Raw genomic sequence first — 40739 nt, 5'->3', positions numbered from 1 at the left:
GGGGCCTTAGCTCAGCTGGGAGAGCGCTTCCATGGCATGGAAGAGGTCATCGGTTCGATCCCGTTAGGCTCCACCATCTTCCCTCGCGTGACGCGGCCCTGTCCGGGACGTGAACCGCGTTTAAAAAATTGGGGCCTTAGCTCAGCTGGGAGAGCGCTTCCATGGCATGGAAGAGGTCATCGGTTCGATCCCGTTAGGCTCCACCATCATTCCCTCGCGCGACGCGGCCATCGCCAGCGCTCGAGGCTGAAGACCTCCGAACGCTTCCGATCAGACTCTGCGCCGCGCTGCATTCGTGCGCCGCGACGGCGCGAGAGGGATCACCGGTTCAGGTGCCCGAGCGGCAGCGCCGTCGTGTACTTCACCTGTCCGAGCGCGAAGCTGGAGCGGATGTTGGCCACGCCGGGGATCCGGGTGAGGTGGTCGAGCACGAGCTTCTGGTACTGGCCCAGATCCTCCACCACCACCCGTAGCATGTAGTCGGCCTCGCCGCTCATCAGGTAGCATTCCATCACCTCCGGGCGGCTGCGCACCGCCTCGTCGAAGGCCTGGAGCGCGGCCTGGGTCTGCTTCTCCAGCGAAACGTGGACGAAGACGTTGACCGCGAGCCCGAGGCTCAGCGGATCGACCACCGCGACGCAGCCGCGGATCACCCCCGCCGCCTTCAGTTCGTTGACGCGCCGCCAGCACGGTGAGGTCGAGAGGCCGACCCGCTCGGCGAGGTCCGCGATGCTGATCTCGCTGTCCGCCTGAAGGCATTCGAGGATGCGCAGGGAGGCAGCATCCAGCGGGACCGGTCGTGGCGCCATGGGTTCGCTCCCCTGTATCAGGCCGGACTATCAGGCCGCGCATCGCCGGATTGAAGACGCATTCTCCGGCACACGCCATCCTTGAAGCGGGGTTGAAATGACCCCCAATGCAGCCTTTTCGGGGCAAATATACCGCAGTCTTTGCCGCTGGGGTGAAACTTCGGCATGTCCCGCCGCCCCCGCACCGATATGATCGGGCCTATAAAGGGAGGCCGCGCCGATGAACGCCATACCGCCGAAAGCCACTATCGCGCGTTCCGCGGAGGTCGATCACGACCCGGCCGAGACCCAGGACTGGCTGGCCGCCCTGGACTCGCTGTTCCGTACCGAGGGCGCGGCCCGGGCGCGGTTCATCCTCGACCGGCTGGAGCGCCGCTCGAAGGAGATCGGCCTCCTCGACGAGGCCCTGCCCTACTCGCCCTACCGCAACACGATCCCCCTGGCGAAGCAGCCGCGCTACCCGGGCGACCTCGACATCGAGGAGCGCCTGACCTCGATCATGCGCTGGAACGCGCTCGCCATGGTGGTGCGCGCCAACATGGCCTACGGCGAATTGGGTGGCCACGTGGCGAGCTACGCCTCGGCGGCGGAACTGTTCGAGGTCGGCTTTAACCACTTCTTCAAGGGCGGCGTCGACGGGGATCTCGTCTACTTCCAGCCGCATTCGGCGCCGGGCGTCTATGCCCGCGCGTTCCTCGAAGGCCGGCTCTCGGAGGAGCAGCTCAAGCACTATCGCCAGGAGATCGCGGGCGATGGCCTGTGCTCCTACCCGCATCCCTGGCTGATGCCGGATTTCTGGCAGGTCCCCACCGGATCGATGGGCATCGGCCCGATCCACGCGGTCTATCAGGCGCGGTTCATGCGCTATCTCGGCCATCGCGGGCTCGCCGACACCGCCGACCGCCACGTCTGGGGCGTGTTCGGCGACGGCGAGATGGACGAGCCGGAATCGATCGGCGGATTGGCGCTCGCCGCGCGCGAAAAGCTCGACAATCTCACCTTCGTCATCAACTGCAACCTGCAGCGGCTCGACGGGCCTGTCCGCGGTAACGGCCAGATCATCCAGGAGCTGGAGAGCCTGTTCCGGGGCGCGGGCTGGAACGTCATCAAGGTGCTGTGGGGCTCGGAGTGGGACGGGATCTTCGCCCGCGACACCAACCATGCCCTGTTGCGCCGCTTCGCCGAGACGGTCGACGGCAAATACCAGACGCTCGGCGCCAAGGACGGCGCCTACAACCTCGCGCATTTCTTCGGCGAGGATCCGGAGGTGCGCGCGCTCGTCGCCCACATGTCGGATGCCGATGTCGATCGCCTCAAGCGCGGCGGCCACGACTTCCGCAAGCTCTACGCGGCCTTCGCGGCGGCCAAGGCCACCAAGGGGCGGCCGACCGTGATCCTGGCCAAGACCAAGAAGGGCTACGGCATGGGCGGCGCGGGCGAATCGCGCATGACCGCCCATCAGGCCAAGAAGCTCGACGTGGACGCGCTGCGCGCCTTCCGCGACCGCTTCGCCCTGCCGCTCACCGACGCGCAGGTCGAGGGTCTGGCCTTCTACAAGCCGGCCGAGGACGGCGCCGAGATGCGCTACCTGCGCGAGCGCCGGGGAAATCTGGGCGGCGTGCTGCCGGCCCGCCGCCGCACGGCCCCCACCGTCGCGGTCCCGCCGCTCTCGACCTATGCGGGCTTCGCGCTGGAAGCGGGCGGCAAGGCGATGTCGACCACCACGGCGGTGGTGCGCCTGTTCGGCAACCTCCTCAAGCACAAGGATCTCGGGCCCCGCATCGTCCCGATCGTCGCCGACGAGGCCCGGACCTTCGGCATGGCCAACCTGTTCCGGCAGGTCGGGATCTACGCGCCGGACGGGCAGCTCTACGAGCCCGAGGATGCCGGCTCGATGCTCTATTACCGCGAGGCCCGGGACGGGCAGCTCCTTGAAGAGGGCATCACCGAGGCCGGGGCGATCTCATCCTGGACGGCCGCGGCGACCGCCTACAGCGTCCACGGCCTGTCGATGCTGCCGTTCTACATCTACTACTCGATGTTCGGCTTCCAGCGGGTCGGCGACCTGATCTGGGCGGCGGCGGACCAGCGGGCGCGCGGCTTCCTGATCGGCGCCACGGCCGGCCGGACGACGCTTGGCGGCGAGGGGCTTCAGCACCAGGACGGGTCGAGCCACCTCGCGGCGGCGGCGATCCCGAATTGCCGGGCCTACGATCCGGCCTTCGCGTACGAGATGGCGGTGATCGTCGACCGGGGCGCCCGGGGGCTGATGGAAGAGGGCGAGGACGCCTTCTACTACCTCACCGCCATGAACGAGACCTACGCCCAGCCCTCCATGCCGGAGGGGGCCGAGGCGGGCATTCTCAAGGGGATGTACCGCCTGTCGGGGCCGGAGGGTGGTGCGGGCGCGGTGCGCCTCCTCGGCTCGGGGGCGATCCTGCCGGAGGTGATCGCGGCGGCGGATCTGCTGAAACAAGACTGGGGCCTCAGTGCGGAGGTGTTCAGCGTCACGAGCTTCAGCGAGCTGGCACGCGATGCCCGGGAGGCCGAGCGCCGGGCGATGCGCGATCCCGAGGCCGAGGCGCCGGTCAGCCACGTGGCGGCGCTGCTGCCGGGCACGGCGCCGGTCGTGGCAGCGAGCGACTATATCCGCGCCTATCCGCAGCTGATCGCCTCCTATGTCGAAGCGCGCTTCGTGGTGCTCGGCACCGACGGGTTCGGCCGCAGCGACACCCGGAGCGCGCTCCGCCGCTTCTTCGAGGTGGACCGCCAGCACGTGGCGATCGCGGCCCTGCACGCCCTGGCCGAAGCCGGCACCGTGCCCCGCGCCACGGTCGCCGAGGCGATCCGCCGGTATGGCATCGCGGCGGACGCGCCCGCGCCCTGGACCGTCTGAGGCGATGAAGTCACGCATCCCATCCACGACCTCATCCTGAGGTGCCCGCGCCAGCGGGCCTCGAAGGAGCCCTCCAGCCGGCCGCGCGATGCCTGGAGCCCTCCTTCGAGGCCTCCGCTACGCTCCGGCACCTCAGGATGAGGGGTATGGATGGGATGTCTGAAGCGCCGCAAATCCGCTGCCCGCACGCGGGAAGCCTGGCCACAGCCTTCCAACCCGGAATCCAACCCGCATGAGCGCCGCGCTGCAGATCGCCCTCCCGGATATCGGCGACTACCGGGACGTGCCGGTCATCGAGCTTCTGGTGAAGCCGGGCGACCGCCTCGCCGTGGACGACCTGATCCTCAGCATCGAATCCGACAAGGCGACCATGGAGGTCCCCTCCCCGGTCGCCGGCACGGTGCGCGAGCTGCTGGTCTCGGTCGGCTCGAAAGTCTCGGAGGGGACGCCGATCCTGATGGTGGAACCCGCGGACGGGGGCACCGATGCAGCTGGCGCCCTCCCTCCCCCCTCTGCGGGGGAGGGTGGCCCGCGAAGCGGGTCGGGAGAGGGGAACGACGGTGCAGAAGAGAGCACTGCCCTTCATGCCGGTCGTGACATATCCGGAAACGGCGCTCCCCTCTCCCGACCCCTGCTGACGCAGGGGCCGCCCTCCCCCACCGAGGGGGGAGGGAATGGTGCACTGCCGGCAACGAGAGGCGACGTCCATGCCAGCCCGTCCGTGCGCCAGCTCGCCCGGGAACTCGGCGTGGCCCTCGACCGCGTGCCGGCCACCGGACCCAAGGGCCGGATCCTGCGCGAGGACGTCCATGCCTTCGTCAAGGCCGCCCTCGCCGCGCCGCCGAGCGCGCCCGCATCCGGCATCGGCGCCGGCCTGCCACCCTGGCCGGCCGTGGATTTCGCCAAGTATGGCCCGATCCGGCGCGAGCCCCTGTCGCGGATCCAGACGCTCTCGGGCGCCAATCTCAGCCGCAACTGGCTGACGATCCCGCACGTCACGAACTTCGACCGGGCCGACGTGACCGAGATCGAATCGTTCCGCACGGGCCTGAACCAGGAGACGCGCACGCCGCCCGCCAAGCTCACCATGGTGGCCTTCCTGATCAAGGCCGCGGCCTCGGCGCTCCGGGCCTATCCGCGCTTCAACGCGTCCCTCGAAGGCGGCGACCTCGTTCTGAAGGACTACGTCCATATCGGCTTCGCGGTCGACACGCCGAAGGGCCTGATGGTGCCGGTGGTGCGCGACTGCGACCGCAAGGGGATTATGGCGATCGCCACCGAGATGGCCGCCATGGCGGAGAAGGCCCGGGCCGGGACCCTTCCGGGCACCGACAGGCAGGGCGGCTGCTTCTCGGTCTCGTCGCTTGGCGGCATCAGCGGCGACGGCTTCACGCCGATCATCAACGCCCCCGAAGTGGCGATCCTGGGCGCGGCGCGCGCGCGCATGGAGGCGGTCTGGGACGGGAAGGCTTTCCAGCCGCGTTTGATCCTGCCCTTGAGCCTGTCGTGGGATCACCGCGTGGTCGACGGCGTCGCCGCCGCCCGCTTCCTCGGACACGTGGCCGCGGTCCTGTCGGACCTGCGCCGCGCGCTCCTGTGACGGCCGCCGCCATGCGCGAGCTCCACGAGATCCGCGTTCCGGATCTGGGCGACTATGCCGACGTGCCGGTGATCGAGATTCCGGTGAAACCGGGCGCGGCGATCGCCCGCGACCAGACGCTGCTGGTGGTCGAATCCGACAAAGCGACCCTGGACATCCCGTCTCCGGTGGCGGGGCGGCTCGTGGAAATGCTGGTCGGCCTCGGCGATACGGTTTCGGCCGGCACGCTGATCGCCCGCATCGCCCCCGCGGATGTGAGCGCAGAGCCGGCGCCGCCCGCCCAGGCCACGGCCGCGCCCGCCATCACCGAGCGCACGGACGCCGATTGCGACGTGCTGGTGATCGGCGGCGGCCCCGGCGGCTATTCGGCCGCCTTCCGCGCCGCCGATCTCGGACAGCGGGTGATCCTGGTGGAACGCGACGCGACGCTCGGCGGCGTGTGCCTGAATGTCGGTTGCATCCCGTCCAAGGCGCTGCTGCACGTGGCCTCCGTCACCGAAGAGGCCCAGCGCCTCGCCGCCCACGGCATCAGCTTCGGCGCGCCCGCGATCGATCTCGGGAAGCTGCGGATCTTCAAGGCCGCCACCGTCCGCCGCCTCACCGACGGGCTCGCCCAGATGGCGCGCCAGCGCAAGGTCACGGTGATCCGCGGCACGGCGCGCTTCAGCGGACCGAACGCCGTCGTGGTCACCCTGCACGAGGGCGGCGAGCGCTGCATCGCCTTCCGCAGCGCCATCGTGGCGGCGGGCTCGTCGCCGGTCGCCCTGCCGATGCTGCCGGAGGATCCGCGCATCGTGAACTCAACCGGCGCGCTGGAGCTGCCCTGCGTGCCGCGCCGGCTCTTGGTGATCGGCGGCGGCATCATCGGCCTGGAGATGGCCACGGTGTACAGCGCGCTCGGCGCCCGGGTCGACGTCGTCGAGCGGCTTCCGAACCTGCTGGAGGGCGTGGATCGCGACCTCGTGGCGATCTGGACCAAGCGCAACGCACACCGGTTCGACCGCCTGCTGACCGGCGCCGAAGTGGTCTCCGCCGCACCGGCCCCTGCGGGCATCGCCGTCACCCTGGCGGGCGAGGTGCAGGCCACGACCTACGACCTCGTGCTCCAGGCGGCCGGCCGCCGGCCGAACGGCGCGGCCCTGGGTCTTGAGACGGCGGGCGTCATGGTGGACCGGGGGTTCGTGCCGGTCGACGCCCAGATGCGCTCGAACGTGCCGCACATCCTCGCCATCGGCGACCTCGTGGGCCAGCCGATGCTCGCCCACAAGGCGGTTCACCAGGGCCATGTCGCGGCCGAAGTCGCCGCCGGGCACCGGGCCGGATTCGACGCCGCGGCGATCCCCTCCGTCGCCTATACCGATCCGGAGATCGCCTGGGTCGGCCTCACCGAGGCCGCCGCGAAGGCGGCGGGCCGGACCGTGGAGGTGGCGCGCTTTCCCTGGGCCGCTTCGGGCCGGGCCATCGCCAACGGTGCCGATTACGGCCTGACCAAGCTGCTGTTCGAGGCCGGCACCAGGCGCGTCGTGGGCGGCGCCGTCGTGGGTCCGAGCGCAGGCGACCTGATCGGCGAGATCGGGCTCGGCATCGAGATGGGGGCGGACGCGGTCGATATCGGCCGGACGATCCATCCGCATCCGACGCTCGGCGAGACGATCGGCCTCGCCGCCGAGGCGGCGCTCGGCCTCTGCACCGACCTGCCGCCAGCGGCGCGGCGCTAGCGCCCCGGCCGGTCCTCAACCTGGAAGGCGAGCTTTCTCGGGATGGACTCGCGGCCGGGTCGGGCGTTAACCGCACCGGGTTAAGCGAGGCGTCCATGAGGAGTCGACGTGTGGCCAGAGCGCTCTCCGCCGAAGTGGACGCCGGTTCGGCGCAAGAGAGCGCGTTGAAACAAAGGCTGAGAGCTGTGCTCGATTGCAACGCGATCGGGCACGGCTCTGGACCGGTGCGCGGCGGGCGATCCGCCCGACAGCCCCTCGTGATCCTGCTGGCCGCGTTGGCCGCGCTGCCGGTGAGCCGTCCGGGCCGGGCCGCCGCGGAGGCCCCGGCCGTGCTCGACAGGCCGACCGACCGGCAGGCCCTGACGGCGGCGCTGCGCGCGCGCATCCTCGCCTCCGACAGCGCGACGCTCGCCCTCGAAGGCTGGTGCGCCGAGCACAAGCTCGCCGCCGATCCGCACCTCGTGGCACAGCGCCTGCCGGGGTCCGACAAGCCGCTGACCGCCGCGCAGCGGGCCCGGCTGGCGATCGGCCCGGACGAGCCGGTGCGCTATCGCCGGGTCCGCCTCGTCTGCGGCGATCGCGTGATGTCCGAGGCCGACAATTGGTACGTGCCGGCCCGATTGACGCCCGAGATGAACGCCGTGCTGGACGGGACCCACACGCCGTTCGGCCGGGTCGTGCGGCCGCTGGCGCCGGTCCGACGGACCGTCGAGGTTCGCGCCCACAGCTCGGAAGCCGCGCCGCATCCGGACGATGCCCTGTTCGAGGTCGATGCGGTGCTCACGACGGGGGCCGGTCAGCCGTTCTGCGAGGTGGTGGAGACCTATCTCGGCACCGCTCTGCCATCCGGGTCCCGCTGACAGGAAGCGGGCAGCGTCCCCGCCGCGGCAGGATCGCGCGCTCGCGTCGTCGCGCGCCAGACGATAACGCAGCTCTTCCGGCCGCATCATCCGCGCGGCTGCACTCATCAGGAGGCAAACGATGCGTTCGTGGCTTGGCCGTACCGCCTTGATGGCGCTCGCGCTGGGTGCAGGTGCCGGCCCCGCCCGGGCGGCCGACCCGGCCGGTCTCTGGCTCACGGAGACCGGCAGTTCGCGGGTGCGCATCGCACCCTGCGGTGGCGGTTTCTGCGGGACGATCGTCAGCGCCCCCGGGAAGGCCTTGGATGTGAAGAACCCCGATCCGGCGCTGCGCGGCCGCAGCGTCGTCGGCGTCCAGATCCTCGACGCGCGCCAGCCGGACGGTTCAGGCTATTCCGGGTCGCTTTACAACCCGAACGACGGCAAGACCTATTCCGGATCGCTGCGCCTGACGGGCCCCAACACCCTCGAGGTTTCGGGCTGCGTGATGAGCGTGTTCTGCAAGCGGCAGAGCTGGACGCGGGTGAACTAGGCGAAGACCGTTTCGCCTCCGATCCGCGGCGGAAACGCCGTCCCGCATGTGCTGCGGCGCAACATCGCAGGATCGATTGTGCGCTATCAAGGTTGCTTGGGTCTGACAGCAACAGGAATTGCCATGACCCGGACCCTTCTCGCCACCGTTCTCGCCGTCGCCATCGTCGTGCCGGCTTCTGCGCAGGTCGTCGAAACCCCGGCCGGCGCCGTCGTCCCGCCCGGTGCACCGGGCGTCGTCAGCACGCAGGCCGATACCACCGGGAGCGTGCCATCGGTCACCTATTCCCCGACCGGACGGCCGGCCGACACCATCACGACGGATTCGGCGGCGGGCGGCAATGCCGGTCAGCCGTCGCGGGTCGCGCCGCAGGGCGGCGCGGGCGGCGGCAGCAAGTAAGCCGCTCGGCCCACGCAACGCTGGGACTCGACGAGGCCGCACCGGCGACGGTGCGGCCTTCCGCGTTCAGGCCGCCTCGGTGAGGGCCTGTTCGACCGCGTCGAGGGCGGCTTCCGCGCCGGCCCCGTTCGGACCACCGGCCTGCGCCATGTCGCGGCGTCCGCCGCCGCCCTTGCCGCCGAGGGCGCCGGCGCCGGCCCGCACCAGCCCGACCGCGTCGTAGCGCCCCGTCAGGTCGTCGGTGACGCCGACCACCAGACCCGCCTTGCCGTCGGGTCCGACGCCGACGACAGCCACGATGCCGGAACCGAGGCGCTTCTTCTCCTCGTCGACGATCGGCTTGAGGTCGCGCATGTCGAGGCCCGCGACCACCGACCGGCGGAACGCCACGCCGCCGATCTCGGTCTGCTGCGCGCCGGCCCCGGAGCCGCCCTCACCGCCCATGGCGAGCTTGCGCCGGGTCTCGGCCAGTTCGCGCTCCAGGCGCCGCCGCTCCTCCATCAGGGCGGTCAGCCGATCGGGCGCCTCCGAGACCGGTGCCTTGAGGATGCCGGCCAGAGCCGCCAGCGTCCGGGCCTCCGCGGCGCGGTGATGCCGGGCCGCATCGGCGGTCAGCGCCTCGATCCGGCGGACCCCGGCCCCTACCGCGCTCTCGCCCACGATGGTGATGGCGCCGATATCCCCGGTGCGCGCGGCATGGGTGCCGCCGCAGAGCTCGACGGAGAAGTTCTTCGGGCGGCCTTGCTCGGCCTGCGCATCGACCGGCAGCCCCATCGAGACGACCCGGACCTCCTCGCCGTATTTCTCGCCGAACAGCGCCCGGGCGCCCGACGCGATCGCGTCGTCCACCGCCATCAGCTTGGTGACGACGGGCGCATTCTGGAGCAGCACCGCATTGGCGATGTCCTCGACCCGGGCGAGTTCGTCCGGCTCGATCGGCTTCGGGTGGCTGATGTCGAAGCGCAGCCGCTCGGGGCTGACCAGCGAGCCCTTCTGCGCGACGTGGTCGCCCAGCACCTGCCGCAGGGCCTCGTGCAGCAGGTGGGTCGCCGAATGGTTGGCCCGGATCGCCTTCCGGCGGGCGTGATCGACCTTCAGCTCGACCGGCTGGTCGAGGCTCAACGTGCCCTCCTCCACCGTGACGTGGTGGACGAACACGTCGCCGAGCTTCTTCTGGGTGTCGGTGACCCGCGCCCGCACGCCCGGCGCCAGAATCAGCCCGGTATCGCCGACCTGGCCGCCCGACTCGCCGTAGAACGGCGTCTGGTTCACCAGGACGAGGCCGGTCTGGCCCGCCTCCAGACTCCGCACCTCGGCGCCGTCGCGGAGCAGTTCGGTGACGATGCCCTCGGCGCTCTCGGTCTCGTAGCCGAGGAATTCGGTGGCGCCGACGCGCTCGCGCAGCCCGAACCACACGGTCTCGGTCGCGGCCTCGCCCGAGCCCTTCCAGGCCTCGCGCGCCGCCTGCTTCTGGCGCTGCATCGCCGCGGTGAACGCCTCCGTGTCGACGCCGATGCCCCGGGCCTTCAGCGCATCCTGGGTCAGGTCGAGGGGGAAGCCGTAGGTGTCGTAGAGGGTGAAGGCGGTCTCGCCGGAGAGCTTGTCGCCTTGCCGAAGGTCGCGGCTCTCGGCATCGAGGATCGACAGGCCGCGCTCCAGCGTGCGCCGGAAGCGCGTCTCCTCCAGCTTCAGGGTCTCGGCGATCAGGCTCTCGGCCCGCATCAGCTCGGGATAGGCCTGACCCATCTCGCGCACGAGCGTCGGCACGAGGCGGTACATGGTGGGTTCCCGCGCACCCAGGATCTCGGCGTGGCGCATGGCCCGGCGCATGATCCGGCGCAGCACGTAGCCGCGGCCCTCGTTGCCCGGCAGCACGCCGTCGGCCACCAGGAAGGACGAGGCGCGCAGGTGGTCGGCGATCACGCGGTAGGAGGCGAGCGTCGCCGGCTCCGGTGCTCGCGAGACCGCGTGCGCCACCGCGTCGATGAGCGCCCGGAACAGGTCGGTGTCGTAGTTCGAGTGGACGCCCTGGAGGATCGCCGCCATGCGTTCCAGGCCCATGCCGGTGTCGATCGAGGGCCGCGGCAGCGGATTCCGGACGCCCGGCTCCAGCTGCTCGTACTGCATGAACACGAGGTTCCAGAATTCCAGGAACCGGTCGCCATCCTCGTCCGGCGAGCCGGGCGGCCCGCCCTGAAGCGCCGGACCCTGGTCGATGAAGATCTCCGAGCACGGGCCGCAGGGACCGGTATCGCCCATCTGCCAGAAATTGTCGGAGGTGCCGATCCGGATGATCTTGTCGTCCGGCAGCCCGGCGATCTTCTTCCACAGGCCGGCCGCCTCATCGTCGTCGGCGTAGACGGTGACGAGGAGCTTGTCGGGCTTGAGGCCGAATTCCTTGGTAATCAGCGTCCAGGCCAGTTCGATCGCGCGGTCCTTGAAATAGTCGCCGAACGAGAAGTTGCCGAGCATCTCGAAGAACGTGTGGTGGCGTGCCGTGTAGCCGACATTGTCGAGATCGTTGTGCTTGCCGCCCGCGCGCACGCATTTCTGTGCGGTGGTGGCCCGATCGTAGGCGCGCTTCTCGACGCCGGTGAAGACGTTCTTGAACTGCACCATGCCGGCGTTGGTGAACATCAGCGTCGGATCGTTCTTCGGCACGAGGCTCGAAGAGGGTACGACCTCGTGCCCCGCCTTGGCGAAGTAGTCGAGGAAGGTCGACCGGATCTCGTTGACGCCGCTCATCGGGGCTGACTCTGGCAGGAACACGGGGCCGGGCGCCGCACGACTTCGGCGCGGCACCCGCAGGGCGCTCTCTTAGAACCCTTCCCGATCGGGTGGCAATCGGTGCGCCCCGTGTCCCTGCCGCCTTGCGCCCGCAGCCGGATCGGCTGTCGGTCCAGCGCGGAGGGCTCGGGATATGCGCGTTGCGCCTGGAGATGCGACCGGCGCGGGGCGAAAGAGCCTGCCGACGCGAGGTCACCCCGCATCGGAGGCCGCCGAGCGCCCCGGAATCTCCAAGCAATGCCTGCCGGGGCGATGTCGTCCGTACAGTTCTGTGGTGCCACGACATGGAAGTGTCAAGCCATCTCCGCCGAGGCGGCCAGGAAGAACATGGTACACTGGTGAATTGATTGGCTATATATAAAGTATTATATGTAATAATTTCTTTCTTTTTTACTTTATTTTGCTGTTTGTAACGTAAAAATAGAGCCATTTTGTTGATATAAATGCTGTATGTTGTCAATTTTTGCTGGTTTAAAATCACATTTGAAATATTAAAACTCCAGCTTATTGTGATATAAGCGCCACGGTTGTCAGAGACAAGCGATCTAAATGCCAAACATCTTTCGGAATTGAAGTGGCCGACTTCTCATGATCGGCCGCCCCCATTAGCGCTGCCTTCCGGCGAAGCTTCGATGGAATCGACATGCAGAGGTTCTGGATCATCCTCCGGCGGCGTGGACGCCCGTTCCGGTCCTGGTTGGGTGGGGCCGCGGTAGGCATGGCGTGCGGATCCGGCGCCGCACTGGGTCAGAGTTCCGTAACCCTCGAAGAGTTGCAGGTTTTCGGATCGCGATCAGATCCCTCGCCGCAATCGCCCGAATCGCCGACCGGTCCCGGAAACGGCTACGTCGCAGCTCGAAGCCTCGTTGGCACGAAGACGGACACACCGGTCCTCGAGGCACCGCAATCCGTGTCCGTCGTGACGAAGCAGCAGATTCAGCGACAGGGCTCGCAGGCCGTGAGCCAAGCGCTATCCTACTCGGCCGGGGTGCAAAACGAGCCGTTCGGCCACGACGCGCGCTACGACGTGTTCATCATCCGCGGCTTCGCCGCAAGCCAGTTCGGCAACTACAAGGACGGGCTTCGGCAAGGCAACGGCGTCTACGCCTATTTCCGCAACGACCCCTACGAGACGGAGCGAATCGAGGTCCTGCGCGGGCCGACCTCGGTGCTGTTCGGAGCCAACGATCCCGGCGGCCTAGTGAATCTCGTCAGCAAGGTTCCGACCGCGCAGCCGTTCCACGAGACCGGCCCCGATATCGGCAACTACGGACGCCGCCAGGGCCGGTTCGACGTGAGCGGTCCGGTCGCCGGGGCCGACGGCGTGCTCTATAGGTTGACGGGGCTCGTGCGGCAGAGCGGAACGCAGATTGCCTGGACGCCGGACGACCGGATCAGCCTTGCACCGGCGCTCACCGTCAGACTCGGCGACGCCACGACGCTGACGCTGCTCGGCGAGGTCGCCCGCAACCACACGGCGATGTGGCCCTTCGTCTACAGCGGGCCGTCCGGTAAGGTAACGCGGATCGGGCTCAGCGACCCGAACTTCGACAGGCTCGACCAAAGCCAGTACCAGTTCGGCTACAGACTCGAGAGCCGCCCCGGCGACGACATCGTCTTCCGCCAGAGCTTCCGCGTCGGCGGCGTCGATTTCCGTGGGAACCTAGTCGACGGGATGGGTCTTGCGTCGAACGGCTATACGCTCAATCGATACGCCGAACAGATCCGGGAAAACCTCTCCGTCGTCACGGTCGACAACAATGTCCAGGCCGGGTTCAAGACCGGCCCTCTGATCCACACCGGCCTGATTGGCCTCGACTATTTCCAGCAGGACACGGCGAAGCGCGAACTCTATGGCATGGCCCCGGCGCTGGACCTTCGCAATCCGATCAATGCGCCCTATCCGTACGCTTTGTCCCAGATGGGTTCGCTGACCGGCCAGTCCCTGCAGCAGGTCGGCCTCTACGGTCAGGACCAGATCGCCCTCGGTCGGTTCCGGCTGACGGCGGGCGTGCGGCAGGACTTCGCCAGCTTGAACACGCTCGACCGGATCACCCTGGGGGAGGCGCAGGCCACCCCGTCGGCGCTGACCGAGCGTGTGGGCCTGACCTACCTGTTCGACAACGGCGTCGCGCCTTACGCCACCTACGCGACCTCCTTCCTGCCGCAGGGCGGCACGCAGTCGCCGCGGAGAGGATCCACGCCGTTCGAACCGTCCGAGGGTGAGAATTACGAAATCGGCGTCAAGTATCAGCCGGGCGGCATGAACGCCCTGTTCACGACCGCGCTCTACGAGCTGACCAAGTCGAACGTCCTGACCCCCGATCCGCAGGACCCGCGCTACTTCGTTCAGACAGGTGCAATAACGGTGAAGGGTGCCGAGTTCGAGGGTGTCTTCTCGCTCGGCGACGGGTTCAGCGGCATCGCATCCTATGCCCACACCGACGCCAGGGTCACGAAGAGCAACGGTGCCGACCGCGGCAAGGTCCCGGTCGGAGTTCCCCTCGAACAAGCCGGGATCTTCCTGGACTACACGGTCCCGACCGGCGAGTTGGCCGGGCTCGGCGGTGGCGCCGGCCTTCGCTACACCGGGAGAACCAAGGCCAATCCGATCAACACGCAGACAAATCCGACCCTTACCGCCATTGACCTGTCGTTACATTACGAGATTTCGGCCGTTCGATTCGCCGTCACCGCACGCAACGTGGCGGATCAGCGGCGGGGCATCTGCAGCAGCGGCTTTTGCCGGATGAGCCTCGGGCGGACACTGCTGGCGAGCGTCTCGGTCCAATGGTAGCGTGACGGCTTCTCCTTCGTGGCCCGCTTCCGTGGCCGACTTCGCGCTGTGCGGCTGTCGCGAAGGCGGGCGGTAAGAGGCGACCGTCCCCTGCGCCGAATACCGGCATGGCGCCGGGAATCGTGCTTCCGCCTGTCCTCCTCCTGGCCTCGGCCGCAAAATCACCTCGCCCCGCCCCAGAGCCGCCACAAGCACGGCCGTGTTGTCGCCACATCTGTCAAGCGATGTTGAATCCGGGCGCCATTACCGGCGCGCGGGGAATCGGATCAACGATGCAGGGCCGCACGGTCGGAACGTCGAAGACCATCATGGGCAAGTCGGGCACGGGCAAACCGGGCGCCGGGCATTTCGGCGCGGGCCGCGCCGACGTGATCGCCGCGCAGCCGATGCTCGGCCGCGCCCATGGCAGCCGTTCCGCCCTTGTCCGGTCGGTGATGACCGTGTCGCTGATCGCCGGCGGCCTCAGCGCGGCGCTGATCGGCTCGGGCGTCGATCTCGGCAAGGTCGGCCTGTCGCCGGCCGTGTCGGTCGCGGAAGCCGCCACCGAGATCCCGATGCCGCGGCCGCGCATCCACACCGTGGCGCTGGAGGACGAGCTGGAGCGCACGCCCCTGCGCGCTGCGTCGAGCTTCGCCGCCGTGCACGACCTCGACACCGAGATCGGCTCCAACACGGTCGACCGCGTGTCCTACGACTTCCTGCTCTCCGAAAGTGCGGGGGGCGACCCGAACGACATCCTCGAATTCGGCCCGATGAAGATCCGGCGCCACATCGTCCAGACGATCGTGCGCGCCGCACAGGCCGTGCAGACCGACCCAGTCCTGCTCATGGCGGTGGCCGACAAGGAATCGAGCTTTATCACGGCGGTCCAGGCCAAGACCTCCTCGGCGACCGGCCTCTATCAATTCATCGAGCGCACGTGGCTCGGCGTCGTCCGCGACTTCGGCGCCAAGTACGGCCTGGAGAAGGAGGCCGCGCTGGTCACGGCCGATGCCAACGACCGGCCGGTGATCACCGATCCGGCCGAGCGCGCCCGGGTACTCGAACTGCGCCGCGATCCCTATCTTTCGGCGCTGATGGCCGGCGAGATGCTCAAGCGGGACGCCGCCCGGATCGCGCTGCGCATCGGGCGCGAACTTACTCTCGGCGAAGTCTACCTTGCCCACTTCCTCGGGCCGGACGACGCCGAGGAATTCCTCGCCAACGTCGTGAACAAGCCGGCCACGGCCGCAGCTGCGCTGCTCCCCGGTCCGGCCCGGGCCAACCGCGCGATCTTCTTCGCGGCGGGTCGCTTCACCGGCCGCGGTCGCCATCGCAAGCCCGTCAGCCTGTCGGTGGCCCAGGTCCACGAGAAGTTCGAGGCGATGATGAGCACCCGCGGCTCGCGCTACCAGAACGTGCGGGCGGTCTCCGGCATCATGGCGTATGCCGACGCGGAAACCGTCACGCAGTAACGGGTCCGAGAGCCGCGTCGCGATTCGGTCTGCGTTTCGCAACCACCGGCGAATTGCCGACTTTCCTCCCTGTGCACCGCGTTCTTGTCCGTCGCACGGGAAGACTTCGGGGGGAGTCCTTGAGCAAGCACCAGACGAGCGCACCCCTGCCGCTTACCGATACGCTGACGCCGGGCGTTCCGCTCGATCAGATCGGCCGGACATTGGCGTCGTTCTACGATGATTTGGTTTCCGAGGGCGTGCCGGAGCATCTCGCCGCCCTCGTGCGCCGCGTGCGTCAGGAGGCCGACCAGCCCGCCCGACAGGAGGCCGGCGTCGCCGCATCGGCTACCGCGCATCCGCGGCTAGCACTCGTGGTTGAAGACGATCCCGAAATCCGCGCCCTCGCCGAGACGCTGCTCGAAGAGACCGAGCTCGACGTCATCGGGTGCAACAGCGCCGAAGCGGCCCTGTCGGTCCTGCAGGCGCGGGGTGGCGAGGTCGCGCTGGTCTTCGCCGATGTCCGGCTCGCCGGCCAGATGGACGGGCTGCAGCTCGCCCGGGCGGTGGCGACCCTCTGGCCCCGGGCGCGACTGGTCGTGACCTCAGGCCACGATCTGCCCCGCCCCGAACTGCCGCAAGAGGCCGTGTTCATCGCCAAGCCCTGGCGCCCGCTCGACGTCCTGGTCGAGGCGGAACGCGCAGCCGCCGAGCCGCCACCGCCGGTCCTCTGAGGGGCCATCGTCCGGTTGCGCTGCCAATCGCCCCTTCGCGCACCGGCCTTCGACCGGCGGGGCCCGGCCCTTGCATCGTGCCGTCGCGCGTTGATGAAGCCACGGCGGCATGCGCCGGGAGAGCCGATTTGCCGATCCTGTCCGTCCGCCACCAAACGGTCTACCAGTACCGGCGCCCGGTCTCGTTCGGCGAGCACCGGATCATGTTCCGGCCGCGCGACAGCTACGACCAGCGGCTGATCGAGGCGACCCTCGACATCACGCCGGAGCCGGCCACCTTGCGCTGGCTCTTCGACGTGTTCGGCAATTGCGTGGCAGTGGCGACCTTCGACACACGGGCGGAAAGACTCACCTTCGCCTGCGGCATCACCCTCGAGCACACGCCGGAGCACGCCCCGGTTTTCCCCCTCGCCCCGCACGCGACCCATTACCCGTTCGGCTACGGCGCGGAGGACATGCCGGATCTCGCCCGCTCGATCGAGCGGCAATGGCCGGACCCGCGCCACGAGGTCGATGCCTGGGCGCGCAGCTTCCTGCCGGCGGACGGGCGCATCCCCACGCAGGAACTGCTGGCCGCCATGACCCGCAGCGTGCGCGCCAACTTCACCTACCTCGCGCGCTCCGAGAAGGGCGTGCAGGACCCGCTCACCACCCTGCGCGGCAAGCGCGGCTCGTGCCGCGATTTCGCGGTGCTGATGATGGAGGCGGTGCGGGCGCTCGGCATGGCGGCCCGCTTCGTGTCCGGATATCTCTACAATCCCCGCAACGACCGGGCGCGCCATGTCGGCGGCGGCTCAACCCATGCGTGGCTGCAGGTCTACCTGCCCGGCGCCGGCTGGGTCGAGTTCGACCCCACCAACGGGATTGTCGGGAACCGCGACCTGATCCGCGTGGCGGTGACGCGTGATCCGGCACAGGCCGTGCCGCTGCACGGATCCTTCTTCGGTCTGGCCAGCGACGATCTCGGCATGCGCGTCGAAGTCGACGTCGTCGAGTTGCCCATGGCCACGATGAATCCGGCCCCGGCAGCGCCGATCCAGAGCCAGGATTCCACCCCAGTCCCGGCGCGTTGATTCCGGACCCGGAACGAGCGTGCGTGGCGACCCCGCGCGAATGGCACCACAGCGAGATGGCCGCGATGAAGATCAAGACGGGTTTCGATATCGCCTTCACGATGACCCAGCCGACCCCGATGATCCTGATGCTGAGCGTCCACCCGTCGCGGATGCCCGACGTGCTGACGCCGCACGTCATCACCTTCGATCCGCCGATCCCGGCCCACGAGTATCGGGACACCTTCGACAACATCTGCCACCGCATCGTTGCGCCGCCGGGCCAACTGACGGTTTCGGCCGATTTCACGGTCGCCGACAGCGGCGAGCCGGACGTGGTCGAGCCCGGAGCGCGCCAGATCCCGGTGCAGGACCTGCCGGATGCCGTGCTGATGTTCCTGCTCGGCTCGCGCTACTGCGACACCGACAAGCTGTCCCAGACCGCATGGTCGCTGTTCGGCAGCACGCCGGAGGGCTGGGCTCGCGTCCAGGCGATCGTCGACTACACCCACGAGCGCCTGCGCTTCGACTACCAGCGTGCCGACGCCACCCGCACCGCCCATGACGGCTTCATGCAGCGCGAGGGCGTCTGCCGCGACTTCGCGCATCTGGCCATCGCGTTCTGCCGCTGCATGAACATCCCGGCCCGCTACGCCACCGGCTATCTCGGCGACATCGGCGTGCCCAAGGACCCGGCGCCGATGGATTTCTCCGCCTGGTTCGAGGTCTATCTCGACGGGCCGTCCGGGCCGCGCTGGTACACCTTCGACGCCCGGCACAACCGCCCGCGCATCGGCCGCATCGTCATGGCGCGCGGGCGCGATGCCACCGACTGCGCGATCTCCACCAACTTCGGCTACGCCCATCTCGCCCGGTTCGATGTGCATACCGACGAGGGGGTCTGATTAACCAGCACGGGTGAAAGGGCCTGCGTATTTCACCGCCAACCAAAATCGTGGCGGTTGTGTGGAACTGGTTGCCTATGCTCACGCTTGTAATGGCAAAGGTTATTGCACAGGCAGGCCACCCATGAAGACCTCGGTCACCGCACTCGCCGCGCTGCTGGGCGCGACTGTTCTTGCCGCGACACCCGCCCTCGCCGCTTCGTCCTACGATCCCTTCGGGAGCGACGAGGCCGACACGTATTACCAGGATCAGGGTCCGTACGGTTACCAGGGCACCTACGTCCCGGGCTACGGCCAGGGCGTGCAGGCCGCACCGCAGGCGCAGGTCCAGCCGATCCCCCGTGAGGTCGTGGCCTTCGACGCGCCCTACGCCCCGGGCACCATCGTGGTCTCCACCGCCGAGCGCCGGCTCTACTACGTGCTCGGCCACGGTCAGGCGATCCGCTACGGCGTCGGCGTCGGACGCCCGGGCTTCAGCTGGAGCGGCACCAACACGATCACGGCGAAGCGCGAGTGGCCGTCGTGGACGCCGCCCAAGGCGATGATCGCCCGCCGCCCCGATCTGCCGCGCTACATGGCCGGCGGCATCGAGAACCCGCTCGGCGCCCGCGCCATGTATATCGGCCACACCGAGTACCGTATTCACGGCTCCAACGAGCCGGATACGATCGGCCAGGCCGTGTCGTCGGGCTGCATCCGGATGACCAACGAGGATGTGACCGACCTGTACGAGCGGGTCAAAGTCGGCGCCAAGGTCGTTGTGCTGAACTGAGCGGTCCGGCGACTCACCGGACCACCGGCCGCGTCGCCCATACCGGGCGCCGCGGCCGCTCTCGTCACTTACGGCACGACCCGGCCGACGGCGGTCTGCGCCGGGCTGAACGAGGCGATCGGCAGATCGCAGAAACACCGCACGCCGAGCGGCCGCGGACCCGGAAGCGGGCAGGAGAAGGGCTTGGGCCCGGTGATGCCCTGCTGCACGGCATCGCAATTGAAGCCGACGGGCTCACGCTCGACCCGACGCGGCGCCCGGCGGTAGCCGCGCTCATAGCCCGGATCATCGTAGCTCGGGCCGTCGACGTACTGCGCCCGGGCCGCCGTCCCGGGCAGCGCGGTAGCGAGCGCCAGGGCGGCGATCGTCAAGCGGAGAGCATGACGCTGGCGCGTCGGGCCGAAGACAGCGAGGCGCATCCCAATATCCTTCGCTCGATGCGGACCCGTTCCGTCCGCCGGGCGGCTCTCGGCGGCAATACAGGCGAAAACGAGACGGCCCGCCACCGGATGCCGGCAGCGGGCCGTGACCCAGTCCGGGAGGGCGACGTCAGTGCGTGGCGCGCTCGGCGGCGTCCTGCGCGTTCTGAGCAGTCTGCTTGGCGGCATCCTGACCCTGCTCCATGGCCTTGCGGGCCTCGTCGGCGCTCTGTTGCATCGCCGACTTGGCGCGCTCGGCGCCCTGCTGCATCGCGCTCTGGGCGAGGCCGCTGAACTCCTTGGCCTGCGCCTGGATGGCGGCGAACTGGCTGCGCACGAATTCGGCCTGATGCTGCATGGCCTCCTGCATGTCGCGGGAACGGACCAGCTTCTGAGCGAGATCAAAGGCCGCGTTGACGTTCTGCTCGGCGTATTCGAAGCCGCGGGTCGAGACGTCACGGGCGTTGGTCCGCGCCAGCTCCGCGGAGCCCTGCACCGTGTCGGCCGTGCGACGGGCGGCGCCGATGAAGCTGTCGAACGCCTTGCGGGCCTGCTCGACGCTCTTCTCGGCCATCTCGCGCATCTCGGCGGGGACTTCGTAGTTCGGGGGATTGGCCATGTGTCGTCTCCTCTCGTATCAGCCTGTGGATGGCTTGTTGTGCGCTGCACAATAACCGATTCGCCGTCATATGCCAGCCACGCCATCGGCATTAAGGTTGACATAACGTAAACATGTGACGGTCGTTGCGAAGTTTTAGCGCCTGCCCGAGAGAGCGTTTACAAAAGGGCGTTGGTCGTCGTCGTTTCTCCCGGGAGGAACGTGGAATTGCGTTTGGGTTCGAGGTCGCGGGCTTTGGAGACGACACTGACACCGGCCGATCTGGAGCGTGAGCACGGCCTCGCCGCGGCGTTCGCGAGCTGGCGGCGGCTGCCGAGCCTGTCGGCGGCGCTGACGCGGTCGGACGCGATCTATCTGGTGATCGATGCGGACGAGCGCCGGATCCTGCACGCTCCCCCGGCGGCGCGCGCCCTGGCCGAGTCGCTCTCCGGACCCGGCCTTGCGGAGCTGTCCCGCCAGATCGTCGCGGCGGCTCCGACCGAAGCTCCCCCCCGGCTCGCGCGGCTGCGCCTCGATCCACGCCGCATCGCACCGCCCATGCTCTGCTGGCTGGCCGGCGGGAAACGCGATGATGGGAGGAGCGCGATCCTGCTGATTCCCACGGCTCCGGTGGTGTCGCGGACGCGCCCGATGGCGGCAGCAGCGGTGCCGGCAGCGCGTTCCGACGGCGCGGATACCGGTTCGGCGCACGCGTATGCGTCGCAGGGCCGGTATGGAGCCGGACCCGAGGGCAACGCGATCGGGCCCGGTGCAGAGCCCACGCCCGCCTCGGTTCGGGACGACCGGTTCCTGTGGCGGCTCGATGCCTCGGGCGTGGTCGTTCAATTCACCGGTCCGGACCTGCTGGCGGGCCTCGTCGGCCAGCGATGGCAGGATCTCGCCGCGGCCGGCCGCGTGTCGGGCGCCGATGGGGTTCTGGCGGCCCTGCGGGAGCGGCGGACCTTTCGTGGCGAGCCGGCAGTGCTGGATGCCGGCGCCGGTCCGTGCCGGATCGAACTGTCGGGCGCGCCGCTCGGACGGGGTGAAGCCAGCTTCTCGGGCTTTGCCGGCTTCGGCCTGATCCGCTCCCTGCCGACGGTCACGCCGACAGCCCCGCCGGAAACGCAAGTTGCGCACAGCGCGGCGCCCGCCCTCACCGAGGCGCCCTCCGAAGCCGAAGCCGAAGCGATCGCGGACGAACCTGTGCCCGCGCGTGCTGGCGAGGCCGAGCGCGCGTCGGTCGCTCTGTCGAAGGACGAGCATGCCGCATTCCGGGAGATCGCCCGGGCACTCGGGGCACGCTATGCCGGCGACGAGGCGGCCCCCGAAAGCGCGGCATCGCGACCGGAAGGCGGGGCGATCATGCCGTTTCCCGGGCCACAGGCGGGGATCCCGGATCTGCGCGACGGTCAGCGCAGCGCAGCTCCGTTCGCCGAGATTCTGGACGGGCTTCCGGTTCCGGCTCTGGTGCATCGGAATGGCGTGGTCCTCGCGGCAAACCGCAGGCTACTGGAGCTGACCGGCGACGCCGATAGCGCGGCCATGTCGCAGCGCGGGCTCAACACGCTGCTTCCGGGCCTGTCCCGGACGGGGGACGCGGATCCGGCCCCGCGCCTGACCGCGATTTCAGGCGCGGCTGGGCATACGCAGCCGGTCGAAGTCCTGAGCGGAGCCTGCATCTGGGCGGGCGAGGCCGCGACCTGCCTGATCCTCCGCCCGGTCGAGGAGGCCGATGCGGCGACCGCCCTGGCGGCGGAACGCCTTGCCCGGGCCGCGCAGGCCGAGCGGGCCGTCGGCGCCGAAGCCGCTCTGGACGCTCTCGATACCGGCATCGTCACCCTGGATCAGGCGGGACGGATCGTGGCCGTGAACCGCGCCGCCGCCACCCTGTTCGGCTGCGAGCCCCGGGAGATCGTCGGCGGGAGCTTCGTCGCCCAGTTCGACCGAGATTGCGTGCTGACCGTCGCCGACATCCTGCGCGGCGTGGTGGGGGGACCGCGCCGTGTGACCCTCGCGGGAACGCCGGTGACGCTCGAGGTCAAGGCCGCCGCGGGGGATGACCGTCTCATCGGCCTCCTCGAGCGGACGAGCCGCCTCCGCGGGCATCCGCCACTGGAGACATCTGACCGCGACTCCTCGAACGAGACAGCCCTGGCGCGTTTGGACCGCGCCGTCCGCGACCCCCTCACCGGGATGATCGACTTGGCCGATGCGATGCTGAAGGAGCCCTTCGGCGCCCTCGGCGATGCGCGCTATCGCGCCTGTCTCGCCGAGATCAAGGCCTCGGGCCACGGGATGCTCGAACGCGTCGGCAAACTCCTCGACCTCGCGGCCGTGGAGGCCGGCGCCCTGCACCTTGAACCGCGCGCCCTCGATCTCAACGACGTCGCGGCCGGATGCGTGGCGCGGCTCCAGGCGGAGGCGGCCCGCGGCCGCATCCTCGTGCGCACGAGCTTCTCCTCCGATCTGGCGGAACTGGAGGCCGACGAGCGCTCCGTGAGTCGGGCCGCAGCCCTGATCATCGAGAACGCGCTTCGGCGTTCGGCGGCCGGCGGCCAGATCATCGTGTCGACAGGGGCGGTCGAGCGGGCGGCGGTCGCCCTGCGGGTTCGGGATACGGGGGCCACAGACGGTCGCGGCACGGATGTGGAGGAGGGCCTCGCCCTGCCCCGCGCCCTGGTGGAGGCCAATGGCGGTCGCCTTCGGCTCTCCACGCCGGCCGACGACGGCACGCTGGTGGAGATCATCATGCCGGCGCGGCGGGCGGCAGGCGGCTGAATCCGCCCCATACTCGGACAAAGAACACTGTCTTGTCGGAACTCTTCAGGAGCTCGTCTTGACAGCTCCAAGCCGACGCTTCACTCACGGCGTTGCATTGCGCCCAATTCATTCAGCAAAATCAGGGGACTGACGGGCGGAACGACGAGGATATCGCCGGCTTCAAGTGTAGGCTACGTGACTTTGGAAGTCCTGGCTGCGCGGCACAGACCGCGATACGATCGGGCGCCAAGCAGGGATGGAAAGCCATGGAAGGCAAGGTCATTGAGGTGCAGTCGGCCTGGCGTGAGGGTGCTCACGTCGACGATGCCAAGTATCATGACATGTACAAGGCGTCGATTTCCGATCCGGACGCCTTCTGGGGCGAGCACGGCAAGCGCATCGACTGGATGACGCCGTTCTCGAAGGTCAAGAACACCAGCTTCGAGCCGGGCAAGATCTCGATCAAGTGGTTCGAGGACGGCACCACCAACGTCGCCTACAATTGCATCGACCGGCACCTGGAGACTCGCGGCGACCAGACCGCGATCATCTGGGAGGGCGACAACCCCGACGAATCCAAGCACATCACCTACCGCGAGTTGCACGCGCAGGTTTGCCGGATGGCCAATGTCCTGCGCAACCGCGGCGTCGGCAAGGGCGACCGGGTCACGCTCTACCTGCCGATGATCCCGGAAGCCGCCTACGCGATGCTCGCCTGCGCGCGACTCGGGGCGATCCACGCCATCGTGTTCGGCGGCTTCTCGCCGGATTCCCTCGCCTCGCGCATCCAGGGCTGCGGCTCCAAGCTGGTGATCACCGCCGACGAGGGCCTGCGCGGCGGCCGCAAGGTGCCGCTCAAGGCCAATGTCGACGAAGCGATCAAGCGCATCGGCAGCGATCTGGTCGACCACGTCATCGTGGTGCGCCGGACGGGCGGCAGCGTCGCCATGGAGGCGGGCCGGGACGTCTATTACGACGAAGCGGCCGAGCAGGTGACCGACGAGTGCCCGGCCACGGCGGTCGAGGCCGAGCACCCGCTGTTCATCCTCTACACCTCGGGCTCGACCGGTCAGCCGAAGGGCGTGGTGCACACGACCGGCGGCTACCTCGTCTACGCGTCGATGACGCACGAATACGTCTTCGATTACCACCAGGGCGACGTTTACTGGTGCACCGCCGATGTCGGCTGGGTCACGGGCCACAGCTACATCGTGTACGGGCCGCTGGCGAACGGCGCGACGACACTGATGTTCGAGGGCATCCCGACCTACCCGTCGAATTCCCGCTTCTGGGAGGTGATCGACAAGCACAAGGTCAACATCTTCTACACCGCGCCGACCGCCATCCGCTCGCTGATGGGCGGCGGCGAGGGCCCGGTGAAGAAGACCTCGCGGGCCTCGCTGCGGGTGCTGGGCTCAGTCGGCGAGCCGATCAACCCGGAGGCCTGGGACTGGTACTACAACGTGGTCGGCGACAGGCGCTGCCCGATCGTGGACACGTGGTGGCAGACCGAGACCGGCGGCATCCTGATCACGCCGCTGCCCGGCGCCACCGCCCTCAAGCCCGGCTCGGCGACGCGGCCGTTCTTCGGGGTGAAGCCGGAGATGGTCGATGCCGAGGGCAAGGTCCTGGACGGGCCCTGCGAGGGCAATCTGTGCATCGCCGATTCCTGGCCGGGCCAGATGCGCACGGTCTACGGCGATCACGAGCGGTTCGAGCAGACCTACTTCTCGACCTATCCCGGTAAATACTTCACCGGCGACGGTGCGCGGCGCGACGCCGACGGCTATTACTGGATCACCGGCCGAGTCGATGACGTGATCAACGTCTCGGGCCACCGGATGGGTACGGCGGAGGTGGAATCGTCCTTGGTTGCGCACCCGAAGGTCGCTGAAGCTGCCGTCGTCGGCTACCCGCACAACGTCAAGGGCCAGGGCATCTACGCCTACGTGACCCTCAATGACGGCGAGGAGGGCGACGATGCGCTGCGCAAGGAGCTCGTGACCTGGGTCCGCAAGGATATCGGTCCGATCGCCTCGCCCGACCTGATCCAGTTCGCACCGGGCCTGCCCAAGACTCGCTCGGGCAAGATCATGCGCCGGATCCTGCGCAAGATCGCGGAGGATGATTTCGGCTCGCTCGGCGACACCTCGACGCTGGCGGAGCCCGCCGTCGTCGACGACCTGATCGAGAACCGGCAGAACCGGGCCTGATCGTGCCCGCGCCTTCGAGACGGCGGCGCGGGACTTGATCGAGGCGGATGCCGGTGCGGCGCCCGCCTCCAAAAAGAACCATGCAAATCCAAGGCGATGAGCCCGGGGGCCGCGGAGCCCTCGCGGGAGGAACAGCGATGAGCAGCGGTACGACACTCGGCGCGCGGGGACGCCCGGCGCCCCCGGGGACAGCGACCCTCGGGGCAGATCAGGATCCGCAGGTTGCGCGGATCGCGCGGGCACCGGAATTCCAGCAGCTGGTCAGCGAGCGCACGCGCTTCGCCTGGACGCTGACGATCCTGATGCTGGTGGTCTATTTCGGCTTCATCGGCCTGATCGCCTTCGACAAATCGCTGCTCGCCGTGAAGGTCGGCGGCACCGCCTCGCTCGGGCTGTTCGTGGGCGTGTTCGTGATCCTGTTCGCCTTCGCGCTCACCGGCATCTACGTGGCCCGGGCCAACACGCGCTTCGACGCGCTGAGCGCCGCCCTGAAGCGGAGCGTCGCCCGATGAACCGCCTCCTCCCCGGATTGACCCTCGCCACGATCGCGGCGAGCACCGCCTACGCCGCCGGCCCGGATCTCGGCGCCGTGCAGCAATCGGCCACGAACTGGCCGGCCATCCTGATGTTCCTGTTCTTCGTCCTGCTGACGCTCGGCATCACCTACAAGGCGGCCAAGGGCACGAAGTCCGCCGCCGACTTCTACGCGGCGGGCGGCGGGATCTCGGCCGGGACGAACGCGCTGGCGATCGCCGGCGACTACATGTCGGCGGCCTCGTTCCTCGGGATCTCGGGCCTCGTCTACACCTCGGGCTTCGACGGGCTGATCTACTCGACGGGCTTCCTGGTCGGCTGGCCGATCGTGCTGTTCCTGATCGCGGAGCGGCTGCGCAACCTCGGCAAGTTCACCTTCGCGGACGTGGCGAGCTTCCGCCTCGACCAGACGGCGATCCGCATCATCTCGGCGGTGGGCACCCTGGTGGTGGTGGCCTTCTACCTGATCGCCCAGATGGTCGGCGCGGGGAAGCTGATCCAGCTCCTGTTCGGCCTGCCCTACCTCTACGCGGTCGTCATCGTCGGCGTGCTGATGATCGTCTACGTGGCCTTCGGCGGCATGAAGGCGACCACCTGGGTACAGGTGATCAAGGCCTGCCTGCTGCTCGGCGGGGCGACCTTCATGGCCGGCGCGGTGCTGTTCAGATACGGCTTCAATCCGGAGACGCTGTTTGCGGATTCGGTGCGGGTCCATCCGAAGGGCGACGCCATCATGGCGCCGGGCGGCCTCGTGTCGAACCCGGTCGAGGCGCTCTCCCTCGGCGTCGGCCTGATGTTCGGCACCGCCGGCCTGCCGCACATCCTGATGCGGTTCTTCACGGTGTCGGACGCCCAGGCCGCCCGCAAGTCGGTGTTCTACGCCACCGGCCTGATCGGCTACTTCTACATCCTCACCTTCATCATCGGCTTCGGCGGCATCGCTCTGCTGATGTCGGATCCGAGCTACTTCAAGCTCGGCCCGGCCGGCGCCTTCGACAAGCTGAAGGACATGATCGGCGGCACCAACATGGTGGCGGTGAACCTCGCCAATGCGGTGGGCGGCCCGTATTTCTTAGGGTTCATCTCGGCGGTGGCCTTCGCGACGATCCTCGCGGTCGTCGCCGGCCTGACGCTCGCCGGCGCCTCGGCGATCAGCCACGACCTCTACGCCCAGGTGATCGCCCGCGGGCGCACCACCGAGAAGCACGAGGTCAACCTCTCGAAGATCGCGGCGGTGGTGATCGGCATCGTGGCGATCTATCTCGGCTACGTGTTCGAGAACCAGAACGTCGCCTTCATGGTCGGGCTGGCCTTCGCGGTGGCGGCGAGCTGCAACTTCCCGGTTCTCGCCATGTCGATCCTCTGGCGGGGCACCACGACCTGGGGGGCGCTGGCCGGCGGTCTCGTCGGCCTGATCGCGGCGTTCATCATGGTGATCCTGTCGAAGGCCGTCTGGGTGACGACGTTCGGCCATCCCGCGCCGCTCTTCCCCTACGACAACCCGGCCTTGTTCTCGATGCCGCTGGCCTTCGCGACGATCTGGGTGGTGTCGCTGATGGACAGGTCCCGGCGCGCGCAGCGCGAGCGGGCGGCCTTCGAGGCGCAGTACGTGCGCTCCGAGACCGGCATCGGGGCGGCCGGCGCGCACGCGCACTGACCCTCGCACGCGACGAAACTTGGAGGGCGTGGCGAAAGCCGCGCCCTTCCTCGTTCTGGAGCCCTGCGTCATGATCCGGAGGCGGCAGCGTTGATGGGTTCGTTCACAATCAGTTTACCAATTGATTCCCGCGCCAATTCCTATAACGCATAGGTGATCAGCAGCTGGCGCAAGGCTGGGACGCGCCGCGCCTCCGGTCGAACGCCGGCAGGCCGATGGTGTCGGAGAGGGTTGGTCATGGCTGTGGGAACCGTGATTCCGCGGGCGGGTGAGAAAGCGCGGCCCATGAATTCGGCCGAGAAGCGCGTGATCTTCGCGTCGTCGCTCGGCACCGTGTTCGAGTGGTACGATTTCTATCTCTACGGCTCGCTTGCGGCGATCATCGGCGCCCAGTTCTTCTCGGCCTATCCGCCGGCCACGCGCGATATCTTCGCCCTGCTGGCCTTCGCGGCGGGGTTCATCGTCCGGCCATTCGGCGCCCTGGTGTTCGGACGCATCGGCGACCTCGTCGGGCGCAAATACACCTTCCTGGTCACGATCCTCATCATGGGTCTGTCGACCTTCATCGTCGGCATCCTGCCCAACGCGGCCGCGATCGGCATCGCGGCGCCGATCATCCTGATCGTGCTGCGGCTCGCACAGGGTCTGGCGCTCGGCGGCGAATATGGCGGTGCTGCGACCTACGTGGCCGAACATGCTCCGAACGGACGGCGCGGCTTCTACACGAGCTGGATCCAGACCACCGCGACGCTCGGCCTGTTCCTGTCACTGCTGGTGATCCTGGCGACGCGCAGCGTCACGGGCGAGGCCGCCTTCGCCGAGTGGGGCTGGCGCATCCCGTTCCTGGTCTCGGTGCTGCTGCTCGGGGTCTCGGTGTGGATCCGCCTCCAGCTCTCGGAATCCCCGGCCTTCAAGAAGATGAAAGAGGAGGGCAAGACTTCGAAGGCGCCGCTGACCGAGGCCTTCGGCCAATGGCGGAACGCCAAGTTCGCGCTCATCGCCCTGTTCGGGCTCGTCGCCGGCCAGGGTGTGGTCTGGTACACGGGCCAGTTCTACGCGCTGTTCTTCCTGCAATCGATCCTGAAGGTCGACGGCTACACGGCGAATCTCCTGATCGCGTGGTCGCTGCTCCTCGGCACCGGCTTCTTCGTGGTCTTCGGCTGGCTGTCCGACAAGATCGGCCGCAAGGTCATCATCCTGGCGGGCTGCGCCATCGCGGCGGCGACGTTCTTCCCGATCTTCAAGGGCATCACCGCCACGGCCAACCCGAAGCTGGAGGCGGCGATCGAGACCGTGACGGTGACGGTGACGGCCGATCCGGCCGCCTGCGGGACGCTGTTCAATCCGGTCGGAACCCGCGTCTTCTCGGCGCCCTGCGACCTCGCCCGCGACTTCCTGTCGAAATCCTCGGTGCGCTACACCACCGCCGCGGGCGCGGCCGGCCAGCCCACCACGATCCGGGTCAACGACACCGAAATCCCGTACCCGCCGGGCGGCAACGCCGAGGCCAACAAGGCCACCACCGCCGCGCTCCTGGCCGCGGGCTACCCGAAGGCCGGCGATCCGGAGATCGTGAAGATGGCGAACCCGTTCGACATCTTCCGGCCGCAGGTCGCCCAGGTGATCGGCCTGCTGTTCATCCTCGTGCTGTTCGTCACGATGGTCTACGGCCCGATCGCCGCCATGCTGGTGGAGCTGTTCCCGACACGGATCCGCTACACCTCGATGTCGCTGCCCTACCATATCGGCAACGGCTGGTTCGGGGGCCTGCTGCCGGCCACCGCCTTCGCCATGGTGGCGCAGACCGGCGACATCTACTTCGGCCTCTGGTACCCGATCGTCATCGCGGTCGCGACGGTGATCATCGGCATCCTCTTCGTGCCGGAAACCAAGGATCGCGACATCTTCGCGGACGGCTGATCGCGACGCCCCGGCCTCACCGGTCGATGAAGCCCGGGCGGCATGTGCAACCCGGGTGCTCCCGGCCGAGGGGCCGTGCAGCCCGGTCGACAGGGCTGCATCGGCTCCTCAAGTGCCAAAGCAAACGTACGGCATTCCACCGCGCTGTCAGGCTATCCTTCCGCGCAGGATAGGAGGTTGGCAAAACCGGTATGGATCGCAATTCCAAGACGAAAACAAGACAAACTATGAGAATACTATCGATTTGCAGCTCGAATTGACGTTCCGGCCGGAAAATTTTTCAGGGTTTACGATACTTAGTATCCGTCTCAGTCTTTGTCCGCGTTGACTAATTCTCGCTTTTCTGCCCAGAAATCGCTGGGAACCAAGTACGGTATCAGGCCGTTAAAGGCGCTCCCAATGAACAGAGTATCGGGACTCAGAACGTGCACCTTGGCCTGACTCACCTGCGGCGCAAAACCGGTACGCAACCGCCGCTTCTATTTGTAGTATCTTGGCCTCTGGCGACAATAGTCTTGTGGTTGATTATCAATAAGATCGCGGGCCATCCCGTCTGGTGGTGGTCATGACTGCCCACGGTCAATTGTCCTGCTGGTATCCGCTCATGTAGGCCCCCAGCAGGTACCCGGATTGATGCGCACCGAGGTAACCCAGCGTGATCAACATATGAAAGATGTCGAGCCCGTAGGTCGTGACGAAAACGGCCACGGACGTGCACATGATGACCGACGACGTCATGGCCAGAACGACGACCGTATAGGTTCGGCCGACAAGCCATCCGACCACAAACAACATCACAGCGACCAGCATCTCGCCACCCAGATCGAATCCGTTTGAGGAGATGCTTCGCGCAATCATCCTGCTTCAATCCGATCGATGATGACGTGCTGGCGTTCTCACATCAACCCCGGGTATGTTCGATCGGAATTATCTACGATCGGTTGCACTACGGCAGGACAATGTGCTTTGATACTTTGCAGCACTGCCGATTATTATCGATGATAGTCAATCGACACGGCTGCGACCACTGAATTGCGGCCGCAAGCGTTGGGCATATCTGGTCCATAAAGCGTCGGTCGCCGGTCAAACAGCCGGGATCGTTAACACTCGGGCGCCGCCAGGGTCAGCCTTGATCGACCGGACGGACAACCTGTCGTCGCCCGCTTGCGGCTCTCAATGGCGGAAGTGGCGATGGCCCGTGAACACCATGGCGAGGCCGGCGGCGTCGGCCGCGGCGATCACGTCGGAATCGCGCATGGAGCCACCGGGCTGGATCACCGCCGTCGCCCCCGCTTCCGCCGCCGCCATCAGGCCGTCCGCGAACGGGAAGAAGGCGTCGGACGCCACGACGGAACCGACGGCCAAGCTCTCGGACAGGCCGAGCCGCTTGGCGCCCTCCGCGGCCTTCCAGGCGGCGATCCGCGAGGAATCGACCCGCGACATCTGCCCGGCACCGATCCCGACCGTCGCACCGCCCTTGGCATACACGATGGCGTTGGACTTCACGTGCTTGGCGACCCGGTAGGCGAAGCGGAGATCGGCGAGTTCCGTCTCGCTCGGGGCGCGCTTGGTCACGACCTGGAGCGGCATCTCGTCGACCACCACCGCGTCGCGACCCTGGACCAGCAGCCCTCCGGCCAGCGACCGCACCACCTCGCCGGGTGCCCGCGGGTCGGGCAGCCCGCCGGCCAGCAGCAGCCGCAGGTTCTTCTTGCCCGCCACGATCGCGGCGGCCTCGGGCGTGGCGTCCGGCGCGATGATCACCTCGGTGAAGATCTCGACGATCTTCTCCGCCGCCTCGGCATCGAGCACCCGGTTGAGCGCCACGATACCGCCGAAGGCCGAGGTCGGGTCGCAGCTCAGCGCCCGCTCATAGGCCTCGATCAGGCTCGCCCCCTCGGCGACGCCGCAGGGATTGGCGTGCTTGATGATCGCCACCGCGGCCGTGCGGGCCGGGTCGAACTCGGCGACGCATTCGTAGGCGGCGTCCGTGTCGTTGAAGTTGTTGTAGGACAGCTCCTTGCCCTGGAGCTGGCGGGCGGTCGCCACGCCCGCGCGGGGCTTGCCCGGGGCGCGGTAGAAGGCCGCGCTCTGGTGCGGGTTCTCGCCGTAGCGCAGGCCCTGCGCCAGGGAGCCCCCGAAGGCGCGGAACGGGGCCGGCGCGTCGGCGCCGAAGCGGGCCGCCATCCAGTTGGCGATGGCCGCGTCATAGGCCGCCGTGCGGGCGAAGGCCTTCTGCGCGAGCCGCCGGCGCATGTCGGCCCCGAGGGCGCCGTCGCCGGCCTCCAGCGCGGCGAGCACGGCGGCATAGTCGGACACGTCGGTCACGACCGCCACGTCGGCGTGGTTCTTGGCCGCCGCGCGGATCATCGCCGGGCCGCCGACATCGATATTCTCGATGCAGTCGGCATCGGGCCGGTCGGCCGCGATCGTCGCCTCGAACGGGTAGAGGTTCACCACCAGCAGGTCGATCGCCCCGATGCCGTGGGCGGCGAGCGCCGCCTGATGCTCCGGGTTGTCGCGAATCGCCAGCAGGCCGCCATGCACGGCCGGATGCAGGGTCTTGACCCGCCCGTCCATCATCTCGGGAAAACCCGTCAGGTCGGCGACTTCCGTCACCGCCAGGCCCGCTTCCTGGAGCGCCCGATGGGTGCCCCCGGTGGAGACCAGGGTGATCCCGCGGGATTGCAGCGCCCGGGCGAAGTCGACGAGACCGGTCTTGTCGGAGACCGAGAGGAGCGCGCGGGAGACCCGCACCTGATCGTGCGCCATGGTTTCGTGCCGAGGTTCGAGATTTTTTCGCGCGGTAGCACGGAAACGGGAAGCCGGGCCAGCCGCCCGTCAGCCGGGCGCCACGCCGCGCAGCGGGGCCGAGGCGAGCCGCGTGAAGCTCCAGCGCACCTCGACATCCTCGGAGACGGTGAGGTGGAGCACGATCTGGTCGGTGCGCCGGGGTCCGGTCAGGCCGGAGAAGTACACGCTCTCCTCCAGGGCGATCTCGGCATTCTCCGCCTGGAATTGCCAGATCTCGCCGAGCGCCGAGGCGAGTTCGAGCCCCTCCGGCACGCCGCGCACGGCGATGCCGGGATGCAGGTGGAAGCGGATCGCCACGTCGTGGGCGCGGCGGCGGCCGCGATTGCCCGCCTTGCCCTGGCGCAGGAAGGCGTCGCGGCCCTCCACGCGCGCCGCCGTGGCGAAGAGCTCCCAGCGCCGCTCGTGGACGATCCCGAAATCCGGGCCGAATCCATCGTGGCGGCCGGCCAGCAGAACGCGGTCGGACTCCTCGGCCCGCTCGGCCGCGACCGTGGAGGGGCCACTCAGAACCACGGGGCCGCGCCGCCGGATCAGCCAGTCGGCGAGCTGGCGCTCGCCCCACCAGCCGCTGCGCGTCAGGAACCGGCACGAGGAGGCATGGGCCACGGAGGCGGTGGAATGCGCGGGCGTCGATCGGGCGAGCAGGCGCAGGTCCGGCCCGCTCGCCGGCAGGCCGCAATTGACCACGATGCGCTGCGGCCCGCTCGACATCTCGAAGGCGAGGCAGCCCGCGCCGGCATTGACCGAGTAGGGCAGCGGCGGGCTCGCACCGACATCGGCCACGATCACGATCCGGCCGCCCTCCAGGCGCTCGTAGCCGGAATTCGGCGCGTGCATCAGCGGCTGGGCGAGCGCGCCGTCATAGACCAGCAGGGTCGCGAGGTGGTCCGCATCGGTGGCGCCCATGCCGTTGAAATGGCTGAGCGAGGCATCCGGATGGCGCAGGAGCCGCAGCAGCGGCAGCATCCGGTCGATGGCGCGGAGCAGCGCCGCCGGCGGCTCGACGCTGCGGCTGAGATAGCTCTGGCGGAGCGGCAGCAGGTCGAGAAGCAGCTCCATGGCGAAGCGCGGATCGCGCGAGCGGTGGCCGCCATCGGTCAGGATCTGGCGGTCCAGTTCCCGCGACAGGACCCGGGTCGCCCGCCGCAGGATCGGCTGGATGCCGTCGCAGCACAGGCCGGCATAGCAGAGCGCCACGGCGGCATTCAGGCGCCATTGCGGCGGCACGCCCCGGCGCAGGTCGCGCTCCAGCTGCTGCGCGTTGCGGGCGATCGCCTTGAGGAAGCTCTGGTAGAAGGCGTGGTCGGCGCCCTCCAGCACGAGGGGCGACTGGCACAGGAACGAGATCAGCCGCCGCGCCGCCACCGGGGTCTGGCGGGCGAGCGCCGGGTCACCGCGTCCGGCGATGAAATCGGCCACGAAGGCGCGGGCATTGGCCCGGGCAAGCGCCGTGTCGGCGGCGCGCAGGTGGCGCAGCCAGCCGAAGCCGTAGAGCTCGTCGGCCCATTCCGGCGAGGGCGCGGCGTAGTCGAACGGCGAGCCGCCGCTCGCCGCGAGCGAGCGCCCGGCGAAGACGAACAGCCCGGCATAGATGTCGTCCGCGAACGTCGCGTCGGAGGTGCGCAGGTCCTGCGGGGCGATGACCAGCCCGGTCACCCGCATCCGGGCGAGGATGTCGGGGGGCGCCGTCAAGCCGGCGCCGGCCGCGCGGATCGTGCGCGCGGCCTCGCGCGCGACGAGCCGATAGAAGCGCCAGCGGTCAGGCCCCCAAGCCACGCGATCTCCGAGCTGCGCGTTCCGACAAGGCCCCAAGGCCCTGAGCCCTCGCGGACGAGGATCGGGTGGCACCCGTTACGTAAGGCTAGAGGGGGCCTCTTAACCGGCGGTTTACGCTATGTCATGCCCGTCGCTCCGCGGGCGACAGCTCAGCCGGGACCGAGGGCCGCCGCGAAGGCCCGCAGGTTCGCGTGCATCATGGCGAGGTAGGTCGAGGCCGGGCCGTCCGGGCCGGAGAGCGCGTCGGAATAAACCTTCCCGCCGATCCGGGCGCCACTCTCCCGGGCGATCTGCTCCATCTGGCGCGGGTCGCTGATGTTCTCCAGGAACACGGCCGGGATGCGGTCCCGGCGGATCTGGCGGATGATCGCCGCCACGTCGCGGGGGCTCGCCTCGCTGTCCGTCGAGACGCCCTGGGGCGCCACGAAATGCAGGCCGTAGGCCGCCGCGAAGTACTTGAAGGCGTCGTGGGTCGTGATGATGCGGCGACGCTCCGGCGGGATGCCGTCGATCGTGGCGCGCACCGCCCGCTCCAGGGCATCGAGTTCGGCGAGGTAGGCGGCGGCCGCGTCCCGATAGGCGTCGGCGTGGCCCGGATCGACTTTGGCGAGGCCGTCCCGGATGTTGGCGACGTAGATCCGCACGTTGGCGACGTTCTGCCAGGCGTGCGGATCGACGGCGCGGTCGCCGTGCGGGTGTTCGTCCTGTTCGGGCTCGCCGTGTGCGTGCTCATCCTCAGCGGGAATCGGCGTCACCCCGGCGGAGGCGACCACCACCGGCGCGCGCGTGCCCGAGGCCCGGATCAACCGGTCGAGCCAGCCCTCCAATCCGAGACCATTGACGAACACGATGTCGGCCTCGGCCAGCTTGCGCGCATCGGCCGGGGTCGGGCTGAAACCGTGGGCATCGGAATCCGGCCCGACCAGCGTCGACACGACCACGCGCACGCCGCCGACCGCCCGGACCAGATCGCCCAGGATCGAAAAGCTCGCGACCGCCCGCACCGGGCGTCCGTCCGGAGCCGCACCGGCCGGCCGCGCGAGGCCGATCGCCACGGCCAGGACCGCGAGGCCGACCATCGCGCGGCTCACCGTCTGCATCTTTTCCGCCATTCCAGGCACGGCCCCGACTCCCCGCTCACGTCCGCCGCAGGCCAGTAGTGTAACACTATTACATACACAAGCGGGATACACGTTCGGCGTTCGATGGGGCCTCGGGCGCCATCGCGGCCGGTCCGCCGGCGTCCCGAGCGTGAGACGGAGGTTTCCATGTCCCGACGTTTGAGAGCAGTCCTCCTCGTCACCGGTGCCCTCGGCCTGGGGCTCGCGGGAGCGGCGGCGGCACACGATCATGGGCGCGACGGGTTCCGGGGCCAGGGCCGGTGGAGCGCGCTGAGCCCCGAGGACCGGGCGGCCTTCACGGATGCCCGGATCGCCGCCCTCCATGCCGGCCTGAAGCTCAACGCCGATCAGGAGAAGCTGTGGCCGCCGGTGGAATCCGCCATCCGCGACATGGCCAAGCTGCACCAGCAGCGCCGCGAGGCGATGCGCGACCGGCCCCGGTTCGCCGACGACGCCCCCGCCGCCCTGCGGGCCATGGCGGACGCCGCGACGGCCCGCGGCGAGGCCCTGCGCAAGCTCGCCGACGCGTCGCAGCCACTCTACGCCAGCCTGGATCAGGACCAGAAGCGGCGCGCCATGATCCTCGCCCGGCCGATGGGCGGCCACGGCATGCGGGGCGGCTGGCATCACGGCCACGACGACGATCACGGGCCGCGCGGCGACGACCACTGACCCAAAAACCTTGATCCGCGGCGGCGGCGGCGGCAAACCCGCTGCCGCCGTGCCTTTTGTACGAGGGCGGCGCTGGTCCGACCCGGTAGGTTTCATGGCGCGCCTTCCCGGCGACACGGCTCCCCTCCTCGCCCGGCTCTGGCGCACCTGGCTCTATCCGCACCGGGCCACCCTCGCGGTGGTGCTGGTGCTGATCGCGCTGGTCGGCGCCTCGACCGGGCTCTACCCGGCGCTGATCAAGGCGGCCTTCGACGCCTTCGACCGCAAGGATGCGGCGGCGATCGCCTACGGGCCGCTGGTGGTGATCGTGGTCACGGCCATGCGGGGCTTCGCGCTCTACGGCCAGACGGTCTTGACCAACCGGGTCGTCACCCGGGTCGAGGCCGACATGCAGGCGGCGCTCTACGGCCACCTGATCGAGTCCGACCTTGCCCAGCTCGGTCGCGAGAGCCCGGCGGCGCTGACCCAGCGCTTCACCACCGACTTCGCCTTCATCAAGGAAGCGCTGACCCGCATCTCGACGGTGCTCTTGCGCGACATCGCCATGCTGATCGGCCTCGTGGCGGCGCTGCTCTGGATGGATCCGGTGCTGACGCTCGTGGCCGGCCTCACGGTGCCGTTCGTGGCCGGCCCGATCGGGCGGATCGGCAAGAAGCTGCGGCGGGTCTCGACCTCGACCCAGGAGCAGATGGGCGCCACCGCCAGCCTGATCTCCGAGAGCCTGCAGGGCGCGCGGGTCGCCAAGACCTACGCGATGGAGACCTACCTGAAGGGCCGCGCCGCCCAGGCCCTCGACGAGGTACGCCGCCTCAAGATGAAGGCCGCCAATGCCCGCGGGCGACTCGATCCCTTGCTGGAGATCGGCGGCGGCATCGCGGTGGCGGGCGTGCTGGTGCTGGTCGGGCAGCGGGTGCTGGCGGGGGAGAAGACGGTCGGCGACTTCACCGGCTACGTGGCGGCCCTGCTGCTCGCGGCCCAGCCGGCGCGGGCGCTCGGCAATCTCAACGCCATCCTGCAGGAGGCGGCGGCGGCCCTGCGCCGCTATTTCGACGTGATGGACGAGGCCCCCGCCATCCGCGAGGCGCCCGACGCCCGGCCGCTGACCGTGACCGAAGGGGCGATCCGCTTCGAAGGTGTCCAGTTCCGCTACCGGCCGGATGCGCCGGCGCTGGAAGGCATCGATCTTCACGTCGGCGCCGGCGCGGTCACGGCCCTGGTCGGGCGCTCCGGCTCCGGGAAATCCTCCCTGCTCAACCTCGTGCCCCGGCTCTACGACGTGACTGCGGGCCGGGTGACCATCGACGGTCAGGACGTCCGCGCCGTGACCCTGGCGTCGCTGCGTGCCGCGGTGGCGGTGGTCTCGCAGGAGGTGGTGCTGTTCGACGACACGATCGCCGCCAATATCGGCTTCGGCCGCCCCGGTGCCTCCCGCGCGGCAATCGAGGCGGCGGCCCAAGCCGCCGCGGCGCACGGGTTCATCTCGGCCCTGGCCGAAGGCTACGACTTCCGGGTCGGCCCCGGCGGCGGGCGGCTCTCGGGGGGCGAGCGGCAACGGGTGGCTTTGGCCCGCGCCTTCCTCAAGGACGCGCCGATCCTGCTCCTCGACGAGGCGACCTCGGCCCTCGATTCCGAATCGGAGCGGCTGGTCCAGGAGGCGCTGACCCGGCTGATGCGCGGCCGGACCACCCTGGTGATCGCCCACCGCCTCTCGACCGTGCGGGAGGCCGATCAGATCGCCGTGATGGAAGCCGGTCGCGTGATCGAGACCGGCCGGCACGACGACCTGCTCGCGGCCGGCGGCGTCTACGCGCGCCTGCATCGCCTGCAGCTCTCGGAGCCTGCGGCGGCGGAATAATGCGCATGTGCGGCGGTGCCGTCATGCGCCGGCTCCGTAGATTCGCGCGCCGGAGCGCGCCATAAGAGCCGCAGTCGATGAGGACCCTACCGTGAGCGACCTGACGTTCGAGATCAAAAGCCACCCCGCCCCGCGGAGCGCCGAGGAGCGGACCGCGCTCATGGCGAATCCCGGCTTCGGCAAGGTGTTCACCGACCACATGGTGATCGCGCGCTACTCGGCCGGCCGCGGCTGGCACGACGCGCAGATCAAGGCGCGCGAGGCGATCCCGCTCGATCCCGCCGCCGCGGTGCTGCACTACGCGCAGGAAATTTTCGAAGGTCTCAAAGCCTATCGCACGGCCGACGGCGGGGCGGCCCTGTTCCGGCCGGACGCCAACGCGCGCCGCTTCCGTCACTCCGCCGAGCGCCTGGCGATCCCGCCCTTCCCGGAGGACGCCTTCGTCGAGGCGATGCACGAACTCGTCAAGCTCGACCGCGCCTGGATTCCCGACACGCCGGACGGCAGCCTCTATCTCCGCCCGTTCATGATCGCCACCGAGGCGTTCCTGGGGGTCAAGCCGGCCTCCGAATACCTGTTCCTCACCATCGCGTCGGCGGTGGGCTCGTACTTCAAGGATCCGAACAGCACCGTCACGGTCTGGGTGTCGGAGCACTACACCCGGGCGGCGCCGGGCGGCACCGGCGCGGCCAAATGCGGCGGCAACTACGCGGCGAGCCTCGCCGCGCAGTCGGAGGCGACGGCGCAGGGATGCGAGCAGGTGGTCTTCCTCGACGCGGTCGAGCGCCGCTTCATCGAGGAACTCGGCGGCATGAACGTGTTCTTCGTGTTCGGGGACGGGACGCTGGTCACGCCGCCGCTCTCGGACAGCATCCTGCACGGCATCACCCGCGACTCGGTGCTCACCCTGGCGAAGGAGGCCGGCCTCACCGTGAAGGAGGAACCCTACGCCATCGACGCATGGCGCGCCGACGTGCGTGAGGGCCGCCTGACCGAGGCCTTCGCCTGCGGCACCGCGGCGGTGATCACGCCGATCGGCACCGTGAAGGGCCGCGAGGAGAGCTTCACCATCGGGAACGGCAAGGCCGGGCCGGTGGCGCAGCGGCTGCGGACCCTGCTCGTCGATATCCAGCGAGGCAACACCAACGATGCCCATGGCTGGTTCCAGAAGGTGTTTTGAGACTTCTCAACCACTTGCATTGGCAGAGCGTGGATCGGGCTCGCCCAGCCTGCTTGCCAGACCTGCCACGCGCCCTCCCTCCCCCCTCTGCGGGGGACGGGTCGGGACGAAGTCCCGCAAGGGGGGAGCGACGGTGCAGCACCCGGCTCCGCCCTTCTTGCCGGTCGCGCGTGTCCCTGAAGCCGCGCTCCCCTCTCCCGACCCGGCCTGACGGCCGGCCCACCCTCCCCCGCAGAGGGGGGAGGGAGACGCGCGGATGATCGACGCGGCAGCCAACACCTCGGAACCGCCCGTCGGCCCCTGGAATCCCGGCGTCCGCTCCGACCTGCCCGCCGCCTTCCTGCCGCTCGTCACCGTCTACCGCCCGGAGCATGTCGAGACGCCGCTGCGCGACGCCCTCGATCTCAGCGACCTGTGCGGCCTGCCGGCCCGGCAGCTCACGCGCTTCCGGGCGAGCCGCCTCGTGGTCCATGAGGTTCTGATCCGGGTCATGTCGGATCTGTCCGTGCCGGTGGGCGCGGTCTATGCCGATCTCGGCGTGAATTTCCGCGCGATCGTCGCCACGATCCTGCGCGAGGGCGTCGAGCCCCGCCTCAGAGAGGTCGAGGACGCGCTCACCCGGATCCGCGCCGAGGCCGACGCGGTGCTCACCCGCGAGATCGCCGCTATCCTGGACGATCCGCCAGCCCCTCCCCCGCCGGAGCCGCGCTGGCTCGATCGGCTGCTCGGCCGCCGCCCGCCAGCGGTAGAGGCACCGCGCGTGGACCGCGCGACCCGGGCTCTGCTCCACATCGAATCCTGGCAGCGGCGGGCCTTGGACACCGGCGACGGCCTCGAGATCGCCGCCTGCGAGGCGCTGCGCATGGTCGTGTCGGGCCTCATCGCCCGGCAGAATACGCTGATCCGCGACGCGGCCCTCCTGCGCAGCCTCGCCGGGACACTGGTCAGCAACGGTTACGGCAGCCGCCGCATCGGCGCGATGATCGAGCCCTGGATCGCCACCGTGATCGAGGCGCGCGGCTACCGCCGGCTCGCGGCCCAGGCCCATCCGGTGGTGATGAACGTCAAGGGCGCCTCGGCCTCCGGCAAGAGTACCATCCGCCCCTATCAGCTGGGCCTCGCCCGGCGCCTCGGCATGGCGTGGTCCGACTTCGCGGTGATCACCCCGGATGTCTGGCGCAAATACCTGCTCGATTACGACAGCCTCGGTCCGGCCGCCCGCTATGCCGGCACGCTGACGGGCTACGAGGTCGAGATCATCGACATGAAGCTCGACCGCTACGTCACCCGGAAGGCCTCCGAGCGGCGGATCTCGAACCTGCTGATCGACCGCTTCCGGTTCGACAGCTTCCAGGCCGAGGCTGGCTCGGATGGGGGTGGCCAGCTGCTCACCCGGTTCGGCGACCGGGTCTACATGCAGTTCATGGTCACGCCGCCGGCCGACACCGTGGAACGCGCTTGGCGGCGGGGCGAGATGTTCGGCCGCTACAAGGCGGTGGAGGATCTGCTGGCCCACAATGTCGAGGCCTATACCGGCATGCCGCGCCTGTTCTTCAACTGGGCACTGTCGCGCGACAAGCAGGTGGTCTGCGAGTTCCTCGACAACAGCGTGCCGCTCGGCGAGCGCCCGCGTACCATCGCGTTCTGGGCCGACGGGATCCTCAACATCCTCGACGTGAAGGGGCTGATCGACATCGACCGCTTCCGCAAGGTCGACATCTTTGCACGCGCGCCCGACGCCGTGTTCAAGGGCGCCGACCTCGCGGCTTCCGCCAATACCGGGTTCCTGCGGGAATGCCTGCGCCGGATGGCGGCGATCCGCTTCGTGCAGGCCGAAACCGGACGGGCGATCCTGCGGCTCGACCGTGGCCGGCTCACCGGGCTCGACCGCGACGCCTTCGCGGCTCTCGGCGACGGGCCGGACTG

At 69.0% G+C, this 40739-nt stretch carries 29 protein-coding genes and 2 tRNA genes (1 of these 31 cut by a window edge); 23 read left to right on the top strand and 8 right to left on the bottom strand.

The window, feature by feature from the left end:
• A tRNA-Ala gene (locus FVE89_RS27645) sits at nucleotides 1-76 on the top strand.
• Nucleotides 77-130: 54 nt separating this feature from the next.
• A tRNA-Ala gene (locus FVE89_RS27640) sits at nucleotides 131-206 on the top strand.
• A gap of 114 nt (nucleotides 207-320) precedes the next feature.
• Here FVE89_RS27640 and FVE89_RS27635 read toward each other — a convergent pair.
• Nucleotides 321-809, bottom strand: a complete 489-nt coding sequence (locus FVE89_RS27635; protein ID WP_161393343.1) for an Lrp/AsnC family transcriptional regulator — start codon at nucleotides 807-809, stop codon at nucleotides 321-323.
• A 220-nt stretch (nucleotides 810-1029) separates the two neighbouring features.
• Here FVE89_RS27635 and mdeB point away from each other — a divergent pair, with 220 nt between their 5' ends.
• The 6 genes from mdeB (at nucleotide 1030) to FVE89_RS27605 (ending at nucleotide 8814) form a co-directional block, all read left to right on the top strand.
• Nucleotides 1030-3705, top strand: coding sequence for an alpha-ketoglutarate dehydrogenase (gene mdeB, locus FVE89_RS27630; RefSeq protein ID WP_161393342.1), 2676 nt, complete (start codon nucleotides 1030-1032; stop codon nucleotides 3703-3705).
• A 232-nt stretch (nucleotides 3706-3937) separates the two neighbouring features.
• The gene (locus tag FVE89_RS27625) at nucleotides 3938-5305 is read left to right on the top strand and encodes a 2-oxo acid dehydrogenase subunit E2 (RefSeq protein ID WP_161393341.1); all 1368 of its coding nucleotides are present in this window, start codon (nucleotides 3938-3940) and stop codon (nucleotides 5303-5305) included.
• Nucleotides 5306-5316: 11 nt separating this feature from the next.
• Nucleotides 5317-7023 carry a dihydrolipoyl dehydrogenase gene (gene lpdA, locus FVE89_RS27620; protein ID WP_161393340.1) on the top strand — a complete coding sequence of 569 codons (1707 nt, stop codon included), beginning with the start codon at nucleotides 5317-5319 and terminating at the stop codon, nucleotides 7021-7023.
• A gap of 257 nt (nucleotides 7024-7280) precedes the next feature.
• Entirely contained in the window at nucleotides 7281-7883 is a 603-nt protein-coding gene (locus tag FVE89_RS27615) for a hypothetical protein (RefSeq protein ID WP_342389846.1), read from the top strand.
• A gap of 121 nt (nucleotides 7884-8004) precedes the next feature.
• Nucleotides 8005-8415 (top strand): DUF2147 domain-containing protein, encoded by a 411-nt coding sequence (locus FVE89_RS27610; RefSeq protein WP_161393339.1) that lies wholly within the window; start codon nucleotides 8005-8007, stop codon nucleotides 8413-8415.
• Between the two features lie 123 nt (nucleotides 8416-8538).
• A complete protein-coding gene (locus tag FVE89_RS27605) occupies nucleotides 8539-8814 on the top strand; it encodes a hypothetical protein (protein ID WP_161393338.1) in 276 nt (91 codons plus the stop codon).
• A gap of 66 nt (nucleotides 8815-8880) precedes the next feature.
• On the opposite strand, the gene alaS is transcribed toward FVE89_RS27605, so the two are convergent.
• Nucleotides 8881-11559, bottom strand: a complete 2679-nt coding sequence (alaS, locus tag FVE89_RS27600) for an alanine--tRNA ligase (protein ID WP_161393337.1) — start codon at nucleotides 11557-11559, stop codon at nucleotides 8881-8883.
• 685 nt (nucleotides 11560-12244) lie between these two features.
• Between alaS and FVE89_RS27595 the strand changes: the two genes are divergently transcribed.
• From FVE89_RS27595 to FVE89_RS27570, 6 genes are all read left to right on the top strand, one after another.
• Nucleotides 12245-14398 carry a TonB-dependent siderophore receptor gene (locus FVE89_RS27595; RefSeq protein ID WP_342389844.1) on the top strand — a complete coding sequence of 718 codons (2154 nt, stop codon included), beginning with the start codon at nucleotides 12245-12247 and terminating at the stop codon, nucleotides 14396-14398.
• 272 nt (nucleotides 14399-14670) lie between these two features.
• The gene (locus FVE89_RS27590; protein WP_161393335.1) at nucleotides 14671-15852 is read left to right on the top strand and encodes a transglycosylase SLT domain-containing protein; all 1182 of its coding nucleotides are present in this window, start codon (nucleotides 14671-14673) and stop codon (nucleotides 15850-15852) included.
• Nucleotides 15853-15971: 119 nt separating this feature from the next.
• Nucleotides 15972-16565, top strand: coding sequence for a response regulator (locus FVE89_RS27585; RefSeq protein WP_161393334.1), 594 nt, complete (start codon nucleotides 15972-15974; stop codon nucleotides 16563-16565).
• 128 nt (nucleotides 16566-16693) lie between these two features.
• Nucleotides 16694-17638, top strand: coding sequence for a transglutaminase family protein (locus FVE89_RS27580; protein WP_161393333.1), 945 nt, complete (start codon nucleotides 16694-16696; stop codon nucleotides 17636-17638).
• A 65-nt stretch (nucleotides 17639-17703) separates the two neighbouring features.
• Complete coding sequence (locus tag FVE89_RS27575) at nucleotides 17704-18522, top strand: transglutaminase family protein (protein WP_161393392.1); 819 nt, start codon at nucleotides 17704-17706, stop codon at nucleotides 18520-18522.
• A gap of 124 nt (nucleotides 18523-18646) precedes the next feature.
• Nucleotides 18647-19294 carry a L,D-transpeptidase gene (locus FVE89_RS27570; RefSeq protein WP_161393332.1) on the top strand — a complete coding sequence of 216 codons (648 nt, stop codon included), beginning with the start codon at nucleotides 18647-18649 and terminating at the stop codon, nucleotides 19292-19294.
• 68 nt (nucleotides 19295-19362) lie between these two features.
• Here the strand turns inward: FVE89_RS27570 and FVE89_RS27565 are convergent, their stop codons facing one another.
• Nucleotides 19363-19713, bottom strand: a complete 351-nt coding sequence (locus FVE89_RS27565) for a hypothetical protein (RefSeq protein WP_161393331.1) — start codon at nucleotides 19711-19713, stop codon at nucleotides 19363-19365.
• Nucleotides 19714-19843: 130 nt separating this feature from the next.
• A complete protein-coding gene (locus FVE89_RS27560) occupies nucleotides 19844-20332 on the bottom strand; it encodes a phasin (RefSeq protein WP_161393330.1) in 489 nt (162 codons plus the stop codon).
• A gap of 234 nt (nucleotides 20333-20566) precedes the next feature.
• On the opposite strand from FVE89_RS27560, the gene FVE89_RS27555 reads away from it, so the two are divergent.
• From FVE89_RS27555 to FVE89_RS27535, 5 genes are all read left to right on the top strand, one after another.
• Nucleotides 20567-23089: a PAS domain-containing protein gene (locus FVE89_RS27555; RefSeq protein ID WP_161393329.1), complete on the top strand. Its 2523-nt coding sequence runs from the start codon at nucleotides 20567-20569 to the stop codon at nucleotides 23087-23089.
• Nucleotides 23090-23337: 248 nt separating this feature from the next.
• Complete coding sequence (acs, locus tag FVE89_RS27550; RefSeq protein WP_161393328.1) at nucleotides 23338-25284, top strand: acetate--CoA ligase; 1947 nt, start codon at nucleotides 23338-23340, stop codon at nucleotides 25282-25284.
• A gap of 137 nt (nucleotides 25285-25421) precedes the next feature.
• Nucleotides 25422-25796, top strand: a complete 375-nt coding sequence (locus FVE89_RS27545; RefSeq protein ID WP_161393327.1) for a DUF485 domain-containing protein — start codon at nucleotides 25422-25424, stop codon at nucleotides 25794-25796.
• Nucleotides 25793-27475, top strand: a complete 1683-nt coding sequence (locus tag FVE89_RS27540) for a cation acetate symporter (RefSeq protein WP_161393326.1) — start codon at nucleotides 25793-25795, stop codon at nucleotides 27473-27475. The genes FVE89_RS27545 and FVE89_RS27540 overlap by 4 nt, the downstream gene beginning before the upstream one ends.
• A 285-nt stretch (nucleotides 27476-27760) precedes the next feature.
• Nucleotides 27761-29395 carry an MFS transporter gene (locus FVE89_RS27535; RefSeq protein ID WP_161393325.1) on the top strand — a complete coding sequence of 545 codons (1635 nt, stop codon included), beginning with the start codon at nucleotides 27761-27763 and terminating at the stop codon, nucleotides 29393-29395.
• Between the two features lie 579 nt (nucleotides 29396-29974).
• Here FVE89_RS27535 and FVE89_RS27530 read toward each other — a convergent pair.
• From FVE89_RS27530 to FVE89_RS27515, 4 genes are all read right to left on the bottom strand, one after another.
• Nucleotides 29975-30253: a hypothetical protein gene (locus tag FVE89_RS27530; protein ID WP_246731199.1), complete on the bottom strand. Its 279-nt coding sequence runs from the start codon at nucleotides 30251-30253 to the stop codon at nucleotides 29975-29977.
• 315 nt (nucleotides 30254-30568) lie between these two features.
• On the bottom strand, nucleotides 30569-32167 hold the full coding sequence (gene purH, locus FVE89_RS27525; RefSeq protein WP_161393324.1) for a bifunctional phosphoribosylaminoimidazolecarboxamide formyltransferase/IMP cyclohydrolase: 1599 nt from the start codon (nucleotides 32165-32167) through the stop codon (nucleotides 30569-30571).
• Nucleotides 32168-32236: 69 nt separating this feature from the next.
• Nucleotides 32237-33985, bottom strand: a complete 1749-nt coding sequence (locus tag FVE89_RS27520; RefSeq protein ID WP_161393323.1) for a heparinase II/III family protein — start codon at nucleotides 33983-33985, stop codon at nucleotides 32237-32239.
• Between the two features lie 149 nt (nucleotides 33986-34134).
• Nucleotides 34135-35064, bottom strand: a complete 930-nt coding sequence (locus FVE89_RS27515; RefSeq protein WP_161393390.1) for a zinc ABC transporter substrate-binding protein — start codon at nucleotides 35062-35064, stop codon at nucleotides 34135-34137.
• A 189-nt stretch (nucleotides 35065-35253) separates the two neighbouring features.
• On the opposite strand from FVE89_RS27515, the gene FVE89_RS27510 reads away from it, so the two are divergent.
• From FVE89_RS27510 to FVE89_RS27495, 4 genes are all read left to right on the top strand, one after another.
• The gene (locus FVE89_RS27510; protein WP_161393322.1) at nucleotides 35254-35778 is read left to right on the top strand and encodes a Spy/CpxP family protein refolding chaperone; all 525 of its coding nucleotides are present in this window, start codon (nucleotides 35254-35256) and stop codon (nucleotides 35776-35778) included.
• Between the two features lie 94 nt (nucleotides 35779-35872).
• Nucleotides 35873-37633 (top strand): ABC transporter transmembrane domain-containing protein, encoded by a 1761-nt coding sequence (locus FVE89_RS27505; RefSeq protein WP_161393321.1) that lies wholly within the window; start codon nucleotides 35873-35875, stop codon nucleotides 37631-37633.
• Nucleotides 37634-37724: 91 nt separating this feature from the next.
• Nucleotides 37725-38813, top strand: coding sequence for a branched-chain amino acid aminotransferase (locus tag FVE89_RS27500; protein WP_161393320.1), 1089 nt, complete (start codon nucleotides 37725-37727; stop codon nucleotides 38811-38813).
• A gap of 256 nt (nucleotides 38814-39069) precedes the next feature.
• Nucleotides 39070-40739: the 5' portion of a hypothetical protein gene (locus FVE89_RS27495; RefSeq protein ID WP_161393319.1), read on the top strand. It continues 160 nt past the right edge of the window; only the first 1670 of its 1830 coding nucleotides appear in the window; it begins with the start codon at nucleotides 39070-39072; its stop codon lies beyond the right edge, outside the window.

This window comes from Methylobacterium sp. 2A (assembly GCF_009806555.1).
GTDB lineage: Bacteria > Pseudomonadota > Alphaproteobacteria > Rhizobiales > Beijerinckiaceae > Methylobacterium.
Note: the sequence above shows the minus strand (reverse complement) of the source record. Positions and strands in the feature narration are given on the sequence as shown.

What these genes read in the sequence shown, in the direction of transcription:
- FVE89_RS27635 (WP_161393343.1), bottom strand. Translation starts at nt 809, where the DNA reads ATGGCGCCACGACCGGTCCCGCTGGATGCTGCCTCCCTGCGCATCCTC.
- mdeB (WP_161393342.1), top strand. Translation starts at nt 1,030, where the DNA reads ATGAACGCCATACCGCCGAAAGCCACTATCGCGCGTTCCGCGGAGGTC.
- FVE89_RS27625 (WP_161393341.1), top strand. Translation starts at nt 3,938, where the DNA reads ATGAGCGCCGCGCTGCAGATCGCCCTCCCGGATATCGGCGACTACCGG.
- lpdA (WP_161393340.1), top strand. Translation starts at nt 5,317, where the DNA reads ATGCGCGAGCTCCACGAGATCCGCGTTCCGGATCTGGGCGACTATGCC.
- FVE89_RS27610 (WP_161393339.1), top strand. Translation starts at nt 8,005, where the DNA reads ATGCGTTCGTGGCTTGGCCGTACCGCCTTGATGGCGCTCGCGCTGGGT.
- FVE89_RS27605 (WP_161393338.1), top strand. Translation starts at nt 8,539, where the DNA reads ATGACCCGGACCCTTCTCGCCACCGTTCTCGCCGTCGCCATCGTCGTG.
- alaS (WP_161393337.1), bottom strand. Translation starts at nt 11,559, where the DNA reads ATGAGCGGCGTCAACGAGATCCGGTCGACCTTCCTCGACTACTTCGCC.
- FVE89_RS27595 (WP_342389844.1), top strand. Translation starts at nt 12,245, where the DNA reads ATGCAGAGGTTCTGGATCATCCTCCGGCGGCGTGGACGCCCGTTCCGG.
- FVE89_RS27590 (WP_161393335.1), top strand. Translation starts at nt 14,671, where the DNA reads ATGCAGGGCCGCACGGTCGGAACGTCGAAGACCATCATGGGCAAGTCG.
- FVE89_RS27575 (WP_161393392.1), top strand. Translation starts at nt 17,704, where the DNA reads ATGAAGATCAAGACGGGTTTCGATATCGCCTTCACGATGACCCAGCCG.
- FVE89_RS27570 (WP_161393332.1), top strand. Translation starts at nt 18,647, where the DNA reads ATGAAGACCTCGGTCACCGCACTCGCCGCGCTGCTGGGCGCGACTGTT.
- FVE89_RS27565 (WP_161393331.1), bottom strand. Translation starts at nt 19,713, where the DNA reads ATGCGCCTCGCTGTCTTCGGCCCGACGCGCCAGCGTCATGCTCTCCGC.
- FVE89_RS27560 (WP_161393330.1), bottom strand. Translation starts at nt 20,332, where the DNA reads ATGGCCAATCCCCCGAACTACGAAGTCCCCGCCGAGATGCGCGAGATG.
- acs (WP_161393328.1), top strand. Translation starts at nt 23,338, where the DNA reads ATGGAAGGCAAGGTCATTGAGGTGCAGTCGGCCTGGCGTGAGGGTGCT.
- FVE89_RS27545 (WP_161393327.1), top strand. Translation starts at nt 25,422, where the DNA reads ATGAGCAGCGGTACGACACTCGGCGCGCGGGGACGCCCGGCGCCCCCG.
- FVE89_RS27540 (WP_161393326.1), top strand. Translation starts at nt 25,793, where the DNA reads ATGAACCGCCTCCTCCCCGGATTGACCCTCGCCACGATCGCGGCGAGC.
- FVE89_RS27535 (WP_161393325.1), top strand. Translation starts at nt 27,761, where the DNA reads ATGAATTCGGCCGAGAAGCGCGTGATCTTCGCGTCGTCGCTCGGCACC.
- FVE89_RS27530 (WP_246731199.1), bottom strand. Translation starts at nt 30,253, where the DNA reads ATGATTGCGCGAAGCATCTCCTCAAACGGATTCGATCTGGGTGGCGAG.
- purH (WP_161393324.1), bottom strand. Translation starts at nt 32,167, where the DNA reads ATGGCGCACGATCAGGTGCGGGTCTCCCGCGCGCTCCTCTCGGTCTCC.
- FVE89_RS27515 (WP_161393390.1), bottom strand. Translation starts at nt 35,064, where the DNA reads ATGGTCGGCCTCGCGGTCCTGGCCGTGGCGATCGGCCTCGCGCGGCCG.
- FVE89_RS27510 (WP_161393322.1), top strand. Translation starts at nt 35,254, where the DNA reads ATGTCCCGACGTTTGAGAGCAGTCCTCCTCGTCACCGGTGCCCTCGGC.
- FVE89_RS27505 (WP_161393321.1), top strand. Translation starts at nt 35,873, where the DNA reads ATGGCGCGCCTTCCCGGCGACACGGCTCCCCTCCTCGCCCGGCTCTGG.